This is a genomic window from Janthinobacterium sp. DSP2-3-3, assembly GCF_049897325.1.
Classification (GTDB): Bacteria; Pseudomonadota; Gammaproteobacteria; order Burkholderiales; family Burkholderiaceae_D; genus Janthinobacterium.
The window spans coordinates 456,715-505,805 of sequence record NZ_JAFCWA010000003.1 but is presented as its reverse complement, the minus strand read 5'-3'; the positions used below and the strand labels follow the sequence as shown (position 1 = coordinate 505,805).

Below are 49,091 nucleotides of genomic sequence, written 5' to 3'. Positions count from 1 at the left end.
TGCCGCATCCGGGTCGGTGAAGGAGCACAAAACTTTGCCATCTTGCGCCGAATCGCCCTGAACTTGCTGAAAAATGAAAAGTCGACCAAGGTCGGCATCGCTACCAAACGCTTAAAAGCTGGCTGGAGTGCCGACTATCTTGCCAAGGTCTTGGGCTTACCGACTTGATGCTTCATGCAATCGCCCTGGAGATGCACCGACAAGAGTTGCCCTACTGCCTTACAATGGTATGCACGAACCGCTCAAGGAGAATCCGCTTGCTTACGCCCCCCTTCATCGCCTCCTCCCGCTTCGACGATCCACGCCTGGCGCTGGAACAGGTGCAAGCCATTTACCGCAGCAGCATCGAACACTTGCGCGACGCGCTGCAGCGCTTTGTCGCCGGCGAAGACATGCACGAAAGAGTGCGCGCCTGCTACCCCTTCGTGCGCATCCAGACCGACACCGTGGCGCGCGCCGACTCGCCGCTGGCCTACGGCTTTGTCGCCGGTCCCGGCGTATTTGAAACCACCCTGACGCGCCCCGATCTGTTTGGCGACTATTACCTCGACCAGTTCACCCTGCTGCTGAAAAACCATAACAGCGGCCAGAAGGTGCAACTGGAAGTGGGCGTGAGCGCCCAGCCGATCCCCGTGCATTTCTCGTTCGCCGAGCATGACCATATCGAAGGCAATATGGATGCGGGCCGCCGCCTGGCCATGCGCGACCTGTTCGACCTGCCCGACCTGTCGGCCATGGACGATGGCATCGCCAACGGCACGCACGAACCGGCGCACGGCGAAGCGCAGCCGCTGGCCCTGTTCACGGGCCCGCGCGTCGATTACTCGTTGCAGCGCCTGCGCCATTACAGCGGCACCTCGCCGCAACACTTCCAGAACTTCGTCCTGTTTACCAACTACCAGTTCTACATCGACGAATTCATCCGCCTGGGCCACGCCATGATGGACCGCGCGCCCGATGCAGCCACGCCCTCGGACGACGATGGCTATGTCGCCTTTGTCGAACCGGGCAATGTGGTCACGCGCCGCGTGGGCCAGACCGTCGAAAGCGAGGATGCGCTGGGCGCCGCGCCGCCGCGCCTGCCGCAGATGCCCGCCTACCACCTGCTGCGCGCCGACGGCAGCGGCATCACCATGGTCAATATCGGCGTCGGTCCCGCCAACGCGAAAACCATTACCGACCATATCGCCGTGCTGCGCCCGCACGCCTGGCTGATGCTCGGTCATTGCGCCGGCTTGCGCACCACGCAAAGCCTGGGCGACTACGTGCTGGCGCATGCGTATGTGCGCGAAGACCATGTGCTCGACGAAGACTTGCCGCTGTGGGTGCCGATCCCACCGCTGGCGGAAATCCAGCAGGCGCTGCAAACGGCGGTGGCGGAAATCACCCAACTGACGGGACATGACCTGAAACACATCATGCGCACGGGGACCGTGGCCAGCACGGACAACCGCAACTGGGAACTGCTGCCGCAGCGCACGCCGGAGCGCCGTTTCAGCCAGAGCCGCGCCATCGCGCTGGACATGGAAAGCGCCACCATCGCCGCCAACGGCTTCCGCTTCCGCGTCCCGTACGGCACCCTGCTGTGCGTGAGCGACAAGCCGCTGCACGGCGAAATCAAGCTGCCCGGCATGGCCAATCACTTCTACCGCGAACGGGTCGACCAGCATCTGCGCATCGGCATCCGCGCCGTGGAACTGCTGCGCCGCCAGGGCGTAGACCGGCTGCATAGCCGCAAATTACGCAGCTTTGCGGAAGTGGCGTTTCAGTAATCATTACCCTGTCCGGCGGACCACCGGGTCCGCCATTCATTTCAAGAACAATACATGAACCTACTCCACAGCATCCCTTTCGCCCTGGCATTGGGCTTGTCGGTACCGGCGCTGGCACAAACCACCGCCACCCCCATCTACATGTTGCTACAGCCGCTAGTAGAAAGTAATGCGCACGGCATTGACATCTGCGGGCTGGATGCCACCATTGCCGTTGTCATCGACAAGAAACTTGAAACATATGCATTCCAGTTCTATGTCTCAGCCTCGACATTTAGCGGTCACATCGATGCAGGGCAACTGAGCGATCCAGGTACGCCAAAACCGGCAGGAAAGCAAAAAGCAATACCCCGTCCTACGGGATTCTGGATCGCTAGGAAGGACAACGGTGTAGCCTTGCATGCGCGGGACATCCAGGCGTCCGGCAAACAGGGGCATATGGCCGGCACGGCCGATCTCATCCCGGCCAGCAAGCAGTTGATGAATCTGATCGAAGGGGAAGAGATGCAGATTTCCATCGAGTACCCGAACCAGCGCAGCCAGACCATCATCCAGTTCTCGCAAAAACTCGCGGATGAAGATCACGATGCCATGCTGTCCTGCGTGAAAGACCAGATGGTCTCCATACGCAGAGAGTATGAGGCAAATAGAAGGAAGTAAAAAAACGGCGCCACATGCGTAGCACCGTTCAGTTAATGTCACGTTTTAAGACACGAACGCTTTAGCGCTGAGGCACGGCTTTGACGGCCCGGTCGAATTCTCGGCCGGGCCGTTCTTCATTCAGGAGGTCGCCTAGCCGCTGACGCAGGCATTCCATCAAGGCAGGCAAATTGCCGTAGAAGCGCACGATGGCTGTCCAGTGCAGCTCATATTGGATGACGTGGAAGGCCGTACAAAGCTGATTTCGGTGAGGTCGAATTTCACTGCCAATGCCCCTTTCACCATTTCCAGCCGGATCAAGCTCTTCATGCGTTTACAACCCTGAAAATAAAAATGCCGTTCAGTCTTAACTGAACGGCAGTACACCGGCGAGTTGCTTTTTTTTCGCCTGAAGCGGTGGCGGTGGGCCGGAGGCAAGCGTCGCACCTGTAGAGTGTATAGTCACAAAAAAACAACATACTCCTAGATCGCCCTCATAGAAAAACAAAACTATCCATGCTTTTTTTGCAAAAATGATAAATTTAATTTATTTAACAATTGGAATTATATAATTTCCTGCCATACGTAAATCACTTTCTTCCAGCGGCATTCTTTGAATAAAGAATCCATACACAAAAAGCGAAGCTTTCTTGACAGCCTAAGGCGAAAAATGGTCTGATGAATTGTAAATATAGGCTACTAGATTTATAAACATGGTAATTTTGAAAATAATTTCAAATAGCTAACTAAAACCCTAAAGAAACTAAAGTTTCCTAGTTGGAGGATAGACAATGATTGAAAAGAAATTAAGCAAATCCTTGCGCATGATGTTTGCCGGCACTTTGGTCATGAGCGCAGGTTTCATGCACCAGGCCGCCCAGGCCCAGGAAGCCAAGGCTGACGAGAAATTGCAGCGCGTGGTTGTCACCGGTTCCGCCATCAAGCGCGTGGATGCGGAAACCGCAGCCCCCGTCGAAATCTACACGAAGAAAGACATTGAACGCACCGGCGCTACCAGCGTTGCTGAGTTGGTCAAAAACCTCGCCTCGATCGACATCAATGACCAAGGTGAACTGAGTGCAAACTCGCCTTCGGGTTCGGGAACGACCAACATCAAGATGCGCGGTTTGAGCGAACGCAACGTGCTGATCCTGCTGAACGGCCGCCGCCTGCCAACCAATGCGCTGGCCGATGGTTCCGGCGCCGGTGCCGCTGTCGACGTCAACGTCATTCCTCTTGGCGCGCTGGAGCGCATTGAAATCCTGAAAGATGGCGGCTCGGCCATCTATGGTGCCGATGCCGTCGCTGGCGTAATGAACTTTATTACCAAGAAAAATTACCAGGGTCTGGAGACGAAAGCGAGCTACGGCCAAAGCTCGCGTTCCGACGCCAAGGAAAAAACAGCAAGCCTGGTCTACGGCTTCGGCGATTACGATGAGCAAGGTTTCAACGTGTTGGCAACGGTTGACGTGCTCAAGCGCGATCCCATCTATCGCAAGGACCGCGACCTGACCAGCTCAGCTGACTTCCGCCGCTTCCCTGGCGGTATCGATGGCCGTAGCGGCTACTCGCCAAACGGCAACATTACTAGCGGTGGCCAACTGGTACCGTGCGCCCCTGCCGATTTGCAGAATGGCAGCTGCCGTTTCGACTTTAACAAAAATATTCTGACCTCCATCAATGGCGCCGACCGCGTCAGCGGCATGTTGATCGGCAGCTTCAAGGTCAACAATGATATTCGCGCTTTTGCCGAATTAACCTATTCGGAAAACAAGGATAATTTTGAAGCCCAGCCGGCCCCGGGCGCGTTCGTCTCTGGCAATAACACGGTATTGGGACGCTTCATGCAGATGGGGCCGCGCACCACGAAACGCAAAGGCACGCTGACCCAGTTTTCGACTGGCCTGGAAGGGACGACCCGCGGCATCGATTGGGATGTGGCCATCGGCAAGGGTATCAGCAAAGCCAGCAATCACGACTCGAACTACGCACAAAGCGTACTGTTCAACAAGGCGATTGAACAAGGCTTGATCAATCCAGCAAGCAACAACAACCCGCAATCGGAAGTGGACAAAATTCGCATCTCGCCATCACGCGAAGGCAAGTCGGAAATGACCTTCTTCAACGCCAAGGCATCCGCCCCTATCATGGACCTGGCAGGCGGTGCGATGGCCTACGCTGTTGGCGTTTCCTACAACAAGGAATCGCTGAGCGATCAGCCCGACCAGAACCAGATCGATGGCTTGGTGTTCGGCAGCATCCAGCAAGCTGCCGTCAAGGCGGATCGCAATACGAAGAGCGTTTTTGGCGAACTGTCGATTCCGTTCATCAAAAATGTCGAAGCCCAGCTCGCGCTGCGTTACGACGACATCTCCAAGGTCGGCAGCAAGACCAGCCCGAAAGTGGCCTTGCGCTACCAACCACTCGATACGCTGATGTTCCGTGCATCGTACGCGGGCAGTTTCCTTGCGCCTTCGCTGAAACAAATGTTCGGCGGCATCGATGCCGGCGCCAATTCGACGGATGATCAGGAAATTTGCGCAGCATTCCCATCCTTGGCAGGTGCTTGCAGCAACTTCCCTTACTACCAGGTCACCGGTTCCAATCCGAACCTGAAACCTGAGACGGGCAAGACCTACAATCTGGGGATGGTATTCTCGCCAGTCAATTCGCTGACCGTCAGCGTGGATTACTTCCGTATCGATAAGAAAAATGAAATCAGCACCTTGACGGAACTCAAGGCGATCAAACTGGGCAACTATGAGATCAAGGATGGCGAAGCGCGCATCTTGCTGAACAACCAGAATCTGGCATCCACCAAGATTCAGGGTGTCGATACGGATATCCGCTACACATCGCCGCAAACGATGTTCGGTAAATTCACGCTGCGCAATGCCGCAACCGTGTACACCAAGCAGGAAACGCAGGATACGACCAGCGATAAGCTGCAAAGCACGCTCAAGACCTACATGAATCCGAAGTACCGCAATACCCTCACGGCCAGCCTGGAAAAGGACAATGTATCGGGTTCCGTAGTCGTGCGCACCACGGGCGACATGATCGACTCGGACCTGCGCCGCGACGAAATCAAACCAGGCACGCGTACGATTCCTTCGCACACCGAAGTGGACTTGACGGGTCAATACGTGGTGATGAAAAACCTGACCTTGTCGGCCGGCGTGAAAAACCTGTTCGACCGCATGCCGCCTTATAGCGTCATGGGTTCGACCAATCAGTACGGCACCCTGGGCTTTGCCCAATTGTACAATGCCCGTGGCCGCTATTTCTACATCGGCGCAGGCTACAAGTTCCTTTGATGAAGTCTTGAGTTGACAGCCTGAAACAGGCTGTCTCTGCCTTTCCCCAAGCCGCATGAAGCAATTCATGCGGCTTTTTTACGCCTTGCAGACGAAAAAAAACCGCTGCAAGCAGCGGTTTTCGAGTAAGCCCGAAACTTACAGGAAGCGGTCGAGTATCTTCCGCGTCGTCTTGTCGATATTGAACATGTCGCGTATCAAAAAATGAATACCGTGGTTATCGGCGATCAGCAGCGACGTGGCGCCGATGCGGCGGATGTCTTCTTCGCCTTTCAGCACGAACTGTGTCTCGCCCCGGTCCGTGTCGACGTGCCAGGTGCACGGCGTGGCAAAGCTGGAAACGCTTTTCACGCGCGCAATCTCGGGCATGAATTCGCGCCCTTCCAGCTCTTCCTGCAGCAGGCTGCGCGCCGGTTCCGGCAAGGCGTAGAGGCATTCGATCCACGCCACTTCCTTGCCATTACCCAGCACCAGCGAAATGCCTTCGTCGGGCGACTGGATGGGAAAGGCGCGCACGGGCGCCACACCTTCAAAGATCTGGCCGTCTTCGGCCGTCATCACCAGCTTGCCAAAGGTGTCGCGGCTTAATGTAAAAGTTGTACTGGCCATGCTTATTCCTTGTCATCCAGGGCGAGTTCGTTGTTGCGCGCCTGTGCTTCGTAGAGGCGGAAATAGGCGCCCTCTTTCGCCATCAATTCATCGTGACTGCCCACTTCGACGATCTGGCCGCGGTCCAGCACCACCAGGCGATCGGCACGGTGCAAGGTCGACAGCCGGTGCGCGATGGCGATCGTCGTGCGGCCCTGCACCAGGTTGTCCAGCGCCTTCTGGATTTCTTTTTCCGTTTCCGAATCGACCGACGATGTCGCTTCATCCATGATCAGGATGCGCGGATCGATCAGCAGGGCGCGGGCAATCGAGATGCGCTGGCGTTCGCCGCCCGACAAGCCCTGGCCACGCTCACCCACCATCGAATCGTAGCCTTGCGGCAGGCGCAGGATGAATTCGTGCGCATGCGCGGCGCGCGCGGCGGCGATGATCTCCTGGCGCGTCGCGTGCGGCTTGCCGTAAGCGATATTTTCCGCGATGGTGCCGAAGAACAGGAACGGTTCTTGCAGCACCAGGCCGATATTGCGGCGGTAGTCGGACACTGCGAACGAGCGGATGTCGACGCCGTCGAGCAAAATCGCGCCTTCGGACACGTCATAGAAACGGCAAATCAGGTTGACCAGGGTGCTCTTGCCCGAACCGCTGTGGCCCACCAGGCCGATCATCTCGCCCGCCTTGATGTTCAGCGTGATGCCGCGGTTGACAGCCCGGTTGCCGTAGCGGAAACCGACTTCGCGCAAATCGATCCTGCCTTCGATCTTCTCCAGTTTCACCGGTTGCGCCGGTTCCGGCACGCTCGACACGTGGTCGAGGATGTCGAAGATGCGCTTGGCGGCGGAAGCCGATTTCTGCGTCACGGAGACGATCCGGCTCATGGAGTCGAGGCGGCCATAGAAGCGCGTGCTGTAGGCGATGAAGGCGGTCAGCACGCCGACGGTGATTTCGCCGCGCGACAGCTGCCAGATCCCGAAGCACCAGATGACCAATAAGCCCATCTCCGTCAGGAAGGACACGGTCGGCGAGAACAGCGACCAGACCTTGTTCAATTTGTCGTTGACGGCCAGGTTGTGCGCGTTGGCGTCGCGGAAACGGGCCGCTTCGCGTTTTTCCTGCGCAAACGCCTTCACCACGCGGATGCCGGGGATAGTATCGGCCAGCACGTTGGTCACTTCGCTCCACACGCGGTCGATCTTTTCAAAGCCCGTGCGCAAACGGTCGCGCACCAGGTGGATCATCCAGGCGATAAAGGGCAGCGGCGCCAGGGTCATGATGGCCAGCCATGGATTCATCGACCACAAAATGACGCCCGTCATGATAATCATCAGCACGTCGGAGGCAAAATCGAGCAGGTGCAGCGAGAGGAAGACGCAGATGCGGTCGCTGCCGCTGCCGATGCGCGCCATCAAGTCGCCCGTGCGCTTGCCGCCAAAGAATTCCAGCGACAGTTTCATCAGGTGTTCATACGTGGCCGAGCGCAGGTCGGCGCCCATGCGTTCGGACACCAGGGCCAGCACATAGGTCTTGCCCCAACCCAGCAGCCAGGCCAGCAAGGCCGAGCCAAGTAAACCACTCATGTAGTACACCACCAGCCACGGGTCGATATGCTTGCCGTTTTGGTACGGGATCAGCACATTATCCATCAGCGGCGCTGTCAGGTAAGGCGGAATCATGTGCGCGGCAGTGCTCAGCAGCATCAGCATGAAGCCCAGGGCCAGCTGGCCACGGTAAGGGTGGGCGAAGCGCCACAGGCGGAACAGGGTCCAGGTCGATGGCGGCGTGTACAGCACCTTGGCGCAGATCGGGCACTCTTCCTGCTCCGGCTCCAGCGGCGCCTTGCAGCTGGGACACACTTCCTGCTCAGCTTCCAGCACGGGCTGGCCCGTCAGGTGGCTGTCGAGGCGTTCGACAAACTGCTCCAGCACGCGGATCGCGTGCAGGTTCTGTCCCAGGGTAAAACGCCACGAGGCCAGGCGGCCATGGTCGTCGAACAATTCCAGGTGGCCGACACCGGCGTGGTCATGGTGCGTCAGGCGCAGCCCGGGGCGGAAAGACCAGCTGTTCCAGGCGGTATCGCCCGGTGAACGGGCCAGCAAACGCTTCTCGGTGACAACAATTATGCCTTTTGTGAAACGTAATCGCGCATCGAGGTCAACCTCAACGCTACTTAAAACGTTCTCCCCTGGAGAAAGATTCTTTTCCACTTCCGCCAGCCAGGCTTCTGCTACAGGCGCCGGCAGTGAGGTGAGGGGAATAGTTGTTGCAGGAACACTCAGTTCAGTTGTCATCGTAAAGCATACTCCGGCTCGTAGCCAAGCCCTTCAGGGGCGGGATTTGGGGGGGATGGGGCAGACGCCCGATCAGTGTTTGTGTGCTGCGCGATGGCGGCTGGCGGATGTACCAGTGGCAATTTCCTGTATTGTATCGAATGGACGCATGCCGGTAAGGAATGGATGGGAAACAATCGGGAAATGCCGGATAGCCGCTGCGCTTTTGCAAGTATACAACAGGAAGCTGTTGCGCAAATGGCCCTACTTTGATACGAGACGGTAACTATCTGACAAGCAAGGCAACATTTAGTAACAATTAGTATGGCAACACCAGCAGAATACGAGAAGCAAACGCGACAAGTGGCCACTAAAAGTGGCACACTGCGCATACCCGGGATAAAGAACCAAGCACGAGCCTGAAAAGACCCTGTAGAGCCAACATAAAGTATCTGGCGCCCAGACGCCTGGCCTGTTATCAAGAAACCACTTACATGATCAAGAAGAAGAACATCGAATTTGTCCGCGTCACCCACTTGCGCGGCCCCAACATCTGGACTTACCGCCCGGTGATTGAAGCCTGGGTCGACATCGGCGAACTGGAAGATTTCCCATCGAATACCCTGCCCGGCTTGTACGAGCGCCTGGTGGCGTGGCTGCCCGGCATGATCGAGCACCGCTGCGGCGTGGGTGAACGGGGCGGCTTTTTCGAGCGCCTGCGCGAAGGCACATGGTCGGCCCACATCCTCGAACACGTGGTGCTGGAATTGCAAAACCTGGCCGGCATGCGCACGGGCTTCGGCCAGACGCGCTCGACCAGCCAGCGCGGCATCTACAAGATGGCCTTCCGCACGCGCGAAGAACACGTGGGCCGTGCCGCCCTGGCTACCGCGCGCGAACTGCTGATGGCCGCCATCAACAATGAAGCCTACGACCTGGAAGCGGCCCTGGCGCCTCTGCGCGAGCTGGTCGACGCGCGCTGCCTGGGCCCGAGCACGGCGAGCATCGTCGATGCGGCGACCGAGCGCCGCATCCCGTCGCTGCGCCTGAATGACGGCAATCTGGTGCAACTGGGCCACGGCGCCGCGCAGCGCCGCATCTGGACGGCCGAAACGGACCGCACCAGCGCGATTGCCGAAGGCATCGCCAGCGACAAGGACTTGACCAAATTCCTGCTCAAATCGTGCGGCGTGCGCGTGCCCGAGGGCAGTCTGGTGCGCAGCGCCGAAGCGGCCTGGGAAGAAGCGCAGGACATCGGCGTGCCCGTCGTGGTGAAACCGTATGACGGCAACCATGGCCGCGGCGTGTCGCTGAACCTGATGACCGAAAGCGACGTCAAGGCGGCCTACGAGCTGGCCGCGCGCAAGGGCGACAGCTCGGCCGTGCTGGTGGAAAGCTTCATCACGGGCGACGAACACCGTCTGCTCGTCGTTGGCAACAAGCTGATCGCGGCCGCCAAGGGCGAATCGCTGTGGGTCGATGGCGACGGCGTCTCCACCGTGCTGGAACTGGTGAACGCGCAAATCAATATCGATCCGCGCCGCGGCGAAGGCGAAGATTTTCCATTGGGTACCGTCAAGCCGCATGAATCGGGCGAAATCGTGCTGGAACTACAGCGCCAGGGCATGACCGCCCTGTCCGTGCCGCAGGCGGGTCAGAAAGTGCTGATCCAGCCGAACGGCAACGTGGCCATCGATGTCACCGACGACGTGCATCCATCCGTCGTGCATGCGGCCTTGCTGGCCGCCCGCGTGGTGGGCCTGGATATCGCCGGCATCGACCTGGTCACCACCGACATCACGCGTCCGCTGGAAGAGCAGCGCGGCGCCATCATCGAAGTCAATGCCAGCCCTGGCTTGCTGGCGCACATCAAGCCGGGCGTGGGCCAGCCGCGCCCCGTCGGCGCGGCCATCGTCGACCATCTGTTCGCCTCCGAGGAAACAGGCCGCATTCCGCTGATCGGCGTGACGGGCACGCGCGGCGCCAGCCTGATCGTGCGCATGCTGTGCAAACTGCTCAACCTGTCGGGCCTACACACGGGCGCCGTTTGCAGCGAAGGCATGTACCTGGACCAGCGCCGTGTCGTCAGCAACGATTGCGTGAACTGGGACGCGGGCCAGCGCCTGCTGCTCAACCGCACCGTGCAGACGGCCCTGTTCGAGAGCAATCCGCGCATGATCCTGGCCGAAGGCCTGGCCTACGACAAGTGCCAGATCGGCATCGTCACCGACATGGGCAGCCTCGATAGCGTCAAGGATTTCGACGTGCTGGATGAAGCGGGCCTGTACAAGGCTGTGCGCAGCCAGGTCGACGTGGTGGTGCCGACGGGCGTGGCCGTGCTGAACGCCGCCAACGCGCACGTGCTGGAACTGGCCGAGCTGTGCGACGGCAGCGTGACCCTGTATGCGCAGGATGGCAGCCTGGCCGCCATCGCGGCGCAGCTGGCTGCCGGCCAGCGCGCCGTGTTCGTGCGCGGCAACCATATCGTGCTGGCCGAAGGCGGCATCGAAACGGTCTTGCTGTGCCTGGACCTGCTGAAACCGGCCACGGCCGGCAATGTCGACAGCGTGCTGGCCGTCGCGGCGGCCGCCTGGGCCATGAACCTGCCCGTCGACCTGATTTGCGCCGGCCTGCGCACCTTCGACGCGGCCCCTGGCTGCATCGGCAACTAATCGGCAACCAAGGTACAGGCATAGCAGCACTCAAGCCCGGCCAGCATGGCCGGGCCCACAAGAACACAACAGGATTACGGTTTAATTATGGAAGTATCTCGCGTACGGGCCTTGCGGGGCCCTAACCTCTGGAGCCACGACACCGCCGTGGAAGCCATTGTTTCCTGCACCACGCAGGAACTCGACATTGCCCAGTTGCCCGGCTTCGAAGCCCGCCTGCGCGCGCGCTTTCCGCAACTGAGCCCGTTGCAGCCGCTGGGCAACTACAACGCCGCGCCGATGGCGCAGGTGCTGGAACTGGCGGCGCTGGGCCTGCAGGCGCAAGCCGGTTGCCCCGTCACTTTCAGCCGCACCACGCCGACCCTGGAAACGGGCATCTTCCAGGTCGTCGTCGAATACTCGGAAGAAGCCGTCGGCCGCCTGGCCCTGGAACTGGCGCAGCAGCTGTGCCGCGCAGCGCTGGACGATGCGCCGTTCGACCTGACCGGTGCCCTGCACCAGTTGCAGGAACTCGATGAAGACGTGCGCCTGGGGCCTTCGACGGGTGCCATCGTCAACGCCGCCGTGGCGCGCAACATCCCGTTCCGCCGCCTGACCGAAGGCAGCCTGGTGACGTTCGGCTGGGGCAGCAAGCAGCGCAAGATCCAGGCCGCCGAAATGGATGGCACCAGCGCGATTGCCGAAGCCATCGCGCAAGACAAGGAACTGACGAAAAAACTGCTCGATTCTGCCGGCGTGCCCGTGCCGCAAGGCCGTGTCGCCATCGACGTGGACGACGCCTGGGCCGCCGCCTGCGAGATCGGCCTGCCGGTCGTCGTTAAACCCAAAGATGGCAACCAGGGCAAGGGCGTGACCGTCAATGTCACCACGCGCGAACAGCTGACGGCCGGCTTCATCGCGGCGCAGGAATTCCGCGACGATATCCTCGTCGAGCGCTATCTGCCAGGCCACGATTTCCGTTTGCTCGTCATCGGCAACAAGATGGTGGCAGCGGCCCGCCGCGACCCGCCGCAAGTGGTGGGCGACGGCCAGCACACGGTGCGCGAACTGGTCGATCAGGTCAACCTGGACCCGCGCCGCGGCAGCGGCCACGCCACCTCGCTGACGAAAATCCGCTTTGACGACATCGCCCTGGCCAGCCTGGCCAAGCAGGGCTACGTGGCCGAATCGGTGCCGCCCGTGGGCCAGCGCGTGATTTTGCGCAATAACGCCAACCTGTCGACGGGCGGCTCGGCCACCGACGTCACCGTCGACGTGCACCCGGAAGTGGCGGCGCGCGCCGTCGCGGCCGCGCATATGGTGGGCCTGGACATCTGCGGCGTGGACGTGGTCTCCGAGAGCATTCTCAAACCGCTGGAAGAACAAAACGCCGGCATCGTCGAAGTGAACGCCGCACCGGGCTTGCGCATGCACCTGGCGCCGTCGTTCGGCAAGCCGCGCCCCGTTGGCGAAGCCATCATCGCCGCCATGTTCGCCGAGGGCGACGATGGCCGCATCCCCGTCGTTGCCGTTACGGGCACCAACGGCAAAACCACCACCGTGCGCCTGATCGCCCACCTGCTCACCACCTCCGGCCTGCGCACGGGCATGACCAACACGGATGGCGTGTACATCGAAGGGCGCCAGATCGACAGCGGCGACTGCAGCGGTCCGCGCAGCGCGCGCAACGTGCTGCTGCACCCTGACGTGGACGCGGCCGTGTTCGAGACGGCGCGCGGCGGCATGCTGCGCGAAGGCCTGGCCTTCGACCGCTGCCAGGTCGCCGTGGTGACGAATATCGGCGCCGGCGACCACCTGGGCCTGAACTACATCACCACCGTGGAAGACCTGGCGGTGCTGAAACGCGTGATCGTGCAGAACGTGGCCGACAGCGGCGTGGCCGTCCTGAACGCCACCGACCCCGCCGTCGCGCGCATGGCCAAGAATTGCAGCGGTACGGTGACCTTCTTCGCCGCCGACAAGACGCATCCCGTGATGGCCACCCACCGCGCACAGGGCAACCGCGTGGTGTACGTGGAAGACGGCAAGCTGGTCGCGGCACAGGGCAAGGAGCGTCACGAAATCGCCCTGTCGCAAGTGCCGATCACGCGCAATGGCGCCATCGGCTTCCAAGTCGACAACGTCATGGCCTCGCTGGCCGCCGCCTGGGCCGTGGGCCTGGACTGGAAAACCATCGCGCTGGGCTTGAAAACCTTTGCCAATGAAGCCGACAATGCGCCCGGCCGCTTCAACGTCTTCGATTACAAGGGCGCCACCCTGATCGCCGATTACGGCCACAATCCGGACGCCATCCTGGCGCTGGTGCAGGCCGTGGAAAGCATGCCGGCGAAGCGCCGTTCGGTGGTCATCAGCGGCGCCGGCGACCGCCGCGACGAAGATATTCGCCAGCAGACGGAAATCCTCGGCGCCGCCTTCGACGACGTGCTGCTGTACCAAGACCAGTGCCAGCGCGGCCGCGCCGACGGCGAAGTCGTGGCCTTGCTGCGCCAGGGATTGAACGGCGCCAAGCGCACCAGCCATATCGATGAAATCAACGGCGAATTCGTCGCCATCGACAAGGCCCTGGCGCGTTTGAATGAAGGCGATCTGTGCCTGATCCTGATCGACCAGGTGGAAGAAGCGCTGGCGCACATCGCCAAGCGCGTCGCCGAAGCCTGATCGCGGCGTCTCTGCGCACGAGGGCGGCCTGCGGGCCGCCCTTTTTATTGGCGCTCGCTGTGTCCAGCCACGCACCGGCATGGTGCAAAAACACCTTGTATCGACCTGGCAAGCTTGTAAATTCGGGCATGGAAATTGCTCATAAGAAAACACAAACTTGGCTGACGAGAAGGTGGTGCACGCATGGTGGGCAGAATCTCGCGCATGATCGGGAAATTGACGGTAGGGCGTAAACTGGCGCTGATCTACTTGCTCGATCTGTCTGCCGTCATCTTCATTTCCGGTATCCTCATCAACGAAAAATACATCGCCATCGACTTTTTCCGCAAGGAGATGGCGGACAATGCCTACATCGCCGCCATCCGCGATACGCTGCTGCCCCTGACGCGCAGCGCGGCGCAACTGGGCGCGCGAGCCGCGGCCGCGGAGCAGGCCAAACGCAGCTCGGCGCGGACATGCGCAGCGCCGAACTGAATGCGCAATTTGCCGCCCTGCTGCGCCAGGCCGGTGGTGCTCCCGCTGCGCCGGACGACAGCATCGCGCCCTCGCCCGCCTTCGTCGCCGGACGCGCACTGCTCACGCGCGTGGGCAACCAGTCGAATCTGATCCTCGACCCGGACCTGGACAGCTATTACACGATGTCGCTGGTGATCCTGCGCTTTCCCGAGCTGCTGGAAGTGATCAACAGCATGCGCGCCCTGGCCCTGCAACTGGCCACGGCCGAAGGCGCGCAGCGCCAACGCCTGCAGACCCAGTTCCTGATCCTGGAAGGGCACATGGATGCCACCATGGGCGGTATCGGCAGCGACTATGCGGAGGCGTTCGCGGCCAGCACGCCGCTGCTGCGCAAACACCTTGACGGCTCGCGCGCGACCCTGCAGCAAGCCGTGGCGCAGTTACGCGCCAGTACCCTGGCGCTGGCCGGCGCACCTGCCCATGCGGCCGGCTGCACGGCGCTGGCAAGGCACGATGCGGCCGCCGTCGCGGCCCTGCAGCGTGCCTGGCGCGCGTGGCGCAGGAGGTGCGCGAAACGGGCGACCATAGCCTGCGCGCCATCTGGGACAGCGAGGACGAAACGGGGCGCCTGGTCAGCGCCTTCAATACCATGCTGCAGCAGCTCGACTTCCAGCGCATGGCGCAGCAGGAACTGGTGGCGCGCGCCAGTGCGGCCGATGCGCAGCGCCAGCTGGTCGACGCCATTCCCATCCCGTGGATGGTCACCTCGATCCCGCATCACCAGGTGCTGCACGCGAACCAGGCCGCGCACGCGTGGCAGGGCGGCCTGGAACTGGACCCGTGGGTGAGCGGCATGCGTCCGCAAGCCCGTTCGCGCTTCTTCCAGCGCTTGAGCGACCTGGGCGCCGTCGATGAATTCGAGGTGTGCTGGAGCGGCGGCGGCACGCCCACCTGGGCACTGATTTCCGCGCGCCTGATCGATTACCAGGGCCAGCGCGCCGTGCTGTCGACCTTCACGCCGATCAACAAGATGAAGCTGATGGAGTCACGCCTGGAACTGTGGGCCAAGGTGTTCGAGGCATCGGCCGAAAGCCTGATCGTGATGGATGCCGACATGCGCATCATCACCGTCAACCAGGCCTTCCGCCGCCACGCGCTGTACGACATGGTGGAGCTGATCGGCAAGCGCCCGGCCTTCCTGCTATCGCAGCAAAACAGCCATGAGCAGCTCGACAGCCTGCGTCAGACCCTGGCGCGGCGCGGCTACTGGCAGGGCGAGATCCGGGTTCAGCGCAAGTCGATGGAAAGCTATCCGGCCTGGCTGGTAATGAACGCCGTGCGCGACCTCGATGGCGTCACCACGCATTTCATCGCCAGCTCGCTCGATATCAGCGAACGCAAGGCCAGCGAGCGGCAGATCGAGCACCTGGCCCACCACGACGCGCTGACGGGCCTGGCGAACCGCCACGTGTCGAAACTGCGCCTGGCGGCCGCCATCGCGCAGGCGCGCCGCAGCGGCGAAAAGGTGGGCGTGCTGTTCGTCGACCTGGACCGCTTCAAGCACGTCAACGATGCGCTGGGCCACCACGTGGGCGACGCGCTGCTGCAATCGGTGCGGCGCGCTTGCTGCAGCTGGTGCGCGAAGGCGATACCGTCAGCCGCCTGGGCGGCGATGAATTCGTCGTCATCCTCAACGGCATCGGCGATGCCGCAGCCATCGTCGCCCTGCTCGACACCCGGTTGATACCGGCCATGCGCCAGCCGCACCAGGTCGAAGGCAGCGAGCTGTATGTCTCGTGCAGTGTGGGCGTGGCCATTTACCCGGATCACGGCGACGACATGGATCCCCTGATGCGCCACGCCGATGCGGCCATGTACCAGGCCAAGAGCGGCGGGCGCGACCGTGCGCGCATGTTCACGCCGCAGATGCAGGAGCAGCAATTGCAGCAGCTGCACCTGGAAAGCGATCTGCGCCACGCCATCGAGCGGCAGGAACTGGTGCTGTCGCCAACAGCTGGCCTGGCGCGAGGCCGGCAAAGGCGACATCGCCGTGTCGATCAACCTGTCGGCCATCCAGCTGAAAAGCGGCGGCCTGGTGGCCACCTTGCGCGAAGTGCTGCGCGAGTTTCCCGTCACGCCAGGACAGATCGCATTCGAACTGACCGAATCGATCCTGATGGACAATGTGGACGACACCATCGCCACCCTGCGTGCCATCAAGGCACTGGGTTTTGCCCTGTCGATCGACGATTTCGGCACCGGCTATTCGAGCCTGAACTACCTGTGCCGCTTCCCGCTCGACAAGCTGAAAATCGACATGAGCTTCGTGCAGGATATCCACGGTTCGCCGCAAAACCTGGCGGTGACGAAAACCATCATCGGCCTTGGCCATACCCTCGGCTTGACGGTCACCGCCGAGGGCGTGGAAAGCGCGGCCGATGCCGACGTGCTGCGCCATGCCGGCTGCGATGAATTGCAAGGCTACTATTTTGCCCGGCCCATGCCGCAGGCGCACTTCATGGCCTGGCTGGCGCAAAGCGCCGCGCCTTACGCCGCCTGACACCTCCTGTGGAGCGCCCGCAACGCGGGCACCGGATTCGACAACGCGTGGTGCGCCGCCAAGGCGCATGAATGCTGCAGGGATACCGGAATTGGTATTGACATCGCAAAAGAAGTCATTTGTGGGGCAAAGTCATTCCCTCTACCATGTTTCTTGAGCAAGTTTCAGCTCTGGCGGCGACTGCCGCAGCGTTCTCAACATAACTAAAATACAGGTGGAGACAAGATGAACCAATGGATGGCAACAGGCACCCGCACGCCCAAGCAAAACACACGACTGACCTTGAAGGCCACGGTGGCCGCGCTGGCCGGCGCGGGCTTGCTGAGCAGCGCTTCCGTCTGGGCGCAACAAGCGCCCGCCGTGGAGACACCGGTGGCAGAAACTGCACCGGCAGCACCCGCGCATGCCGCAACGCCAGCCGACAATGCCGGCATCGCCGTCGTCGCCGTCACCGGCGTGCGCAGGGCAGCGCAAAGCGCACAGACGATCAAGAAAAACAACGATCAGGTGGTCGACTCCATCGTCGCCGATGAAATCGGCAAATTCCCCGACAAGAACGTGGCCGAAATCCTCGGCCGCGTGACGGGCGTGCAGATCCGCCGCGAGAGCGGCGAAGCGGGCACCGTCATCATCCGCGGCTTGCCCGGCGTGGTGACCTTGCTCAACGGCCGCGAAATGTTTACCTCAGTGGGCCGCAGCCTGTACCTGGCCGACATTCCGACGGCCATGCTGCAGCGCGTGGACGTGTACAAATCGCAGGGAGCCGACATGGTCGAAGGCGGCACGGCCGGCGTGATCGACGTGCGCACCAACCGCCCGTTCGACTTCAAGGGCTACACGGCATCGGGCAACGTGCGCGCCGAGTACCGCGACAAATCCGGCTCGACGGACCCGAACGTCAGCGGCATGCTCTCGAACCGCTGGAAAACCCCGTACGGCGAATTCGGCGCCCTGCTCGGCCTGTCCTACCAGCGCGGCAGATACTATGACGAGACGATCTGGAACGCCGAACCCGTCAAGCGCCCGGAGGCGGGCAACATCACGGGTCCCGATTCCGTCGGCATGATCCCGACCGTGGGCGACCGCAAGCGCTACGCGGCAAATGCCGCCTTCCAGTGGCGCCCGAACTCGCAGGTGGAAGTGTATGCGGAAGGCATGTCGACCCTGATCAAGCATGCGTTCGACAGCCAGTTCTTCGTCGGTTCGCTGCCCTGGGGCCAGAACCCGGACATCACCCTGATCCCCGGCACCAGTCAGGCAGCGACGGTGGGCAAGATCAATGGTCAGCAGTCGCCATTCACGCTTGGCTCGACCCAGGCGCGGCGCGACCGCTCGATCGGCTCGCAAGGCGCCATCGGCGCGCGCTGGGATATCACGCCGCAGTTGCGCGCCACCACCGAACTGGCGCGCACGGTCAGCAACTTCGAGCGCGAATTCCCCATCCTCGACTTCCTCGCCCATCCGACCAGCATCATCGGCAGCACGAACGTCAACGGCGGCGCGCAAATCAGCTACCCCGGTTACAACATGACCGATCCGAAGAACTACACCCTGCTCGGCTTCTACGATAACCACAGCCACGACGAAGGCAGCTCGACCGACTGGCGCGCCGATGCCACGTACGACATGAACAGCACGGGCTTCTTCCGCGAATTTTCGGGCGGCGTGCGCATGGCCAAGCGCAAGGCCGAATCGATCCGCGAAAAGAATGGCCAGGGCGGCCTGACGTCGACCATGTACGCCGATGCCCTGCCCGGCCTGGCCTGCACTTCGCACCAGAACACAGGCAACTTCGGCCTGCAAAGCTGGCTCACGCCATGCCGCGACTTCATGCTCAATAACACGGGCGTGCTGCGCCAGCTGTATACGGGCAGCAGCGAACGCAGCCCGGACGATCCGATGAGCCATTACAAGGATGTGGAAAAAACCAATGCCGTCTACGGCAAGACGCGCATCGGCTTTGAACTGGCGCAAGTACCAATCGACGGCACCTTGGGCGTGCGCGTGGTACAGACCAAGCAGGACTTGCAAGGCAACTCTTCGCAAAACGGCATCGTCACACCGGTGCGCGTGAAGACTTCAGATACGGACGTGCTGCCCAGCATGACCTTGAAAGCCATGCTGCGCCAGGACCTGATCGCCCGCATGACCGCCGGCAAGGCCGTGCAGCGCCCCAACTTCGCCGACTTCAACCCGGGCGTGAGCCTGGGCCAGAGCCTGGAGATGGTGCGCCCGACGGGAAACGGCGGCAATCCAGACCTCAAACCCGTGGAAGGCAAGAACCTCGATGTGGCGCTGGAATGGTATTTCGCGCAAACGGGCTCCGTCACGGCCACCGTGTTCCGCCACAACTTCAAGAATTACATTTTGTCCGGTTCGGCCAAGGAAACCTATGGCGGCATCGTGTATGACATCACGCGTCCGCGCAACACCTCGAAGGGCCACCTGCAAGGCCTGGAAATGGCTTACCAGCAGTTCTACGACAAGCTGCCGGGCTGGATGAGCGGCCTGGGCTTGCAAGCCAACGCCACCTACATGACGGGCGAGCTGGAAGAATTGAATGGCAGCGTGCATCCGTTCACGGGCATGTCGAAGTGGTCGGCCAATATCGTCGGCCTGTACGAGCAGGGAGCGTGGTCGGCGCGCCTGGCCTACAGCTGGCGCGACAAATATGTCGATGACTACAACTACCGCGGCAAAGGCATGCACCTGACCGTGGCACCCACCAAGACCCTGGACGCGTCGGTATCGTACAAGCTCACCCCGCACACCACGGTGACCCTGGACGCCAACAACCTGCTCGATTCGACCTACCGCGACTACCACGACACGCCGGATTATGTGCGTGATGTGCGGCGCTATGACAAGGTTGTAGGTATCTCAGTCCGCTGGAGCTACTAGCCAGTCCCCACCCTTTCTTCCTTGCGAGGGTTTTTAGCGCCAGCCGGTAACGGTTGGCGTTGCCTTGTGGCATCTATCCGACATTGGAGTGATCTGACGCAAGGTGGCGCCGCCGGGGCGCTTTTATGCTGGCAGCTTGACTAGCGAACCCGGCGGGGACAGCATGCGCGATGCACGACACGTCGATGCACAGTTATTTCAACCCGACATCCCGGTGCGGCTCGACATGCGCACGGCGGCGCTGGTCGAGCATGCGCTGGCCCTGCAGGAAATGGCCGGCACGGGCGCCGCCGCGCTGTTCCTGCATTGCCACGACGTGCCGCTGCCCACCGCCTTGCGCGTGCTGACGACGGGACCACGCCGCACACCGGCCGGGCCGCACCTGTTTGCCCGCCTGCGTCCGCGCACGGCTGCGCTGGCGTCAGGCTTGCCGCTACCGGCACGCTGACGAATCCTGTACCATCGCCGCAACCTATTCATTTGAGGCACGGCGATGCAGGCAGCGACACCCCACGACCCCTATGCGGCACTGATGGCCCTGATCAAGGCGCGTCATGCGGAACTGAGTCCGCAATTCCAGGCCGGCGCCCGCTACCTGGCCGATCATCCGGACGAGGTGGCCGTGTCATCCATGCGCAGCATCGCCGCGCGCGCGCAGGTGCAGTCGGCCGCCCTGGTGCGCCTGGCGCAGCAACTGGGCTTTGCCGGCTGGCCGGAACTCAAAGCCATCTTCGTCGAACGCCTGCGCGCGGGACCGGCCGGCTATGCGGCAAAGGCCGGTGCGCTGGCCGGCAAAGAGGGCAAAGAGCGCGACCTGGTCAGCGAAGTATTCGCGCAGCAGCAGCACAACCTTGCCGCCACGGAAAGCGCCAACCATGCCGCCCTGGATGCGGCCGCCAGCCTGCTACAGGCGGCGCCCCGCGTGCACGTGGCCGGCTTTCGCGCCGCCCACCCCATCGCCTACACCTTGCACTACCTGTACCGCCTGCTGCGCCCCAGCGTGCAGCTGCTGAGCGGCCAGGGCGGCACGCTGGAAATGGACTTGCGTGCCCTGCAAGCGGACGAAGCCGTCGTCGTTGTCAGCTTCGCGCCGTATTCCAGCGAAGCGCTGCTGGTGGCGCAGACGGCGCGCCGGGCCGGCTGCAAGGTCGTCACCATCAGCGACAGCGCCATGTCGCCGCTGGCCCTGCAGGCTGACGCCAGCATCGTCATCGCCGTCGACAGCCCCTCGTTCTTCCCTTCCATCGTGGCCGGCGTCGCCGCCGTGGAAAGCCTGGTGGAATTGCTGGTGGCGCGCGCCGGGCCTGATGCTGTACACGCCATCGGCGCGGCGGAAAATCAGTTGCGGGCGCTGGGCGCCTACGCAAAAACATCGAATGATGTAAATTAAAAATAGATACATCACACGTTGTAATACAGTGCACAGCATTCTATAATCGGCCATCCCCATGCCGATAAGAAAGCGATGCCATGAGCCATGTCTTCCACCGCAGCCTGACCGCCAGTTATCCCGTCGCCGCAGGAGGCGATGGCCCTTACCTGATCGATGCCAATGGCAAGCGCTACCTGGATGCCTGCGGCGGCGCGGCAGTCTCGTGCCTCGGCCATGCGGATGCGGCCGTGATCGCCGCAGTGCAGCGGCAAATTGCCACGCTGGCGTACGCGCATAGCTCTTTTTTCACCACCGAACCGATGGAGCAGCTGGCCGATTTCCTCGTCGCCAGGGCACCAAACGGTATCGACAGCGTGTATTTCGTCTCGGGCGGCTCGGAAGCGGTGGAAAGCGCGCTCAAGCTGGCGCGCCAGTATTTCGTCGAACGGGGGCAGCCGCAGCGCCGCCACATCATCGCCCGCCGCCAGAGCTACCACGGCAACACCCTGGGCGCGCTGGCCACGGGCGGCAACGCCTGGCGCCGCCAGCAGTTCGAGCCGCTGCTGATCGGCGTCACCCATGTGTCTCCCTGCTATGCTTACCGCGACCAGCCGGCCTATGAAACGGACGGCGATTACGTGGCGCGCCTGGGCCAGGAACTGGAAGACAATATCGCCGCACTGGGCGCGGACAACGTCATGGCCTTCATCGCTGAACCCGTCGTCGGCGCCACGGCCGGCGCCCTGCCCGCCGTCACCGGCTACTTCCAGCGCATGCGCGACATCTGCCAGCGCCACGGCATCCTCCTGATCCTCGACGAAGTCATGTGCGGCATGGGCCGCACAGGCAGCCTGTTCGCCTGCGAGCAGGAAACCATCACTGCCGACCTGATCTGCATCGCCAAGGGCCTGGGCGCCGGCTACCAGCCCATCGGCGCCGTGATGGTATCCAAAGACATCCGCGACACCCTCCGCGCCGGCACGGGCTTCTTCCAGCACGGCCACACGTACATTGGCCACGCCACCGCCTGCGCCGCAGCCCTGGCCGTGCAACAGCAGATCGAGGAACGCGATTTGCTGGCCAATGTGCGCGCCATGGGTGGCTTGCTGCAAGAGCGGCTGCATGCGCGTTTCGACAGCCATGCGCAGGTGGGCGACATCCGTGGCCGCGGCCTGTTCCTGGGGCTGGAACTGGTGCAGGACCGCGCCAGTAAGCAGCCGTTCGATCCGGCCCGCCGCTTGCACGCGCGCATCAAGGAGCACGCCATGCAAAACGGACTGATGTGCTACCCCATGGGCGGCACCATCGACGGCCTGCACGGCGACCACATCCTGCTGGCGCCGCCCTACATTATCGACGCCAGCCACGTCGATGAAATCGTCGACAAGCTGGGCAGGGCCATCGACGCCAGCGTGCGCTAAGTGCGCCCGCTGTTACCCACGGTGGAGATCAGGCTGGCGCCGCAGCTGGTCTTGTGCCCGTCAAAGGCCACAGGCACGCCATCGATCAGCACCTGCGGATCACCCTCGGCGATCACGCAGCGCACGTGGCCTTTTATCGGGCAAACGCAAGGGTCGCCCTTGCGCGCCACGGCCACGCCCAGCACCGTACTGTTCGGCGCCGCGCCCACCACCTTGCCGCCGTGACTGGTGGGGTCGTTCAAACGGATCACGCCACGCATGCTCTTCTCCCAGAATAAGTACGGCGCTTCATTGCGAAAAACCCTGGTAATACTCGCGCGCATCATGGCGCAAGCCCCACCAGGGCAGATACGCATGGTTGCCGCTGCGCGCGCGGAACCACGGCTTGTCGGGCCGGATCGGTCGCACCACGGCGGGCGGCGCCACCACCAGCGCCACGGGGGCAAGCAGGTCGCTGGTGCCGGCCACCAGCACGGGCTTGCCGACATGGTGCGCGTAAGCGATGCCCAGCGCCACGTTCGTCAGGGCCGTACCCGCGCCCGTCTCGCCCAGCACGGCGGTCAAATTGAAGCTTTGCTTGAGGAAATCGAATTCCGGCAATTGCACGGTGAGCGTCTGCGCCAGCGCACCGAGCCGGGCGGACGAATCCTTATGTGTATTGCCCGCGTCGTGGATGAGATAGCCGATGTCGGTCTCGGTTTGATTTGCCTTGCTTGCAGCCTCCTCGATGGCCGCCGTCCACGCCTGCACCAGGCGCGGCGGCTCGCCCTTTTTGATCTCAAAATCGGCAACCTGTTTGGTACTCGGATAGCCGAGCCACGCCAGCGGCGCGCGCTCCGTCTTGTAATCGGGGCCGGCCAGCACCAGTAGCACCAGGTTCTCGTTGATCTGCCGGTCCTTGGGCCGGCTCGGCGCATCCCAGTTCATGGCCCAGACGGTTTCCTTGGGGTGGCTTTGCAGATAGTCGAGCGCGGCGGAAAGTGAAGTAAAACCGGCGTTGGGGCCGCCCATGGTGATGCGGACGTCGGGTGGGGTGGAGCGGGTCCAGAGAGTAGGAAAGTTTGGGTTGCCGATGGTAAAGATGCGACGAACATAGTTCTGTACGAAGGCGGCAGACTCCACCGGATCAAGCTTATCTTCAGGCAGCGCATATTCGATACGGATACCGGCCAGTTCGCGCCAACGCGACCTATCCTTGGCAGAGTGGACGTTATAGAAGTATTCGGGATCGGAGTAATACACTCCATGAAAACGATCAAACATATCTTCGATATATTTATGGTGGTAGCCGCGGAAGGTTTCAGAGCCATTATTTCCAACCGCAATAGACGCAATGCTTTGCAGTTTGGAATATTTTTCAGGCTTTTCCCTGACCATCTCGTCGCTTGGATTCGGCTGCACCAGCCCCAAGGTCCATAGCAATTGCCATTCAGTGGGGTAGTCCTTGCGTTGTAATGGGTTTAGCCATTGCAGGCCAACAACTTGGGCAACAAACGGTTCTTTTACGATATTGTCTAATTTGCTAAATGAGGTCTTAGATGCAGGAGGTACTGAGCGAAAACGCATGCAGGCAGTCAACACGGATAGTGCAATTAACACAACAACCACATACAAAAATAAAGATTTCGACATGCTGATTCTCCATTTCTTGAAATGTACTTTGAGTCGACATTCAGAACAACATAGATGTGCGCATTCGCTCAATACAGTTTTATCCATGCGCAGTTTCGCCTGAATTAGGCGTCGCGCCCCGTGCTGGATTTTCTCGTGTGTCAATGATCAAGGAATGCAAGCGAGCATCACATGAAGATTTCATTACCCACGCAGATGTTGTCGCCTCCCCCACTGTTGCTGTAGCAAAGTATTCGTGAAACACCTTCGCCGAGTCACCATCGTCCAGCGCCTTTAACAACCGCCAATCCGCGGCCACCCTCAACTTGCGCAGTTGGTGGGGCTTGATGCGGCACACACCCACCGCCACGTCATACGCGAGCGCCCGCTCTGCGTGCATGGGGTTGGTCAGGATGGTGGAATGGTCGGTGGCATAGGCGCCCGCCTGGCTGGACATCATTTCCCCGATCCGCGTGCTGCGCCATGCTTGGTATTCGGCGTCAGGCGTGGCGTTGGGCATTTCCTGCTGGACTTTTTGGCCCGCGGGACTTTTCCCTTCCCGTACGGCTTGCGCGCGTATCACCGCGCGCTGCTCGAATCGCAGGCGCGCCTCGTCATCGGCCGTGCCCTTGGCGATGTCCATGCGTTTGGCTACACTTTTATCCGCCTGCCCCTGCAAGCCACCGGGAGGAATTTCATGATTGGCAAGGTAATCGTCGTCGGCAGCGCGTTGCTTGCCAGCCTGGCGCGATTCGCCAAGCGCATCGTAGCCTTCGTCGAATTCCTCGCTTGTCTGGCCAAAGCGCAAGGACTGCGGCTTGAAGGGCGGCAGCAAGTCGGGCGCGTTCAGTTCGATTTTCCAGTCTTTGTGGGGCGAGGCATTGCAGGGACTGCGGGCCAGGCCAGTGATCACGATGAACAGAGGCGCAAACCCGACCGTCAGGATGGTGGAAAAGCGACTCTCCTCGCTGGCCTCGACGCCCTGTTTGATGGAATACGTCGCATATTTCTGCGCCGGAAACCAGAAATCCTTGCCGCCCGGCGCAGTCTTGCGCCAGTGATCGCTCCAGTAGTGATAGCTGCCCTGCTTGCCCACCTCAAAACCTTGGGCAAACACGCGCTGCACGCACACGCCTGCGGCCTCGGTGGCAGCCAACTCGCCGCCGTCCTTGCTGTCCGTTTGCAACGACCCCGACAGACCGCGCCAGCCGATGCCCTCGATGGCGACGGATGACACCACCACGTCGTGCGGATTGCAATAGATGGTCACCCTGCCATACGATGACTTCTTGCCGCCCCGGGCGGCACCGGCAATCCCGTATTGCTCGCGGTCCGCGGCGGCGGAAAAGCCGTGCTGCGCATTAGCCATCGACCGGTCGATTTCCTCGTCTGTCTGCGCGTCGCCCAGGCTGGCGCGCTGGCCGATGATGGCAAAGAAGTTTTTCAAGGTGGCTATGCGCGCCTGCACCGTCACCCTGCCCGTGCTGCCGTCCGCCGCACGCAGATTGCTGGCCACCCAATTCTCCGAGCCATTGCGTTTCGCCAGGCTGTACGGCGAATTGCAAATGACATAGTTGTCGGCCACGCAGGGAAAGCCGTCCTTCACCTTCGGCAGGCGCGTGCCGAGAAAGGCCGCCGCCATCGCCACCATCGTGCCCTGGCTGTGGCAGACGATGGTGACCGGCACGTCGGCCTGCTGCTGGCGGATGGCTTCAACCAGCCTGGCCAGGCGGTAGGCTGCCAGCACGAAATACGCTCGCGGCGGGCAGCTGAACACTTGCCGTTCCGGGAAGGGATTCATGTGCTGTATCTTGTTCCACAAGAATAAATCCTCGCTCAGCCCTTCCTTCCACAAGTCCGCCAGCGCGCTGCAGCCATTGGCAAACGGGCCGCCGCCCCAATAATCCTCTTCGTTCAGGTAGATACCCTTGCCGTATTTCTGCAGTTCCTCGCCGGAAGCCTTGTAGCCCCAGCGAAAGCGGATCACGGGAGAAAAAGTGCCAGCATCGTGGATCAAGGTGTCGGCCGACATCTCGGGATGGAGAAAGCCTTCGGCCGTGATCTCGGCGCCATAGTTGACCGCTTTCAGTTCGCCGCCTTCCACGGCGTGATGCATGATGTGCTCGCAGTTGCGCTTAAGGCGTTGGTTCAGCCCCTGACACAAACCGTCTTCGGCCGCCGCGTACCACTCGCCATCAGAATTGACGCCGTGCACGAAGATAATGACGCCGGGCAGCGGCAACTGCTGCAGCGTGTCCCAGTCGCTGCTCTGGAAATTGGCGTTGCAGGAGAACTGACCGAGGATATCGATTTCAGGGTCGTCGCACAGCGGTGGATGGGGATCGAACAACATGGTGTGGTCTCCAATATCGGGGTTCAGGAACGGCGGCGGAAGAAGAAGCCCTTCAGCCGCTGCAGATGATCGGTCGCCACCTTCGGCCCGCGCCCGTCGGCATCGCTGGCGCCCGTCATGGCATTGTCACCTTCGCGCTCGATGTGCACTTCCACGCCCTCGACGGGCAAGCCGTCGGTGGGACGCAGCAGACGCGGCACGCGGCCCAGCTCGCCTTCGCCGAAGGTGGGCAGTTCCGCCTTCATGCTGGCAGGGCCGTTCCAGTGATGGCCATCGGTCTTCACCGTCAGTGCACCGGGCCCGCCCAGTTCCACCGCGCCGCCCGACAGTTTCAGGTAGGCGCCGCCCGCCGTCATGAAGGTAATCTCGTCCTGCGCCACGCCGACCAGGCGCGTGCCCGCCGTCAGGCGGATGTCCTTGGCGGCATCCGCCTGCAGCAAGTCGTGCTGGCTTTGCAGCAAAAACTTGCCGAAGTGGGCCACCTGCACGATACCGTCCTTGTGCGCGAACAGGGAAATGCCCTTGCCAGCGTTGACGTTGCAGCGCTGGGCCGCGCTCAGTTGCACATGCTGCTGGGCCACCAGGTCGATATTCGTGCCCGCATTGCCGGTGATGGTTCTGGGCGTGCTCAGCGCCACGCCCTCGGGCGCCGTGATGCTGACGGCGGGCTGGTCGGCGGCAATGGCCGCCCCCAGCGCCTTGCTGCCGGCCGCATCCAACGCCAGCGCTTGATGCTGCGCGGCAAACTCGCCCAGGGAAGTAAACAATTCCAGGCACTCTTTCATCACGGCGGCATGCTCGCTGCCATCGAGCTGCTTGCCGCTGGCGCCCAGCTGTTTCCAGGCCGAGATCAGCAGCGAGCGGGCCGTGCGCACGCTGCCGCTGGCGTCGCTGCGCAATTCAAAGCCGTCGCCGCGCTGCCGCCCTGCACCGTCGCTGCGCGGCTCGGTCAGATAGCCGAGGTTCAATTGCGTGGCCGCCTGATCGCTGGCAAGCTGCGCGCTGATTTGCGACGGCGTGTCGTCAAAGCACAGCTGGTTACCCCTCCCGCCCCGCACTTCGCGGCTGCGCATGCCGGACAGATAACGGTTGCCAGGCAAGGCGCCGCACGCACTCAAGCCCGGTGGCGCGCCCACGGCGTTGTACAGCTGGCCCACGATGATGGGCCGGTCCGGATCGCCGCCTAGAAAATCGATCAGCACTTCCGCGCCGATGCGCGGCAAGCTCAAGGTGCCGCATTGCCTGCCGCTGCCCGGGCCATTGCCGGTCCAGCTGGACGCCACGCGCACCCAGGCCGAGTCGCGCTCCGTATCGGAAGCGCCGGAACCGTTGGCATGCGCGTGGTCCGGCGCGCGCGTCGCGCCAAAACGCACATGGACACGTCCCAGCGCATCGCAATGTACTTCTTCGCCGGCAGGCCCGACGACCAGCGCGCTTTGCAGGCGGACGACAGGGAAATCGCTGCGCGGATCAAAAGCAGGCACGATGGCGATGCCGCGCCGCACGCAAGTAAAACGGTTGCGGTAGCGCAAGGCAACTTGGCCATCGGCACCAGGACCTTGCGCCGGGCCGGCATCGCACTGCCAGCCGCTCTGCGCAAACAGGCGCCCGACCCGGGCATCCAAGCCTGTCGGCAGATTATTGCTGGCCGATACGCTCAAGGCTGTGATAACGAAACTGCGCTCGGCCACCGGGTGGCTGTCGATGTCGGCATGCCCTTCCAGGCTGAACCACTGGCCCGCGCAAAAGTCACGCACGCAGCCTTCGCCCTGGAAACACTTGCTGTCCATGTCGTGACGCGCCATCGCCAGTTGGCCCAGTTGCCGCAATGCGTCATTACTGCCGGCGGCCAGCGGCGGCTCCACGATATAGTCGTCGAGACTGGCTGCCAGGCGCTTGCCATGGCTGCCCTGATCCACGCCGCCGTGTGACTGCGTGGCCATGAATTGCGGGCTGTGCGGGTGACCATCGTCCCAACTGTAGCGTTCGGACTTTCCCGCTTGCAAGCGGCGCACGGCGCTCCAGGCCGTCACGGTATCCCTTTCCTCGGTGGCGTCATCGCGGTGATAGCGTACCGTGCCGGCCGCGTTTTGCGCCAGGCGGCTGGCGTCGTCAAACAGCAGCAGGGTATGCACGGGCACGTCCGCGGCGTTCGCGCTGGCGGGCGCTCCAACCTGGAAACACCAGGCGATGCCGCGGCGCTTGAGCAGGCGGCGGATAAAGGCGGCATCGGATTCATTGTGCTGCATCGTGAATTCGCGCGCGGGCAAGCTGCGCGCCGCCAGCGCCGCATCGATGGCGATATCCAGGCTGGCGGCGAGTACGCTATTGCCCTGCCGCCACTCCTCAAACAGGAACTGCACGATCTGCAATTCGTGCTTGTTGCGAAACACGCGCGTATTGATGCGTTTTTCCATCAAGGCCAGGCCGTCGCGCAGCACCAGCTGATAGGTCGCCAGGCCACCATCGCTTTGCCCGGCGCTCGCTTCGGCGACGATGCCGCAGACCCTGCGCAGCTGCCCTTGGTCTGTCACGATCTGCAATTCGGCTGGCACGGCGATGAACTGTTTCAGCGGCAGCTGCGCCTCGGTGGCCACGCACAGAATGCGGTACTCAATCCCGCCGCAGATGGCCTCGCTGCCGCTGATGCGCTGCGGCAACAAGACATCCTCATTGATGCCTTCCGGATAAGCAAGGCGCAGCCGCAAGGCACGGTTGCCGGCGGTCAAGGCCTTGTCCACGACCAGCCATTGCGCGAAATCTTCCATGATTTTCTTCCTTCCAGCATTCATCGGGGCACAGTATTCAAGGCGGTCTCAAGCGGAACCATCAAATCGAATGTCGTAATGCATGTCGTCACGGTCACGGGTCGGCAACTTGTCGGCCAAAAAGGCATCCTCCGCCAGGCAGGCACCCATGTCCAAGACGCCGGTGCGCACATCTTCCCGGCGCAGCACCAGGCGTACTTCGAAGCTCACACCGGGCAAGCCAAACAGCGCCAGCATCTGACGCAGGGCCAGCGCACCGGGCCGGCCGGGCAAGAAATCCTCGTAGGCGCGGCGCGCCAGCGGCCCCAGCACCAGGCGCACGCGCAAGTCAGCGCGCCTGCAGCGCTCGCCCAACATGGCGCCCTGCCCCAGAAGGGCATGTGCGGTGGCCAGCAAGGTATGCTCTTGCGACGCGCGCCGGAACCAGGCGCCAATAAAACGCTGCAAGCGCACGGGCACGCCGAAATACTCGGCCAGCAGCGCCTGCATCACATCAGCCGCCACGGGCCGATGGCGCAGCAAGGCCGCGTAATGGGCCAGCACATGTGCTGGCAAGCCATCCGCCTGCTTGGCCACCTCGGCAGGCCAGGCGCCCGCCAGTGCCAGTTGCAAGGGCAGGAAATCGCCGCCGTCGGCGTCCTGCTGGCACTCGATGCGGTAGCGGGCCCAGGCTTGATAAAACAGGAGCAGCGCGCGTTGCGACAGTGTGTCGAGCCAGTCACGGGGACCTCCATCGCCCGTCTGCCGCTCGTGGCGGGCGAGCATTTCCGTGTAATGCAACGGCAAAGTGCCATGCACGCCTAAAAAACCCAGCATCGCCGCTCGTACATGCACCTGCATATCGCCGTCCGCCTGCGGCTCCAACCACAGCTGTTCGATTTCGCCCGGCGCAAACGATAGCGATGCGCTGCCATGCAGGCGCAGGCCATCCTCAAACACCTGCTCCTGCGAAATGCCCTGCTGCATCAGCCAGGCAGACAGCAGGCGCACCGCCTGAAAAAAGCCGGTGCCGGACGGATCGGCCAGCAGGCGCGCGACTACACCAGCGTCTGGTTTCCATTGCGCGGCAGGCAGCACAGCAACTCCTTTCCAGTCTTCTGCGACAAGACGATCAGGCGGGTAAACGAGGCCAGGTGCACATACAGCCCGAGAAAGCATTCGATGACCTGAGCAAAGGCATGCAAGCCGCTGCCGACAAAGGCCTCCTCATCGACGGACAGCAAGATGTCGATGCCGAAGACCAGGCTGCCGCCCGCCTCGTCCTGCAGCCAGGTACTGGCGGCGCGCTGGCGCAGTCCGGTCATGCCCGCGATCTGGCGCGCGGCACTGGCCGAACCCGGCAAGTTGTACAACTCAAGTATCTGCTTGAAGAGCGGCAAGCCCTGTTCACTGAGCGACTGATGGTTCAAGGACAATTGCGCGATCAACCGCCAATGCGACGCCGCGCCCGCAGGGAAGCGGCAGGCCAAGCTGGGCTTGCGCAGCAGGCGCACCGGCAGGGCGCTGGCGACGCCGTCATGGTGCAGGTCGCCCGCAGCATTACCGAACGCCAGGCGGCTAGGCAAATCGCGGTTGCTGCAGGTAAGCATGATGGACACCGTTTGCGTCGTGTCATGCAGCGGCTGCATCGTACCGTCGACAAAGGCGATGCGCATGTCGTAGCCGGGATTACTCAGCGCCATGTCTTCGTCGCGCCGCGTCACCCAGTAGCGCCCCTGGCGCCCGCCCGCTTCGCCATGGCGCATCGAATAAAACGGGTGAAACGCATCGAGTGCGCTGCCGTTCTGCGTTTCACTGAGGACATGCACGCTATCAACGTTGTAAATATCGTAGCAATGCGTCTGCCGCACCGATGGCAGCAGCACATGATCGGTGCTCGCGTGCGTCAGGCGAATGGGATTGGCAGCCTGGCGAAACAGGTTGACGACGGGCGTGCATCCTGGCACCAGATGCCTTGCGGACAGGGGCCGCAAGATGCGCGCGATATCCGCATCGGCCTGCACGTCGGCCAGCAGCAGATGTATGGTGCAGCGCCGGCAGACAGGCGGCAACTGTGGGCACAGCGCGGCCAGGTCCAGGTCGACGAAATTGAATTTATCCGGAAAGGCAAACCATTCGCCCAGCAGGCGGTAAGCGGGATGCGAGGCGGCCATGGCCGGCATCAATGCCTCCTCGGCGGCAAAGCCGACCGGATGCAAGGGCACTGCGTCCAGCGCCTGCCATACGCCGTCGACTTCCACATAGGCACAACGCGCGCGCAGGAACAGGCTGTCGCGCAAGGTGGCGCAAAAGGACGGCTCGCCGTCGAGGAACAGGCGCAGCGCCGGCAGCGGGAGCCCGTCCAGCGTGGACGTGGCACCCGTCGCTTCGAGCGTGATGGTGATCGCCGCCCCCAGATCCCGTGGCAGGCGCACTGCTGGCGGCGCCGCCAAGATGGACTGGAAGCGCACCTCAGACAGGCGCAGCGGCGCCACGGCGACATCGTAGGCGGTGGTGAACTTGCAGGCAACGCCCTGATGTTCCGCAGCATGCATGACCGTGCCGCGGGGAATGGTGGCCAGCTCGGTCACCGTGGCAGCGTCGTTATCGATGCGGGCAATGGCGCAAGCAGGAAACGGGCGCAAATAATGGGGGAAATTGACTTCTAGCAAAGTTTCGCTGAAGGTGCCGAAGCCATCGGCCAGCCGCTTGGCCGTGCGCGCATTGAACATGGCAAACGCCTGCAGCATGCGCGCCAGGTGCGGATCATGGGTGGTACCCAGGTCACCGCCCACGATGCCCAAGGCGCCGGCGATGGCTGGATAGCGCCGGGCAAACGCCTGATTGTGCGCATGCAAGGTGCCCAGTTCGCGCTCGTAATATTGTAGCAACTCATCCATGCCCGCTCCCGTCGCCTGATCTGCACATGCCGGTATAGCCCATCTGCATTATTGAGGAAGCCGCGGAGAGGAAAATTGAGTTTGAACAAGATTGCATGCATCAGCAAGGAATGCCATTGCGGCGCGGGCATAGCAACTTTTGTTCACTCCTTGCCAATATTAATTGACTTATTCGAAACAATCGTTTTAAATCAGGAAGTTACTCAAAATCAATCATCTTGGGCATTCAAACATCGCATTCACCGTCTCGATGCTTGCTGTCCACGCTGATGCACTCTGAAGCCAAGGTATATGGAACTGCTCGACTCCCTGCGTCAGACCCCGTCGCAAGACGACACTATCAGCGGGCACTACGAAGTGCGCCGCTTGCTGGGCGAAGGTGGTTTCGGCCATGTATTCGAAGCCTGGGATTCCAAGCTGTGCCGTAGTGTGGCGCTGAAGCGTTTGAAACCGCAAGCCGACGTGCTGCATCCCGAAAAACTCATCAATGAAGCGCGCCTGGCCGCCTCGCTGCGCCATGCAGCCTTCGTGCGCATCTTCGCCATCGAGGGCCAGGGCACGGGCCAGTCCATCGTCATGGAATTGGTCGAAGGCCAGACGCTGGGCCAGTTCATGCACAGCGGCAAGGCTGATCTGCAGGCGGCACTCGACATCGCCTACCAGATCGCCGACGCCATGGAAGAGGCGCACGCCATGGACCTTGTGCACGGCGACCTGAAACCGTCGAACCTGATGCTGGAAGCGGATGGCAAGGTACGCATCCTCGACTTCGGCCTGGCCCGCCACATCGACCCGCAAGCGACCCAAACGACCACCCTGTGCGACTTGCAGGGCACCATCGCCTACATGGCGCCCGAACGCTTGATGGGCCGCCTGCCCGATACGCGCGGCGACGTGTATGCCATGGGCGCCATGCTGTACGAAATGCTGGCAGGCCAGCGCCACTTCGCCCACCTGAACGGCCTGGCCCTTGCCGCCGCCCACATGCAGGCGACGGAAGCCTGGCCCGACCTGCCGGAAACCGTCCCGCCCGCCATCAACGCCCTCGTGCGCGCGATGACTGCGCACGACCCGGCCGAACGGCCACGCACCATGCGCGATGTGCGCGAGGCGATAGGGAAAAAACACAGGGAGACGACAACATTGGCAACACCTGTCGTGGCGACGCCACCGCCAGTAGATGTGGCGCCCGCAGTCTCTATCCGCTTGCCCATTCCACGCAAGCGCACATTACAAATCACTGCTGGGATTGCGCTGCTGGCTTTGGCGGCATGGCAAATGCCAATCATTTCTTCCACAGTGAACTCATTCATCACAGCCAAAGAAGCGCCCGCACCTTTTTCGGAAATCGTCAGCATGGCAGCCGGTATGGAAGCTCTGCGGGTTTTCGACCGCGAGACCAGCCAGGCGCAAGCGATCGAACATTTCAACACGGTACTCAAGCATAATCCGCACAATGCTGCCGCAGCGGCAGGTCTCTCCCTCGCCTACAGCCTGCGCTATATTGGCGATGGCCGCGATGATACCTGGCTCCAGCGCGCCGATGCCAGTGCCCAGCAGGCGTTGATGTCCGACAATCAAGTGGCACTGGCCCATGTCGCCCATGCTTGGGTTCTGGATATTCAAGGCAAGCAGGATGCGGCAATGCAGGCAACGGCGATTGCGCTCAATCTCGATCCACATAATATGCTGGGACTTGCAGGCAAAGCGCGCCTGTTGATACAGGCAAGTAAATTTGACTTGGCTCAAGTGACGCTGGACAAGGCCATCAAAATTTATCCACGCGAACGCCTTTTCCCTTTGCTCTTAGGCATGATGCGTTATCGTCAAACAGATTATGTAATGGCAGAGCAAGCCTTCCGCACCAGCATAAAACTAGACCCGCAATCGTCAAACGCCTACGCCTATCTGAATGCGGTTCTCCTACGCCAGAATCGCAATGATGAGGCACTGCAAGTACTTCAACAAGGATTGCAACTACAACCGCATTGGGAGCTATACAGCAACCTTGGTACAAGCCTCTTTGCGAAAGGCGACTATTTAGGAGCAGTGCAGGCTTTTGAAAATGCAGTCTCATCCAATAAGGGTGGGCCTGGTATTTATATGCTTTGGGCTAACCTTGCCGATGCGCAACGTTGGATCCCTTCACAGGCCGCCGCCTCCAAAAAATCTTATCAACGCGCTGTCACATTGCTCAAGCCGATATTGGCGCGCCAGCCTGACAATGCCACCTTTAACTCCCGTATGGCGCTGTACTCAGCCTATCTGGGAGAAAAAAAATATGCCATGGAAAGGATGCGGCAAGCTATTTCAATTGCACCTGACAGCGCTGATGTCCATTTCAGAGCAGCCTTGACCCACGAGTTACTTGGCAATCGCACAGAAGCGATTCAGGCAGTGCTACATGCCTCCAAACTCGGCTACCCCATCAACCTGATCGATTCGGCCCCCGATCTGTTGAACCTGCGGCGAGATGCCCGCTACCAGCAATTTCTTATCAACATGGAAAGAGATAGTAAAAAATGACACCTGTAAGCCCTTGGATGAAGCTATCCGTACACTTCGATGCAGATCAAATCACCAACCAATTGGATTACAGCTTCACCTCGTGCGATGGAACGGCAGACCCCCGCCACGGTCCCTACATGGGCGGCGTACACTTCCAGAAAGGCCAGCACGTCTACCTCGACGTTACCTGCTGTGGCTCCAAGGAAAGCGGCTTCACCTCGTTCCAGATCGTCGACTGCTGCATCATCACCGTACCGCAATTGACGCAAATCGGTCCGAAAGTACCGACCGTGTACTCGCCGCCATCCCCATTCTTGCAAGCCGTGGGCGCCACCTATCATTTACCACTGGACTTCGAAATTCAGAAACTGCTGGGCGAACCGGAACTGCTGCCCCTGCACCGCATCCGTCAGGAGTGGAAACACAATCTGGACGTAGGCTATGCTGCCGGTCGCTGGGAATTGTCCTTCGTCATGACCGTGCGCATTATGCGCGGCGAAGACGTTCAACCGGAACTGCGCGTATTTTCTTTCGACCCGGAAAGTTCGGTCGGCGGTACCGTCGCTCTTTAAGGTCTGGCACCACTGGCTGAAACAGAAATGCATTACTGGAACAGGGGGCGAGCCCTTACGCGCCACTACCCTGCAAAACGCGAATGACGCCAGGCTTTATGTCAGCACACAAGCTAGTGTGCTGACCGTCAGTAGTAGACGCGTTGTTGGCTGGAGATATTCCTTCCTCGCAGGTATCTACTCCGCCTCGCAGACTTTGAAAAACGGACGTGTCCCGCGACCTTCGCCAGGTCCAGTGCCAAATTTCAGTGATATGGATGATGACATAACCGTTCTGATGCCACTCACTTCCTGGTCCTGACCGCATCGAAATAAAGGCCGTTCCAATGGACCACGATGCGGCCCGGCTCCTTCAAAAAGAGGTGGGTGCAGCAGGCGTCGATCGCCGTGACCGGGTCGGGCAACCCCATGTTTGCCGAGCTCACATGCCCCTGCTCTCGAAACGAGCGCGCCAAGTCGTCGACGCTTCGCTCGTAGGTCGGCGATGCACACGCCGCCCCATTAAACACGAACTTGTCCTTGGCGAACGCGACGGTTTTGCCGATCAACGCGCGCGCCTGCCGGTCCGACATCGAGGCGATGTCGGCGGCGTCGATCACCTTCGTCAACCGCTACTAGCCAAGGATGTCCGCGTTGGGCTCGGCTTCGACGCGCGCGCCAGGAACTGGCTCGGCATCCACAGCCGCCGTCCCGACGGGTGCCCACACCAGCCCCACGAGGACGAGCGCGAGACCACCTGCAATTTTGCGGATCCTTCCAGGAACGGCGCTCAGCGACATGACTCTTCCTTTCGTGACGTGGTCCTGATGCTCGTGGCCTGGTGCTGAGCCTGAGCTGGCGGGCTACTTCGCCGCGTCGCGGAAAGGTGCGCGTTGCTGGTACGGCCGGTGAGAAAAGTCTATCGAATCGCTTAGGTGTAGGGACGTATGACGCGCAGCGAGGCGTTTCCCCTCATGCGGCACCATAGCGATGCAGATGGCAATGCTAGATCAAACCCATACCTCGCCTGCTCTCGGTCTTGTTTTTCGCGCGGCAGTCGCGCCAGATTGCCACCGGCCACCGTGTAAAAGTAGTCCAGAACCTGATTTGGGTCTTCGAGTTTCAGCATAGTGTGATGCCGATGCTCGGGCAGGACGATGGCCACGGCATGCGGCCCGCCTGTCCACATGCTGCGCTCCATTGCGCCCCTTTGCAGTAGCCTGCGGAACAGATTCCATTCGTAGATCGCGACACCATCGATCTCATATGCGCTGAAAGACGGCAGCGTGTGCACAACGACGTAATGCGAGTTCGCGAGAATATGCTGGTCGGTCAGCTTGATATCGCCCAATGCGCCCTTAATCTTTGCAAGCACGTCCTTTTCCGTGAGTCGTTGGCGCAAGGCGACCAGTTGCTTCACGCCTTTCGTCAGTGGCCAATTCTTGCCACCCCAACAATTAAATTCATCGCCCAGATCAGCCGTACGGCTATTGCGCTTCCACTTCGCCTGGACGAAGAATATCTGCCGCCGCGCCACCTCGAAAATGATCAAGTCGCAGTCGTACATCTTGCCTTTGCCGTTTTCGCTCCGCTTGAATTTGGGCCGCACTACATAATCCGCTGGAGAAACGCGTCGCGTGAGGTATTCCGTAATTTCCTTTTCAAATTTGTCGCCGATGTCACGAGCCTGCCCCTCGCTCAGGACGGCGGATTTGCAGCAATGGACCGCGTGGCCGAGCCCCGTTTTCCCCAAGCTCAGGTAGCCGCCAGCGTGCACGTAAATGCCGCGATTAGATGGAATAGCGGCGGCGCGGTCAGCCAGCACGAGGTTCAGCAGGTCTCGATCAAGTTCAAGTCGCTCACATAGAGCATCGTTCGGTATGACGCCCGCTTCGTCGGCGAGTCGGACGATTTCAAGCAGCGCGAACCAACGGCACAGTTTACGCGCGCCGCTGATCAGTTCCGACGAGGAGGCATCGCGTGCCATATACGCGCCGATAGAGAAGAAACTGTCCAGAAAGGCGTCTTCCAGCGTGTCGAGCAGCTCGGGCTGCAACAGTGCCAGGATGCTGGCGGTGCGGGTCAGGTCGCCATGACGCAGGCGGGCAATAACGTCACGCAGCACCAGCGTCAACGACAGTTGAGACTGAGCCTCCATGGTCGTTGTGATCGTCCGGTTGTACAAGATCTCTCCACCGCGCGGCGTGAAGGAAAACGTCACCAGTTGGCGTGTTACCTGCGCTTCCAATATCCCCATCAGCGTCAGGAAAACCACTTCGTGGAAGCTGAATGCACGCACGGCAACCCGGCTGCTGTCAGCGTCGAGCTTGAACCGCTGGTTTGGCTGCTCGTTGCGCTGATGAACGAAGTTGGCGTGATCGCGGACGAGTTCCTCCAGCAGTTCGACCTGTCGGGCGAGCACGAGTTCCGGAACCAGCGGAAGTTGGTCAGGTCCCAACTGCGCAACCTGCTGAAAGACGCGGTCAGCCTGGCGCACCTGCGACAGCAATGTTCCACCTCGCCACGTCGGCATTGAGCTTGCCAGCGCCCGATAAACCTGCGCCAGATGCGGCAACCGGTCAGCCACCAGCGCACAACTCTCGTCGGTAAAGGGCTTTCGAAAAAAACTGGAAAGTGCCTTCCTTTCCGGCTCTTCCAGCATGGCGGCATCGAGATATATCAGCATGGGCAACAGAAAGCGATGGCATCAGGTCGACTAATGATAGACGAGTTTATGATTGTTGCCACCTGTTGCTTTTGAGAGCGGCCCTATGACCAGCGTCTTTCCAGCTTCAATCGCCAGAGCGCAGCATGCCAAGATTGACTGCCCCCCACGAATGACGATGGCCACTTTCGCGAAATGGGGAGCGAAGCCTCCCCGTCCCGAAACACTCGCTCGATGGTCTGCTTGAAGACTTGCTCTGCAAAGGCGTCCACGGCCACGGCCAAAGCAAGCGCATCGTCTTGCGAAATGGAAATAGGATTTCATTCTACCCGGGCCGCACCGACCTCTGTCGGCGCGGCTTTTTCACATCCGCACGCAATACGCCGCCCCGCCTGCCGAAAGCGGTAAAATGACGGCCTTGGACCCAAGCTCCGCCCCCCTGGCGCGGTCTTGAATGCACACAGCACCACCCACAGCCCGTCAGGCACGTCTTTCCCTGCCGCCGGACCAACGACAAAGAACACATGACCACCGTCCCAAAAGAAATCAACGCCGCCGCGGCAAAGAAAAATTCGGCTGAAAAGCTCACGCCAATGATGGCCCAATATCTTGGCATCAAGGAAAATCACCCCACGATGCTGGTCTTCTACCGCATGGGCGATTTCTACGAGCTGTTTTTCGAGGATGCGGAGAAAGCCTCGCGCCTGCTGGGCATTACCCTGACGGCGCGCGGCGTGGCCAGTGGCAACCCGATCAAAATGTGCGGCGTGCCGTTTCACTCGCTCGATGGCTATCTGGCCAAGCTGGTCAAGCTGGGCGAGTCGGTGGCCATTTGCGAACAGATCGGCGATCCGGCCACCAGCAAAGGCCCCGTCGAGCGCAAGGTCATGCGCGTCGTCACGCCCGGCACCTTGACGGATGCGGACTTGCTGCCCGAGAAGGCTGAGCGCCCGCTGCTGGCCATGTGCAGCATCACGCAGCGCAAGACGGTCACCACGGGTCTGGCCTGGCTGTCGCTGGCCAGCGGTGCTTTGAAGCTGATGGAGTTTTCCGGCGACAGTAGCACCGTGGCGGCGCGCCTGCAGCAGGAACTGGAACGCATCGTGCCGGCCGAAATCTTGAGCGGCGACAATGGCAGCCTGTTCGACGACTACGCGGGCACGCACATCAACCGCGTGCCGGACTGGCATTTCGACGTGGTCGGCGGCCACAAGGCCCTGCTCGATCAGCTGAAAGTGGCGACACTCACCGGCTTTGGCGCCGATGGCCTCGGCGCCGCGTTCGGCGCGGCCGGCGCGCTGCTGCGCTATGCACAGTCGACGCAGGGACGCGGCTTGCAGCACGTGCGCTCCTTGACGACGGAAACGGAAAGCGAATTCATCGGCCTGGACGCGGCCACGCGGCGCAACCTGGAGTTGACGGAAACCATCCGCGGCCAGGAATCGCCCACGCTGTTCTCGCTGCTGGATCATTGCCGCACGGCCATGGGTTCGCGCATGCTGCGCCATTGGCTGCACCATGCGCGACGCGACCAGAACGTGGCGCGCGCGCGCCATGAAGCCATCGCCGCGCTGGCGCAAAGCGAAGCGGCCGGTCCGCTCGCCTCCACCCTGGCGCAAGTGCCTGATATCGAACGCATCACCACGCGCATCGCGCTGCTGTCGGCGCGTCCGCGCGACCTGGCAGCCCTGCGCGACGGCTTGCTGCAACTGCCGGCCCTGCGCGGCGACGTCGTGCGCTGCTATGGTCCCGGCCAGGGCGGTGAAACCGGTTTGCTGGCCGCCATCCACGCGGCACTGGCGACACCGACTGCCTGCCTGGACTTGCTGGTGCGCGCCGTGGCGCAGGAACCGGCTGCCATGGTGCGCGATGGCGGCGTGTTTGCCACCGGCTTCGACGCGGAACTGGACGAATTGCGCGCCCTGTCGGAAAACGCGGGCCAGTTCCTGCTCGACCTGGAAACGCGCGAACGCGCGCGCACGGGCATCGCCAATCTGCGCGTCGAATACAACAAGGTGCACGGCTTCTATATTGAAGTCACGCACGGCCAGACGGACAAGGTGCCGGACGACTACCGCCGCCGCCAAACCCTGAAAAACGCCGAACGCTACATCACGCCCGAACTGAAAGTGTTCGAAGACAAGGCCCTGTCGGCGCAAGACAAGGCCCTGGTGCGAGAAAAGCTGCTGTACGACCTGCTGCTGGCCGAGCTGGCGCCGCACATCGGCACCTTGCAAACCATTTCGCAAGGCCTGGCCCAGCTCGACACCCTGAACGCGCTGACGGAACATGCGCAGCAGCACAACTGGGCCGCGCCGCAACTGGTCGACGAGCCGTGCATCAACATCGTCGAAGGCCGCCACCCGGTGGTGGAAAAGCAGATCGAACGCTTCATCGCCAACGATTGCCGCTTCGTCAACGAGCGCCGCCTGCTGTTGATTACCGGCCCGAACATGGGCGGTAAATCGACCTTCATGCGCCAGGTGGCCCTGATCACCCTGCTGGCCTACGTGGGCAGCTACGTGCCGGCCGCTTCCGCCACCATCGGCCCCATCGACCGCATCTTCACGCGCATCGGCGCCACCGATGACCTGGCGGGCGGACGCTCGACCTTCATGGTGGAAATGACGGAATCGGCGGCGATCCTGAACGGCGCCACCGAGCATTCGCTGGTGTTGATGGATGAAGTGGGCCGCGGCACCTCGACCTTCGACGGCCTGGCCCTGGCATGGGCCATTGCGCGCCATCTGATCGACAGCAGCCGTAGTTTTACCTTGTTTGCCACGCATTACTTTGAGCTGACGCAACTGCCGGACAGTCACCCGAGCGCCGCCAACGTGCATTTGTCGGCCGTCGAACACAAGGACAGCATCGTCTTCCTGCACGCCGTGCAGGCCGGTCCCGCCTCGCAAAGCTACGGCTTGCAGGTGGCGCAACTGGCCGGCGTGCCGCAGCCGGTGATCAAGGCCGCGCGCAAGCACCTGGCGCGCCTGGAAGCGCAAGCGCTCGACGCCACGCCGCAACGCGACCTGTTCGCGCTGCCCTCCGCCGATCCGTATGCGCAAGAGGAAGAAGAGGAAGCGGCACCGCTGGCCGCGCTGAATGCGGCGCAGCAAGCCTTGCTCGACGCGATCGCCGACCTCGATCCCGATGCGCTCACGCCGCGCGACGCGCTGGAACAGCTGTATCAGTTGAAACGGCTGGCCGCCGCATGACCACGCGGCGCAGCATCGCTAGCCTGCGCCTGCTGGCCGCCGGCTTGCTGGCCGCCAGCCTGCAGTGGCAAGCGGCGCTGGCCGCCCCGGGCGACCAGGCCGGCTTCGAGTTTGCCGTGCTGGGCCATTCCTTCAACGCGGGGCCCGACGACGGCCCCCTGAAAAAAGCCATCGCGGAAACGAGCGCCTTCAATGCCTCGTTCGTAGTGGCAACCGGCATCAAGGCTGCCAGCGAGTCCTGCAGCGACAAGCTGTACAGCCAACGCAAGGACTTGCTGGACGCCAGCGGGCCGCCGCTGATCGTCTCGCTGTCGGCCAGCGACTGGGCCAACTGCCGCAATTCGCGCGGCAGGGTCAATGCCATCGAACGCCTGAACCGCTTGCGCGACGTGTATTTCGCCGACGACCAGAGCCTGGGCCAGCGCAAGCTGACCCTGTCGAGGCTGTCATCGACGGCGAAATTCCGCAGCTATGCGGAAAATGCCCACTGGGAATACGGCGGCGTGCTGTTCGCCACCATCAACCTGCCCGCGAATAACAACCATTTCCTGCCAGAAGCGGGACGCAACAGCGAATTCGAAGACCGCCTGGTCGCCAACCGCTCCTGGCTGCAACGCCTGTTCGCCATGGCGCAGCGCAAGCAGCTCGACGGCATCGTGCTGTTTTCCGATGGCGACGTGGGCGTGCTGGACGAAGACGACAATTCGCTGCTGCCCAGCTTTAGTTCGAAACAGGATGGCTTTGCCGGACCGCGCAAGCAGATCCGCACCCTGTCGAAGAAATTCAGTGGCAAGGTCTTATTGGTCGATACGCAGCGCGATGGCGAAGCGGACGGCAAGGAAGGCAAGAGTAGAAAGGCCGCAGCCAGGACAGGCGGGCCGAAAATCAGCTGGAAAGGCAACCTGGGCCACGTCAGCATCGACAACGACTGGTCCGCCATCGCCGTACGGCCAGGCAAGACGCCATTCTTTGAGGTGCGTCAACGGGCCGTCAGGCCATCGGCGCAGGCACGCGCCAGGGCGTCGACTGTGCGCAGATAAACGTGCACAGCAATAAATAAAGGCCGGCGCAAAGCCAGCCTTTATCTAACAGACAACAGACGTCACGACGCCTGACAAAACCGTAGCGAGCGGCAGTGATTTGTGGCCGAGAAGCGCAACCGTACTCCAGTACGGTGAGCATCGCCGGCCGCAAAGCGCGCCGCGCAGCAGGTTTGGTCAGGCGTCTCCAGATTAGTGGATAGGGTGGGTGCGGAAGTGGTCGCCCTCTTCGCCGTCGCCTTCATCATCTTCATCGCCATGGTCATGGCCGTGTGCGCCATGCACGTGGCCATGGGCAATTTCTTCGTCGGTGGCTACACGTACGTCAGCGACGGTCAGCGAGAAGCGCAGCGCGATGCCGGCCAGTGGATGGTTGCCGTCCAGCACGACTTTGTCGTCGGCGATATCGGTCACCGTGAAGATCATCGCTTCTTCGTCCGGCGAATCGCTTTCCGGCATGCCTTCGAACTGCATGCCCACTTCCAGCGGCTCAGGCAGGCGATTGCGCGGCTCAACCTTCACCAGGGCTGGATCGTATTCACCGAAAGCATCATCCGGTTCGATCTGGATCGTGTTGGAATAGCCAACTTCCTTGCCATCGAGCTCTTCTTCGATCTTCGGCAGGGTGTTTTCATAATCGCCGTGCAGGTAGACCATCGGCTGACGGCCGTCTTCGATCAGATTGTCTTGCGCGTCTGACAGTTTGTAGTTGACAGTCACGACCGTATTTTTGGCAATCTTCATTATGCTTCCTTTCATTGTATAAGCTGGCAAATTATACCTTCACGCCGCCAACGGCAGGCGCATTCCTGCATTTCCGGTTGTTATAATGGGCGCATGAAAAAATTAACTCTCCTCGGCGATATCACGCCGGCGCAATTCCTGCGCGACTACTGGCATAAAAAACCCTTGTTGATCCGTCAAGCCGTACCTGGCTTCAAGGCGCTGTTCGATATCAAGGCCCTGACCGAGCTGGCTGCCTTGGACCACGTCGAATCGCGCCTGGTCAGCCATGCGGATGGACACTGGAACATGCAGCAAGGCCCGCTGACCAGCCTGCCATCGCTGAAACAGAAAGAATGGACCTTGCTGGTGCAGGGCGCCAATCTGCACAGCGCCAAGGCCGACGCCCTGCTGCGCCAGTTCCGTTTCCTGCCGGACGCGCGCCTGGACGACCTGATGGTCAGCTTCGCCACCGATGGCGGCGGCGTGGGCCCGCATTTCGATTCCTACGACGTGTTCCTGCTGCAAGGCCAGGGCAAACGCCACTGGCGCATCGGCGCGCAGAAGGACCTGAGCCTGATCGACGGCTTGCCGCTGAAAATCCTCAGCAACTTCACGCCCAACGAAGAATTCACGCTGGAACCGGGCGACATGCTGTATCTGCCGCCCCACTACGCGCACGACGGCGTGGCCATCGGCGACTGTCAGACGTATTCGATCGGCTTCCGCTCACCCACGTTCCAGGAACTGGGCGAAGCTTTCCTGCAATTCATGGCCGACTCGATCGACTTACCGGGCATCTACAGCGATCCCGACTTGAAAGCGTCGGACAAACCGGCGGAAATCCCCCGCGAAATGCTCAGCATCATCACGGAAGAAATAAACAAGGTGCGCTTCACGGAAGAAGACGTGACCATCTTCCTGGGCGAACACCTGTCGGAACCGAAACACAATGTGTTTTTCACGCCGCTGTCCAAGCCGTTGACGGTGGGCCGCTTCGCGGACGCCGCACAGAAAAAGGGCGTTGTGTTGTCGCGCAAGACGCTGATGCTGTATCGTGGCAAGAATGTCTTCATCAATGGTGAATCGTTTGCCATTGGCAAGGCCGACAAAGCGGCCCTGGAAATCCTGGCCAACGAACGCGCCCTCAATGGCGCCGCCGTGGCCCAGGCTTCCGATGACGTGATGGATGCGTTATATACTTGGTATCAGGATGGCTGGATCGAACTGGCCTGAATGATCGTGGCGTAGCAAAGTGGTATTACAGGAGATGAAATGACAGCATCTGCGTTAGCGCAATGAAACATATTATTTTTATATCGTTTTGTCGCGCTTTCGCAAATCGCTTACACTTGCTTGCAATTTGCTTCGGCAAATATTGCGATATCACAAAATAGTTGCGAATTTGCCTCTTGCTCCTATTGCGACGCACCAAAAATCGCTATAATATTCGGTTAGGAAGTTTCCGTTGTCTGGCAGGCACCACCTGGTACGAAAAGCCTTCGAAGACGACCTAACGAGCGATAATTACCGGTAATTATTCATCGCAACAATATTGATTTATTTTTTGAAATAATTAAGGAAAACAAATGAAAAAATCCCTGCTGATCGCCTCCCTGATGGTTGTTGCTCTGGCTGCTTGCAGCAAAAAAGAAGAAGCTCCTGCACCAGCACCAGTAGTTGAAACCCCAGCACCAGCACCAGTAGTTGAAGCTGCTCCAGCTGCTGCTGCTGACGCTGCTGCTTCGGCCGCTACCGACGCTGCTGCTGCTGCTACGGCTGCCGCTTCGGCCGCTACCGACGCTGCTTCGGCTGCTTCGGCTGCTGCATCGGCTGCTAAGTAATTTAGCACCCCGCAGGAAAGAAAGCCGGCCCTCGGGCCGGCTTTTTTGCGTCCGCAGTTTTATGCGCCGGATAAAACGCTGGCAATCGGCAATAAAAAAGCTGGCACGGTTTCCCGGGCCAGCTTATTTAATGTGCGGCAGGCTCTGATGCCTGCCGCGAATGTACTACTTATTTCAGCTGATCGTTCAGCAAGCCCAGGATCTTCTCGGCCACTGGCGAGGTATCGGGTTTGCCTTCGTTGCTGAGGATGCTGACCAGGCTGGTCGCGCCATTGCCAGCCTTGACCAGAACGCGGTAGCGCTGCGCTTCCTTGTCCTTGTCGGACGACGAGCCCCAGCTGAACAGTTTCGAGAAGAAACCATCTTTCTTCACAGCATCCGGATCGACGTAACGTACGAAATACGTGCCTTGCGTACGGTCGCGGTCTTCCACAGTGAAGCCGACGCGGTCCAGCGCCAGGCCGACACGGCGCCAGGCGCGGTCGAAGCCTTCATCGACTTCGATGCCGCGCGCCGGCGTGGCGGCGTCGCCCACCAGTTTGGCGTGCAGCGGCTGCACGATGGCGCCGTCGACGGCCGTCTTCGCTTGCGCTTCGTCGCTGGCCGCGCCCAGGCGCGTCATCAGCTTGGCCAGAAATTGTGCTTCCAGGCCCGGATCATTCGGCCGCGCGGTCCAGGTGGTGGTTTCCTTGTCGCGGCCCGTAACGACCTCTTCCACGCCACGGTGGCTGATGTAGATCTCGGTCGAACCATCGGCCAGGCGCTCCACGCGGGTGCGGAACTTGTCTTTTTCACCTGTCGAGTACATCGAATCGAAGGCCTTGCCTATGGTGTTGCGGATAAAGTCTTGCGGCAACTTGGCACGGTTTTCATTCCACTCGGTTTCCATGATGCCAGCCGTGGGCTGGTCGATGGCGACGGTAAAGCCGGAATCTTCCCAGAACTGCTTGAGTTGCGGCCACAGCACTTCAGGCGACTGCTTGACGACCAGCCAGCGCTGGTTGCCCGCGCGCTCGACCTTCACGCCACCGGCCGTGACTGGCACGACGCCCACCACGCCGTCGGCGCCCACGATGACGGGCGTGCCGGCCGTGGCGTTGCGCTGCGCGTTATAGCCGGAAGCCGTGGCCACGCCGTTTTTCGAATCCGGCAGGGAGTAGCGGTTGTCCTGCTGCAATTGCGTCAGGTCAGGCGGCACGTCCAGGGTGCCGGCTTTCTTGACCGACTTGTAGTCGACCTTGTCGCCGCCGACTACCGAACTGATCATGCCGCAGCCCGCGAGGCTGGCTGCGATGGCGCCGATGACGATGCCGCGGACGGCGATGGTGGCAGGCGCCGATTGGTTTTTCTTGCAATTAGTCATGTCGTAACTGGATAAGAAGCTAAGTAGCAGCTGGAATCAGGGAAGGTCCGGACTGGTCAAGTCCGGTTTGAAGTTCGGCCTTAAGACAGGATGCCGGCGTCGCGCAAGGCATCGCGCACGATAGCATGGCAATTTTCAGCCAGTGGCACCAATGGCAAACGTATGCCGGCCGGCATCAGGCCCATTTCGGCCAGCGCCCATTTGACGGGCACCGGATTGGGCTCGACAAACAATTTCTGGTGCAGAGGAAAAACTTTGTTATTGATGGCGATCGCCGTGGCACGCTCGCCCGCCATGGCCGCAACGCACAGTTCGTGCATGGCGCGCGGCGCCACGTTGGCCGTCACGGAAATATTGCCGTGGCCGCCGCAAAACATCAGCGCCATGGCCGTCGGATCGTCGCCCGAGTACACGGCGAAGTCGGCCGGCACGAGGCGCAGCAAGTCGATGCCGCGGCCGATATTGCCGGTCGCATCTTTCACGCCGACGATATTCGGGATGGCGGACAGGCGCACGATGGTCTCGTTGCCCATGTCGGCAACCGTGCGGCCAGGCACGTTATACAGAATGACAGGAATATCGACGGCTTCGGCGATGGCCTTGAAGTGCTGGTACATGCCTTCCTGGGTAGGACGGTTGTAGTACGGCACCACTTGCAGGACAGCATCGGCGCCCGCTTCTTTTGCATAGCGCGTCAGTTTGATGGCCTCGGCCGTGGAGTTGCCTCCGGCGCCGGCGATGATAGGAATGCGTCCCTTGGCATGTTCGACGGTCAACCGGATCAGCTCGCAGTGTTCTTCTACGCTGACTGTTGCCGATTCGCCCGTCGTGCCAACGATGACGATGCCGTCCGTACCCTCGGCGATATGCCAGTCGATCAGCTTGCGCAGACCTGGAAAGTCCAGACTGCCGTCTGCGTGCATCGGGGTGACGATTGCTACAATGCTGCCCTTGATCATAGTAAGTTTATAGCGCCGATAAATAAAACAACGATTGTAGCGGATAGCCCGCGCCTGTGGTGCATTCTGACATAGTATGGCCGCTCAAAACGTCGGCAGCAGGGCCGCCAACCGTGGAAAATCCGGGCGGACGGCACAAATTCGTTGCACCAGAGCAGCTTTTGGCTGTTCCACGCGTCCATCTTCGTACGCTACCACACGCAAGCCGTGCTGCACCGCCCAGCTCAGCATTTCGCCTTCCTTCAGCAGGAATTTCGGATTCGACGGCTTGCCAAACTGCTCATTACCTTCGGCAAACGTTTCGTACAGCAGCACGCCATCGGGCGCCAGGCTAGCCACCATGGCTTCCAGCAAGGGCCGGTGCAGATAATTGGTGACAACAATGCCGGCAAAGCGCCCGGGGGCGAACGGCCACACGGCGCCCGGCGCTTCCAGGTCCACCAGCGAGGTAGTGATGCCCGTGCCGGCCGCCTTTTCCAGCATTTCCGGATCATGGTCGAGCGCGATGACGGGGTGGCCCAGACTCACCAGGTGGCGCGCATGGCGCCCGGCGCCGCAGGCCAGGTCCAGCACTTCGCCGCCCGGGATCAGGGGCGCCCAGCGACGTACCCAAGCGGAAATCGCTTCAGTTTCTATAGTTGGTTCAATTACTTGCATCGGTATTTCCATCAATTATTTGCGACCATCTAGTTGCGGGCATCAAGTCAATAGTGCCGTCAGGGGCGTGACCACGGCGACAAAAATGCCAATCACAAATTCGATCGCCGCCAGCAAGGCGCGGTTCAATATGCCCGTGTACATCAGCAGCACCAGGGCGCCGAACACATACAGGCTGTAGCGCTCGATGCTGGCGTAAGGACGCGCCAGCTGCATCGGCAGCAAGCCAGTCATGATGCGCCCGCCATCGAGGGGCGGCACGGGAATCAGGTTAAAGACAAACATGGCCGCATTCACGCTGACGCCGGCACCGGCCATCTTGCGGAAAAACATGGCCATTTCCGTCGGCGGCATGACGCTAAGGACGACAAAGGCGATCATCCAGCCCAAGCCCATGACGAAATTCGCGCCGGGACCGGCAAATGCCACCCACGCCATCTGCTTCTTCGGATTGCGCAGACGGCTGAAGTCGACGGGCACCGGCTTGGCATAGCCAAACGGTACCTGGATCGTGAAATACAGTATCAAGGGCAGCAGTATCGTGCCGAAAGGATCGATATGCCGGATGGGATTGAGGCTCAACCTGCCCTCGTTCGAGGCCGTAGGGTCGCCGAAATAGCGCGCCGCGTAGCCATGCGCCGCCTCATGCAGGGAAATGGCAAACAGCACCGGCACCAGGTACACCGCAACGGTCTGGACTATCGTATTGAAATCGCTCATGACCGAGATTCTACCAGAGGCGTACTGGAGCCTTTCTTATGTTGCCATTAAAGATAGGTAAATCCAGCGCCCTGCGCCAGCCACTACAAGCCCAGCGCAGCCGGGTCGCCGCGTCCCACGCGCACCACTTCCGGCTCCGCACCCGTCAGGTCGATCACGGTGCTGGGGCCATGCGCGCAGACGCCGCCATCGATGATCAGGTCGACCAGCTTCTCCAGGCGCTCGCGGATCGTGTCGGCATCCGTCAGGCTGTCTTCGTCGCCGGGCAGGGTCAGGGTGGCGCCCAGCAGTGGCTGGCCCAGCTCGTCCAGCAGGCTTTGCACGATGCGGTGCTGGGGCACGCGCAGGCCGATGGTCTTGCGCGAAGGATGACTGAGGCGGCGCGGTACTTCCTTGGTCGCTTCCAGGATGAAGGTGTAAGCGCCCGGCGTGGCTGCCTTGAGCAGGCGGAACTGGCGGTTGTCGACGCGGGCATATACACCCAGCTCGCTCAAGTCGCGGCACAGCAAGGTCAGGTGATGCTTTTCATCCACGCCACGGATGCGGCGCAGGCGCTCGACGGCGCCTTTGTCGTCGAGCTGACACACCAGTGCG

Annotated in this window: 34 protein-coding genes and 2 pseudogenes (1 of these 36 running past the window's edge); 20 read left to right on the top strand and 16 right to left on the bottom strand. The window is 61.3% G+C overall.

Annotated elements, in window-relative coordinates:
- The 4 genes and pseudogenes from ACP7DE_RS08990 to ACP7DE_RS08975 form a co-directional block, all read left to right on the top strand.
- Window positions 1–168, top strand: a pseudogene (locus ACP7DE_RS08990) (ISAs1 family transposase); the annotation flags it as partial.
- A gap of 56 nt (window positions 169–224) precedes the next feature.
- On the top strand, window positions 225–1,772 hold the full coding sequence (locus ACP7DE_RS08985; protein WP_426071764.1) for an AMP nucleosidase: 1,548 nt from the start codon (window positions 225–227) through the stop codon (window positions 1,770–1,772).
- A 54-nt stretch (window positions 1,773–1,826) separates the two neighbouring features.
- Window positions 1,827–2,432 (top strand): hypothetical protein, encoded by a 606-nt coding sequence (locus tag ACP7DE_RS08980; protein ID WP_426071763.1) that lies wholly within the window; start codon window positions 1,827–1,829, stop codon window positions 2,430–2,432.
- 770 nt (window positions 2,433–3,202) lie between these two features.
- Complete coding sequence (locus tag ACP7DE_RS08975; protein ID WP_426071762.1) at window positions 3,203–5,728, top strand: TonB-dependent receptor; 2,526 nt, start codon at window positions 3,203–3,205, stop codon at window positions 5,726–5,728.
- Between the two features lie 138 nt (window positions 5,729–5,866).
- Here ACP7DE_RS08975 and ACP7DE_RS08970 read toward each other — a convergent pair whose 3' ends face one another.
- Complete coding sequence (locus ACP7DE_RS08970; RefSeq protein ID WP_426071761.1) at window positions 5,867–6,337, bottom strand: DUF1854 domain-containing protein; 471 nt, start codon at window positions 6,335–6,337, stop codon at window positions 5,867–5,869.
- 2 nt (window positions 6,338–6,339) lie between these two features.
- The gene (locus ACP7DE_RS08965; protein WP_426071760.1) at window positions 6,340–8,622 is read right to left on the bottom strand and encodes an ABC transporter ATP-binding protein; all 2,283 of its coding nucleotides are present in this window, start codon (window positions 8,620–8,622) and stop codon (window positions 6,340–6,342) included.
- 473 nt (window positions 8,623–9,095) lie between these two features.
- Between ACP7DE_RS08965 and cphA (ACP7DE_RS08960) the strand changes: the two genes are divergently transcribed.
- The 10 genes and pseudogenes from cphA (ACP7DE_RS08960) to ACP7DE_RS08915 all read left to right on the top strand — a co-directional run bounded on the left by cphA (ACP7DE_RS08960) (window position 9,096) and on the right by ACP7DE_RS08915 (window position 22,641).
- Complete coding sequence (gene cphA, locus ACP7DE_RS08960) at window positions 9,096–11,273, top strand: cyanophycin synthetase (protein ID WP_426071759.1); 2,178 nt, start codon at window positions 9,096–9,098, stop codon at window positions 11,271–11,273.
- 87 nt (window positions 11,274–11,360) lie between these two features.
- Entirely contained in the window at window positions 11,361–13,931 is a 2,571-nt protein-coding gene (gene cphA / locus ACP7DE_RS08955; RefSeq protein WP_426071758.1) for a cyanophycin synthetase, read from the top strand.
- Window positions 13,932–14,135: 204 nt separating this feature from the next.
- Window positions 14,136–14,405 (top strand): hypothetical protein, encoded by a 270-nt coding sequence (locus tag ACP7DE_RS08950; RefSeq protein WP_426071757.1) that lies wholly within the window; start codon window positions 14,136–14,138, stop codon window positions 14,403–14,405.
- Complete coding sequence (locus ACP7DE_RS08945) at window positions 14,387–15,235, top strand: hypothetical protein (protein WP_426071756.1); 849 nt, start codon at window positions 14,387–14,389, stop codon at window positions 15,233–15,235. Before ACP7DE_RS08950 ends, ACP7DE_RS08945 begins: the two co-directional genes overlap by 19 nt.
- Window positions 15,145–16,241: pseudogene (locus ACP7DE_RS08940) on the top strand (diguanylate cyclase domain-containing protein); the annotation flags it as partial. The gene ACP7DE_RS08945 and the pseudogene ACP7DE_RS08940, both read left to right, overlap by 91 nt.
- 10 nt (window positions 16,242–16,251) lie before the next feature.
- Window positions 16,252–16,947, top strand: coding sequence for an EAL domain-containing protein (locus tag ACP7DE_RS08935; RefSeq protein ID WP_426071780.1), 696 nt, complete (start codon window positions 16,252–16,254; stop codon window positions 16,945–16,947).
- Between the two features lie 225 nt (window positions 16,948–17,172).
- Complete coding sequence (locus ACP7DE_RS08930; protein ID WP_426071755.1) at window positions 17,173–19,848, top strand: TonB-dependent receptor; 2,676 nt, start codon at window positions 17,173–17,175, stop codon at window positions 19,846–19,848.
- Window positions 19,849–20,011: 163 nt separating this feature from the next.
- Window positions 20,012–20,296: a hypothetical protein gene (locus tag ACP7DE_RS08925; RefSeq protein WP_426071754.1), complete on the top strand. Its 285-nt coding sequence runs from the start codon at window positions 20,012–20,014 to the stop codon at window positions 20,294–20,296.
- A 45-nt stretch (window positions 20,297–20,341) separates the two neighbouring features.
- Entirely contained in the window at window positions 20,342–21,238 is an 897-nt protein-coding gene (locus tag ACP7DE_RS08920) for a MurR/RpiR family transcriptional regulator (RefSeq protein ID WP_426071753.1), read from the top strand.
- A gap of 80 nt (window positions 21,239–21,318) precedes the next feature.
- A complete protein-coding gene (locus ACP7DE_RS08915) occupies window positions 21,319–22,641 on the top strand; it encodes an aspartate aminotransferase family protein (protein ID WP_426071752.1) in 1,323 nt (440 codons plus the stop codon).
- On the opposite strand, the gene ACP7DE_RS08910 is transcribed toward ACP7DE_RS08915, so the two are convergent.
- The 6 genes from ACP7DE_RS08910 to tssF all read right to left on the bottom strand — a co-directional run bounded on the left by ACP7DE_RS08910 (window position 22,638) and on the right by tssF (window position 32,252).
- Window positions 22,638–22,901, bottom strand: coding sequence for a PAAR domain-containing protein (locus ACP7DE_RS08910; RefSeq protein WP_426071751.1), 264 nt, complete (start codon window positions 22,899–22,901; stop codon window positions 22,638–22,640). The two genes, ACP7DE_RS08915 and ACP7DE_RS08910, sit on opposite strands and share 4 nt — an antisense overlap.
- 28 nt (window positions 22,902–22,929) lie before the next feature.
- Window positions 22,930–24,273 carry a hypothetical protein gene (locus tag ACP7DE_RS08905; RefSeq protein ID WP_426071750.1) on the bottom strand — a complete coding sequence of 448 codons (1,344 nt, stop codon included), beginning with the start codon at window positions 24,271–24,273 and terminating at the stop codon, window positions 22,930–22,932.
- Between the two features lie 79 nt (window positions 24,274–24,352).
- The gene (locus ACP7DE_RS08900) at window positions 24,353–26,605 is read right to left on the bottom strand and encodes a T6SS effector phospholipase Tle3 domain-containing protein (RefSeq protein WP_426071749.1); all 2,253 of its coding nucleotides are present in this window, start codon (window positions 26,603–26,605) and stop codon (window positions 24,353–24,355) included.
- 23 nt (window positions 26,606–26,628) lie between these two features.
- Window positions 26,629–29,373 (bottom strand): type VI secretion system Vgr family protein, encoded by a 2,745-nt coding sequence (locus ACP7DE_RS08895; protein ID WP_426071748.1) that lies wholly within the window; start codon window positions 29,371–29,373, stop codon window positions 26,629–26,631.
- 48 nt (window positions 29,374–29,421) lie between these two features.
- Complete coding sequence (tssG, locus tag ACP7DE_RS08890; RefSeq protein WP_426071747.1) at window positions 29,422–30,450, bottom strand: type VI secretion system baseplate subunit TssG; 1,029 nt, start codon at window positions 30,448–30,450, stop codon at window positions 29,422–29,424.
- Window positions 30,411–32,252 (bottom strand): type VI secretion system baseplate subunit TssF, encoded by a 1,842-nt coding sequence (gene tssF / locus ACP7DE_RS08885; protein ID WP_426071746.1) that lies wholly within the window; start codon window positions 32,250–32,252, stop codon window positions 30,411–30,413. Before tssF ends, tssG begins: the two co-directional genes overlap by 40 nt.
- 291 nt (window positions 32,253–32,543) lie before the next feature.
- On the opposite strand from tssF, the gene ACP7DE_RS08880 reads away from it, so the two are divergent.
- Both ACP7DE_RS08880 and ACP7DE_RS08875 read left to right on the top strand, forming a co-directional pair.
- On the top strand, window positions 32,544–34,778 hold the full coding sequence (locus ACP7DE_RS08880) for a protein kinase domain-containing protein (RefSeq protein ID WP_426071745.1): 2,235 nt from the start codon (window positions 32,544–32,546) through the stop codon (window positions 34,776–34,778).
- A gap of 17 nt (window positions 34,779–34,795) precedes the next feature.
- Window positions 34,796–35,332 (top strand): hypothetical protein, encoded by a 537-nt coding sequence (locus tag ACP7DE_RS08875; protein WP_426071744.1) that lies wholly within the window; start codon window positions 34,796–34,798, stop codon window positions 35,330–35,332.
- A gap of 284 nt (window positions 35,333–35,616) precedes the next feature.
- Here ACP7DE_RS08875 and ACP7DE_RS08870 read toward each other — a convergent pair whose 3' ends face one another.
- Together ACP7DE_RS08870 and ACP7DE_RS08865 are read right to left on the bottom strand one after the other, a co-directional pair.
- Window positions 35,617–35,940, bottom strand: a complete 324-nt coding sequence (locus ACP7DE_RS08870; protein ID WP_426071743.1) for a hypothetical protein — start codon at window positions 35,938–35,940, stop codon at window positions 35,617–35,619.
- A 302-nt stretch (window positions 35,941–36,242) separates the two neighbouring features.
- A complete protein-coding gene (locus tag ACP7DE_RS08865; protein ID WP_426071742.1) occupies window positions 36,243–37,997 on the bottom strand; it encodes a hypothetical protein in 1,755 nt (584 codons plus the stop codon).
- 503 nt (window positions 37,998–38,500) lie between these two features.
- On the opposite strand from ACP7DE_RS08865, the gene mutS reads away from it, so the two are divergent.
- Together mutS and ACP7DE_RS08855 are read left to right on the top strand one after the other, a co-directional pair.
- The gene (gene mutS / locus ACP7DE_RS08860; RefSeq protein ID WP_426071741.1) at window positions 38,501–41,191 is read left to right on the top strand and encodes a DNA mismatch repair protein MutS; all 2,691 of its coding nucleotides are present in this window, start codon (window positions 38,501–38,503) and stop codon (window positions 41,189–41,191) included.
- Window positions 41,188–42,231 carry a hypothetical protein gene (locus ACP7DE_RS08855; RefSeq protein WP_426071740.1) on the top strand — a complete coding sequence of 348 codons (1,044 nt, stop codon included), beginning with the start codon at window positions 41,188–41,190 and terminating at the stop codon, window positions 42,229–42,231. The genes mutS and ACP7DE_RS08855 overlap by 4 nt, the downstream gene beginning before the upstream one ends.
- A gap of 192 nt (window positions 42,232–42,423) precedes the next feature.
- On the opposite strand, the gene ACP7DE_RS08850 is transcribed toward ACP7DE_RS08855, so the two are convergent.
- Complete coding sequence (locus tag ACP7DE_RS08850; protein WP_426071739.1) at window positions 42,424–42,975, bottom strand: FKBP-type peptidyl-prolyl cis-trans isomerase; 552 nt, start codon at window positions 42,973–42,975, stop codon at window positions 42,424–42,426.
- A 93-nt stretch (window positions 42,976–43,068) separates the two neighbouring features.
- Between ACP7DE_RS08850 and ACP7DE_RS08845 the strand changes: the two genes are divergently transcribed.
- Both ACP7DE_RS08845 and ACP7DE_RS08840 read left to right on the top strand, forming a co-directional pair.
- Window positions 43,069–44,190: a JmjC domain-containing protein gene (locus tag ACP7DE_RS08845; protein ID WP_426071738.1), complete on the top strand. Its 1,122-nt coding sequence runs from the start codon at window positions 43,069–43,071 to the stop codon at window positions 44,188–44,190.
- A 353-nt stretch (window positions 44,191–44,543) separates the two neighbouring features.
- Entirely contained in the window at window positions 44,544–44,798 is a 255-nt protein-coding gene (locus ACP7DE_RS08840; RefSeq protein ID WP_131687525.1) for a hypothetical protein, read from the top strand.
- Window positions 44,799–44,967: 169 nt separating this feature from the next.
- Here ACP7DE_RS08840 and bamC read toward each other — a convergent pair whose 3' ends face one another.
- The 5 genes from bamC to ACP7DE_RS08815 form a co-directional block, all read right to left on the bottom strand.
- A complete protein-coding gene (gene bamC / locus ACP7DE_RS08835; protein ID WP_426071737.1) occupies window positions 44,968–46,161 on the bottom strand; it encodes an outer membrane protein assembly factor BamC in 1,194 nt (397 codons plus the stop codon).
- An 80-nt stretch (window positions 46,162–46,241) separates the two neighbouring features.
- Window positions 46,242–47,120, bottom strand: a complete 879-nt coding sequence (gene dapA, locus ACP7DE_RS08830; protein WP_426071736.1) for a 4-hydroxy-tetrahydrodipicolinate synthase — start codon at window positions 47,118–47,120, stop codon at window positions 46,242–46,244.
- 84 nt (window positions 47,121–47,204) lie between these two features.
- On the bottom strand, window positions 47,205–47,777 hold the full coding sequence (locus ACP7DE_RS08825) for a class I SAM-dependent methyltransferase (protein WP_426071735.1): 573 nt from the start codon (window positions 47,775–47,777) through the stop codon (window positions 47,205–47,207).
- Window positions 47,778–47,819: 42 nt separating this feature from the next.
- Window positions 47,820–48,497 carry a site-2 protease family protein gene (locus ACP7DE_RS08820; protein WP_426071734.1) on the bottom strand — a complete coding sequence of 226 codons (678 nt, stop codon included), beginning with the start codon at window positions 48,495–48,497 and terminating at the stop codon, window positions 47,820–47,822.
- A gap of 83 nt (window positions 48,498–48,580) precedes the next feature.
- On the bottom strand, window positions 48,581–49,091 hold the 3' portion of the coding sequence (locus ACP7DE_RS08815) for an L-threonylcarbamoyladenylate synthase (protein WP_426071733.1). It continues 113 nt past the right edge of the window; only the last 511 of its 624 coding nucleotides appear in the window; its start codon lies off the right edge, out of view; it ends in the stop codon at window positions 48,581–48,583.

Coding starts and splice junctions, on each gene's coding strand:
- ACP7DE_RS08950 (WP_426071757.1), top strand. CDS start 14,136: ATGATCGGGAAATTGACGGTAGGGCGTAAACTGGCGCTGATCTACTTG.
- ACP7DE_RS08865 (WP_426071742.1), bottom strand. CDS start 37,997: ATGCTGATATATCTCGATGCCGCCATGCTGGAAGAGCCGGAAAGGAAG.
- ACP7DE_RS08880 (WP_426071745.1), top strand. CDS start 32,544: ATGGAACTGCTCGACTCCCTGCGTCAGACCCCGTCGCAAGACGACACT.
- ACP7DE_RS08945 (WP_426071756.1), top strand. CDS start 14,387: ATGCGCAGCGCCGAACTGAATGCGCAATTTGCCGCCCTGCTGCGCCAG.
- ACP7DE_RS08855 (WP_426071740.1), top strand. CDS start 41,188: ATGACCACGCGGCGCAGCATCGCTAGCCTGCGCCTGCTGGCCGCCGGC.
- ACP7DE_RS08910 (WP_426071751.1), bottom strand. CDS start 22,901: ATGCGTGGCGTGATCCGTTTGAACGACCCCACCAGTCACGGCGGCAAG.
- ACP7DE_RS08920 (WP_426071753.1), top strand. CDS start 20,342: ATGCAGGCAGCGACACCCCACGACCCCTATGCGGCACTGATGGCCCTG.
- mutS (WP_426071741.1), top strand. CDS start 38,501: ATGACCACCGTCCCAAAAGAAATCAACGCCGCCGCGGCAAAGAAAAAT.
- ACP7DE_RS08930 (WP_426071755.1), top strand. CDS start 17,173: ATGAACCAATGGATGGCAACAGGCACCCGCACGCCCAAGCAAAACACA.
- ACP7DE_RS08915 (WP_426071752.1), top strand. CDS start 21,319: ATGAGCCATGTCTTCCACCGCAGCCTGACCGCCAGTTATCCCGTCGCC.
- cphA (WP_426071758.1), top strand. CDS start 11,361: ATGGAAGTATCTCGCGTACGGGCCTTGCGGGGCCCTAACCTCTGGAGC.
- cphA (WP_426071759.1), top strand. CDS start 9,096: ATGATCAAGAAGAAGAACATCGAATTTGTCCGCGTCACCCACTTGCGC.
- ACP7DE_RS08905 (WP_426071750.1), bottom strand. CDS start 24,273: ATGTCGAAATCTTTATTTTTGTATGTGGTTGTTGTGTTAATTGCACTA.
- ACP7DE_RS08840 (WP_131687525.1), top strand. CDS start 44,544: ATGAAAAAATCCCTGCTGATCGCCTCCCTGATGGTTGTTGCTCTGGCT.
- bamC (WP_426071737.1), bottom strand. CDS start 46,161: ATGACTAATTGCAAGAAAAACCAATCGGCGCCTGCCACCATCGCCGTC.
- dapA (WP_426071736.1), bottom strand. CDS start 47,120: ATGATCAAGGGCAGCATTGTAGCAATCGTCACCCCGATGCACGCAGAC.
- ACP7DE_RS08980 (WP_426071763.1), top strand. CDS start 1,827: ATGAACCTACTCCACAGCATCCCTTTCGCCCTGGCATTGGGCTTGTCG.
- ACP7DE_RS08820 (WP_426071734.1), bottom strand. CDS start 48,497: ATGAGCGATTTCAATACGATAGTCCAGACCGTTGCGGTGTACCTGGTG.
- ACP7DE_RS08935 (WP_426071780.1), top strand. CDS start 16,252: ATGCGGCCATGTACCAGGCCAAGAGCGGCGGGCGCGACCGTGCGCGCA.
- ACP7DE_RS08875 (WP_426071744.1), top strand. CDS start 34,796: ATGAAGCTATCCGTACACTTCGATGCAGATCAAATCACCAACCAATTG.
- ACP7DE_RS08825 (WP_426071735.1), bottom strand. CDS start 47,777: ATGCAAGTAATTGAACCAACTATAGAAACTGAAGCGATTTCCGCTTGG.
- ACP7DE_RS08975 (WP_426071762.1), top strand. CDS start 3,203: ATGATTGAAAAGAAATTAAGCAAATCCTTGCGCATGATGTTTGCCGGC.
- tssF (WP_426071746.1), bottom strand. CDS start 32,252: ATGGATGAGTTGCTACAATATTACGAGCGCGAACTGGGCACCTTGCAT.
- ACP7DE_RS08850 (WP_426071739.1), bottom strand. CDS start 42,975: ATGAAGATTGCCAAAAATACGGTCGTGACTGTCAACTACAAACTGTCA.
- ACP7DE_RS08970 (WP_426071761.1), bottom strand. CDS start 6,337: ATGGCCAGTACAACTTTTACATTAAGCCGCGACACCTTTGGCAAGCTG.
- ACP7DE_RS08925 (WP_426071754.1), top strand. CDS start 20,012: ATGCGCGATGCACGACACGTCGATGCACAGTTATTTCAACCCGACATC.
- ACP7DE_RS08965 (WP_426071760.1), bottom strand. CDS start 8,622: ATGACAACTGAACTGAGTGTTCCTGCAACAACTATTCCCCTCACCTCA.
- ACP7DE_RS08845 (WP_426071738.1), top strand. CDS start 43,069: ATGAAAAAATTAACTCTCCTCGGCGATATCACGCCGGCGCAATTCCTG.
- ACP7DE_RS08900 (WP_426071749.1), bottom strand. CDS start 26,605: ATGTTGTTCGATCCCCATCCACCGCTGTGCGACGACCCTGAAATCGAT.
- ACP7DE_RS08985 (WP_426071764.1), top strand. CDS start 225: ATGGTATGCACGAACCGCTCAAGGAGAATCCGCTTGCTTACGCCCCCC.
- ACP7DE_RS08895 (WP_426071748.1), bottom strand. CDS start 29,373: ATGGAAGATTTCGCGCAATGGCTGGTCGTGGACAAGGCCTTGACCGCC.